This is a genomic window from Variovorax sp. BGA-UO-ETr-C22 (genome assembly GCF_059567965.1).
In genome coordinates this window covers 1-57,671 of sequence record NZ_JCAQPA010000011.1, presented here as the reverse complement: position 1 = coordinate 57,671, position 57,671 = coordinate 1, and the positions used below count along the sequence as shown (strand labels likewise).

The 57,671-nt window shown below is 61.2% G+C and carries 43 protein-coding genes (1 of these 43 running past the window's edge); 35 read left to right on the top strand and 8 right to left on the bottom strand.

Going from position 1 to position 57,671, the window contains the following annotated elements; all coding sequences use genetic code 11:
- Both AC57B8_RS20150 and AC57B8_RS20145 read right to left on the bottom strand, forming a co-directional pair.
- On the bottom strand, positions 1–1,537 hold the 5' end (the start) of the coding sequence (locus tag AC57B8_RS20150) for a T6SS effector amidase Tae4 family protein (RefSeq protein WP_496480585.1). The gene continues 3,080 nt to the left of window position 1, outside the view; 1,537 of the gene's 4,617 nt are visible here — the first part of the coding sequence; it begins with the start codon at positions 1,535–1,537; its stop codon lies off the left edge, out of view.
- Positions 1,534–2,769, bottom strand: coding sequence for a hypothetical protein (locus AC57B8_RS20145; RefSeq protein ID WP_496480584.1), 1,236 nt, complete (start codon positions 2,767–2,769; stop codon positions 1,534–1,536). The genes AC57B8_RS20150 and AC57B8_RS20145 overlap by 4 nt, the downstream gene beginning before the upstream one ends.
- A gap of 730 nt (positions 2,770–3,499) precedes the next feature.
- On the opposite strand from AC57B8_RS20145, the gene AC57B8_RS20140 reads away from it, so the two are divergent.
- From AC57B8_RS20140 to AC57B8_RS20015, 26 genes are all read left to right on the top strand, one after another.
- Entirely contained in the window at positions 3,500–3,766 is a 267-nt protein-coding gene (locus tag AC57B8_RS20140) for a flagellar biosynthetic protein FliQ (protein ID WP_307695882.1), read from the top strand.
- Between the two features lie 16 nt (positions 3,767–3,782).
- The gene (locus AC57B8_RS20135) at positions 3,783–4,622 is read left to right on the top strand and encodes a flagellar biosynthetic protein FliR (RefSeq protein WP_496480583.1); all 840 of its coding nucleotides are present in this window, start codon (positions 3,783–3,785) and stop codon (positions 4,620–4,622) included.
- Complete coding sequence (locus AC57B8_RS20130; RefSeq protein WP_496480582.1) at positions 4,622–5,728, top strand: EscU/YscU/HrcU family type III secretion system export apparatus switch protein; 1,107 nt, start codon at positions 4,622–4,624, stop codon at positions 5,726–5,728. The genes AC57B8_RS20135 and AC57B8_RS20130 overlap by 1 nt, the downstream gene beginning before the upstream one ends.
- Complete coding sequence (gene flhA, locus AC57B8_RS20125) at positions 5,725–7,824, top strand: flagellar biosynthesis protein FlhA (RefSeq protein WP_496480581.1); 2,100 nt, start codon at positions 5,725–5,727, stop codon at positions 7,822–7,824. Before AC57B8_RS20130 ends, flhA begins: the two co-directional genes overlap by 4 nt.
- Before the next feature lie 18 nt (positions 7,825–7,842).
- A complete protein-coding gene (locus tag AC57B8_RS20120) occupies positions 7,843–8,634 on the top strand; it encodes a flagellar hook-basal body protein (protein WP_496480580.1) in 792 nt (263 codons plus the stop codon).
- Between the two features lie 43 nt (positions 8,635–8,677).
- The gene (gene flgG / locus AC57B8_RS20115) at positions 8,678–9,466 is read left to right on the top strand and encodes a flagellar basal-body rod protein FlgG (protein ID WP_307695877.1); all 789 of its coding nucleotides are present in this window, start codon (positions 8,678–8,680) and stop codon (positions 9,464–9,466) included.
- A complete protein-coding gene (locus tag AC57B8_RS20110) occupies positions 9,450–10,508 on the top strand; it encodes a flagella basal body P-ring formation protein FlgA (RefSeq protein WP_496480579.1) in 1,059 nt (352 codons plus the stop codon). The genes flgG and AC57B8_RS20110 overlap by 17 nt, the downstream gene beginning before the upstream one ends.
- The gene (locus AC57B8_RS20105) at positions 10,505–11,107 is read left to right on the top strand and encodes a flagellar basal body L-ring protein FlgH (RefSeq protein ID WP_496480578.1); all 603 of its coding nucleotides are present in this window, start codon (positions 10,505–10,507) and stop codon (positions 11,105–11,107) included. Before AC57B8_RS20110 ends, AC57B8_RS20105 begins: the two co-directional genes overlap by 4 nt.
- Positions 11,107–12,252, top strand: coding sequence for a flagellar basal body P-ring protein FlgI (locus tag AC57B8_RS20100; protein WP_496480577.1), 1,146 nt, complete (start codon positions 11,107–11,109; stop codon positions 12,250–12,252). Before AC57B8_RS20105 ends, AC57B8_RS20100 begins: the two co-directional genes overlap by 1 nt.
- Positions 12,253–12,311: 59 nt before the next feature.
- Positions 12,312–12,695 (top strand): flagellar basal body rod protein FlgB, encoded by a 384-nt coding sequence (gene flgB / locus AC57B8_RS20095; RefSeq protein WP_307695873.1) that lies wholly within the window; start codon positions 12,312–12,314, stop codon positions 12,693–12,695.
- A gap of 2 nt (positions 12,696–12,697) precedes the next feature.
- Positions 12,698–13,174 carry a flagellar basal body rod protein FlgC gene (gene flgC / locus AC57B8_RS20090; RefSeq protein ID WP_307695872.1) on the top strand — a complete coding sequence of 159 codons (477 nt, stop codon included), beginning with the start codon at positions 12,698–12,700 and terminating at the stop codon, positions 13,172–13,174.
- A complete protein-coding gene (fliE, locus tag AC57B8_RS20085) occupies positions 13,171–13,533 on the top strand; it encodes a flagellar hook-basal body complex protein FliE (RefSeq protein ID WP_496480576.1) in 363 nt (120 codons plus the stop codon). The genes flgC and fliE overlap by 4 nt, the downstream gene beginning before the upstream one ends.
- On the top strand, positions 13,530–15,047 hold the full coding sequence (gene fliF / locus AC57B8_RS20080) for a flagellar basal-body MS-ring/collar protein FliF (RefSeq protein WP_496480575.1): 1,518 nt from the start codon (positions 13,530–13,532) through the stop codon (positions 15,045–15,047). Before fliE ends, fliF begins: the two co-directional genes overlap by 4 nt.
- A gap of 26 nt (positions 15,048–15,073) precedes the next feature.
- Positions 15,074–15,679: a hypothetical protein gene (locus tag AC57B8_RS20075; protein ID WP_496480574.1), complete on the top strand. Its 606-nt coding sequence runs from the start codon at positions 15,074–15,076 to the stop codon at positions 15,677–15,679.
- Positions 15,676–16,566 (top strand): FliH/SctL family protein, encoded by an 891-nt coding sequence (locus AC57B8_RS20070; RefSeq protein ID WP_496480573.1) that lies wholly within the window; start codon positions 15,676–15,678, stop codon positions 16,564–16,566. Before AC57B8_RS20075 ends, AC57B8_RS20070 begins: the two co-directional genes overlap by 4 nt.
- Position 16,567: 1 nt before the next feature.
- The gene (locus AC57B8_RS20065) at positions 16,568–17,971 is read left to right on the top strand and encodes a FliI/YscN family ATPase (protein ID WP_496480572.1); all 1,404 of its coding nucleotides are present in this window, start codon (positions 16,568–16,570) and stop codon (positions 17,969–17,971) included.
- Positions 17,972–17,973: 2 nt separating this feature from the next.
- Positions 17,974–18,477, top strand: a complete 504-nt coding sequence (locus AC57B8_RS20060; protein WP_496480571.1) for a hypothetical protein — start codon at positions 17,974–17,976, stop codon at positions 18,475–18,477.
- Between the two features lie 8 nt (positions 18,478–18,485).
- Positions 18,486–19,331: a hypothetical protein gene (locus tag AC57B8_RS20055; RefSeq protein ID WP_496480570.1), complete on the top strand. Its 846-nt coding sequence runs from the start codon at positions 18,486–18,488 to the stop codon at positions 19,329–19,331.
- Positions 19,331–19,735: a flagellar hook assembly protein FlgD gene (locus tag AC57B8_RS20050; RefSeq protein ID WP_496480569.1), complete on the top strand. Its 405-nt coding sequence runs from the start codon at positions 19,331–19,333 to the stop codon at positions 19,733–19,735. Before AC57B8_RS20055 ends, AC57B8_RS20050 begins: the two co-directional genes overlap by 1 nt.
- A 59-nt stretch (positions 19,736–19,794) precedes the next feature.
- The gene (locus tag AC57B8_RS20045) at positions 19,795–21,000 is read left to right on the top strand and encodes a flagellar hook protein FlgE (protein WP_496480568.1); all 1,206 of its coding nucleotides are present in this window, start codon (positions 19,795–19,797) and stop codon (positions 20,998–21,000) included.
- Positions 20,997–21,983: a FliM/FliN family flagellar motor switch protein gene (locus tag AC57B8_RS20040; protein ID WP_496480567.1), complete on the top strand. Its 987-nt coding sequence runs from the start codon at positions 20,997–20,999 to the stop codon at positions 21,981–21,983. The genes AC57B8_RS20045 and AC57B8_RS20040 overlap by 4 nt, the downstream gene beginning before the upstream one ends.
- Entirely contained in the window at positions 21,980–22,435 is a 456-nt protein-coding gene (locus AC57B8_RS20035) for a FliM/FliN family flagellar motor switch protein (protein WP_496480566.1), read from the top strand. The genes AC57B8_RS20040 and AC57B8_RS20035 overlap by 4 nt, the downstream gene beginning before the upstream one ends.
- Before the next feature lie 3 nt (positions 22,436–22,438).
- Positions 22,439–23,002 (top strand): flagellar biosynthetic protein FliO, encoded by a 564-nt coding sequence (locus tag AC57B8_RS20030; protein WP_496480565.1) that lies wholly within the window; start codon positions 22,439–22,441, stop codon positions 23,000–23,002.
- Positions 22,999–23,940 carry a flagellar type III secretion system pore protein FliP gene (fliP, locus tag AC57B8_RS20025; protein ID WP_307695859.1) on the top strand — a complete coding sequence of 314 codons (942 nt, stop codon included), beginning with the start codon at positions 22,999–23,001 and terminating at the stop codon, positions 23,938–23,940. The genes AC57B8_RS20030 and fliP overlap by 4 nt, the downstream gene beginning before the upstream one ends.
- A 63-nt stretch (positions 23,941–24,003) precedes the next feature.
- The gene (locus AC57B8_RS20020) at positions 24,004–24,843 is read left to right on the top strand and encodes a sigma-70 family RNA polymerase sigma factor (protein WP_496480564.1); all 840 of its coding nucleotides are present in this window, start codon (positions 24,004–24,006) and stop codon (positions 24,841–24,843) included.
- A gap of 38 nt (positions 24,844–24,881) precedes the next feature.
- Positions 24,882–26,126, top strand: coding sequence for a tetratricopeptide repeat protein (locus tag AC57B8_RS20015; RefSeq protein ID WP_496480563.1), 1,245 nt, complete (start codon positions 24,882–24,884; stop codon positions 26,124–26,126).
- A 27-nt stretch (positions 26,127–26,153) separates the two neighbouring features.
- On the opposite strand, the gene AC57B8_RS20010 is transcribed toward AC57B8_RS20015, so the two are convergent.
- Positions 26,154–26,630, bottom strand: a complete 477-nt coding sequence (locus tag AC57B8_RS20010; RefSeq protein WP_496480562.1) for a hypothetical protein — start codon at positions 26,628–26,630, stop codon at positions 26,154–26,156.
- Positions 26,631–26,682: 52 nt separating this feature from the next.
- Positions 26,683–27,267, bottom strand: a complete 585-nt coding sequence (locus AC57B8_RS20005; RefSeq protein WP_496480561.1) for a hypothetical protein — start codon at positions 27,265–27,267, stop codon at positions 26,683–26,685.
- 347 nt (positions 27,268–27,614) lie between these two features.
- Here AC57B8_RS20005 and AC57B8_RS20000 point away from each other — a divergent pair, with 347 nt between their 5' ends.
- From AC57B8_RS20000 to AC57B8_RS19975, 6 genes are all read left to right on the top strand, one after another.
- Entirely contained in the window at positions 27,615–46,853 is a 19,239-nt protein-coding gene (locus AC57B8_RS20000; RefSeq protein ID WP_496480560.1) for an Ig-like domain repeat protein, read from the top strand.
- On the top strand, positions 46,853–47,473 hold the full coding sequence (locus tag AC57B8_RS19995; RefSeq protein WP_496480559.1) for a T6SS immunity protein Tdi1 domain-containing protein: 621 nt from the start codon (positions 46,853–46,855) through the stop codon (positions 47,471–47,473). The genes AC57B8_RS20000 and AC57B8_RS19995 overlap by 1 nt, the downstream gene beginning before the upstream one ends.
- Positions 47,474–47,863: 390 nt before the next feature.
- Positions 47,864–48,631 carry a Hint domain-containing homing endonuclease gene (locus AC57B8_RS19990; protein WP_496480558.1) on the top strand — a complete coding sequence of 256 codons (768 nt, stop codon included), beginning with the start codon at positions 47,864–47,866 and terminating at the stop codon, positions 48,629–48,631.
- Positions 48,632–48,684: 53 nt separating this feature from the next.
- On the top strand, positions 48,685–50,772 hold the full coding sequence (locus AC57B8_RS19985) for a YcaO-like family protein (RefSeq protein ID WP_496480557.1): 2,088 nt from the start codon (positions 48,685–48,687) through the stop codon (positions 50,770–50,772).
- A 33-nt stretch (positions 50,773–50,805) separates the two neighbouring features.
- On the top strand, positions 50,806–51,801 hold the full coding sequence (locus AC57B8_RS19980) for a hypothetical protein (RefSeq protein WP_496480556.1): 996 nt from the start codon (positions 50,806–50,808) through the stop codon (positions 51,799–51,801).
- A 20-nt stretch (positions 51,802–51,821) separates the two neighbouring features.
- Positions 51,822–52,592, top strand: a complete 771-nt coding sequence (locus AC57B8_RS19975; RefSeq protein WP_496480555.1) for a 2OG-Fe(II) oxygenase family protein — start codon at positions 51,822–51,824, stop codon at positions 52,590–52,592.
- Positions 52,593–52,859: 267 nt separating this feature from the next.
- Here AC57B8_RS19975 and AC57B8_RS19970 read toward each other — a convergent pair whose 3' ends face one another.
- Positions 52,860–53,192 (bottom strand): hypothetical protein, encoded by a 333-nt coding sequence (locus AC57B8_RS19970; RefSeq protein WP_496480554.1) that lies wholly within the window; start codon positions 53,190–53,192, stop codon positions 52,860–52,862.
- 141 nt (positions 53,193–53,333) lie between these two features.
- Entirely contained in the window at positions 53,334–53,609 is a 276-nt protein-coding gene (locus AC57B8_RS19965) for an excalibur calcium-binding domain-containing protein (protein ID WP_496480553.1), read from the bottom strand.
- A gap of 195 nt (positions 53,610–53,804) precedes the next feature.
- Here AC57B8_RS19965 and AC57B8_RS19960 point away from each other — a divergent pair, with 195 nt between their 5' ends.
- From AC57B8_RS19960 to AC57B8_RS19950, 3 genes are read left to right on the top strand one after another with little or no spacing between them, the layout of a single operon-like run.
- Complete coding sequence (locus AC57B8_RS19960; protein WP_496480552.1) at positions 53,805–54,353, top strand: hypothetical protein; 549 nt, start codon at positions 53,805–53,807, stop codon at positions 54,351–54,353.
- 2 nt (positions 54,354–54,355) lie between these two features.
- The gene (locus tag AC57B8_RS19955; protein ID WP_496480551.1) at positions 54,356–55,165 is read left to right on the top strand and encodes a GIY-YIG nuclease family protein; all 810 of its coding nucleotides are present in this window, start codon (positions 54,356–54,358) and stop codon (positions 55,163–55,165) included.
- Positions 55,166–55,170: 5 nt separating this feature from the next.
- A complete protein-coding gene (locus AC57B8_RS19950) occupies positions 55,171–56,175 on the top strand; it encodes a hypothetical protein (RefSeq protein ID WP_496480550.1) in 1,005 nt (334 codons plus the stop codon).
- A gap of 123 nt (positions 56,176–56,298) precedes the next feature.
- On the opposite strand, the gene AC57B8_RS19945 is transcribed toward AC57B8_RS19950, so the two are convergent.
- On the bottom strand, positions 56,299–56,760 hold the full coding sequence (locus AC57B8_RS19945; protein ID WP_496480549.1) for a hypothetical protein: 462 nt from the start codon (positions 56,758–56,760) through the stop codon (positions 56,299–56,301).
- Positions 56,761–56,825: 65 nt separating this feature from the next.
- On the bottom strand, positions 56,826–57,620 hold the full coding sequence (locus tag AC57B8_RS19940; protein WP_496480548.1) for a hypothetical protein: 795 nt from the start codon (positions 57,618–57,620) through the stop codon (positions 56,826–56,828).
- Between the last annotated feature and the right edge of the window lie 51 nt (positions 57,621–57,671).

Below are 57,671 nucleotides of genomic sequence, written 5' to 3'. Positions count from 1 at the left end.
AGCGGAACAGAGATGCAATCGCCGGAACCGGCGGATCGTTGGCGAATAGTGCACCACGTTGAATCAGTGGGTCCGTGGTTCGAACCACCAGCGGAAAGTCGAACTCGTCGAGTACCCGGTTCGCCTGGGTGAAGTTTCGGCCGCTGCAACTGTCCTCTTTTGCCTGCTCGCCGTCGACCCAGGTGATGGCGTCGCGGTCAGTCTCCGGTTCGAACAGGTCCGCGTCGATCGGAAGCAGGATCCGCACAGGGAACGGATGATCCCCTGGTACAAGTTTGATCGCGATGCTTGTGCGCACGCCTGAGATGTGCAGCAGGACATGGCGAAATGTTCGCTTGTCAAAGAGATTCTTTTCGTATGAGAAAGTGAAGTATCCAGCTTCGTCCGTGGTGGCGAAGGCAATGGCTAGCGGCGCGTCGACGATCGGGCCTATCAGTGCGTCGTTTGTCGAGGAACAGCAATCGTCGTTGTCCTCGTCAGGCGGCTGGGTCACCGGATTACTGTTTGGCGTCTGGATCGTCTTGAGCAGGCATTCGGGATCGATTGGTCGAGCAAACGCGGGCGGTCCGAATATCGCGAGTGAACGTTGACCGATGGGGATGCCATCACTGCGCCAGATCCGCCCGTTCGCCTCCTTGTAGCGGGCCAGTCGGTGTGCCTCGGTCTGGACTTCGGCGACCCGCGACAATGCCCGTCGGAGGTCGGACGAACCGTCGACCGGTATCGGTTCGGAGAGCGTGGCCTCGAGCAGCGCCTTTACCGTCTCGCCATCGAGCCACGCCGTTGCGAGTTGGCTTCCGTCGGGGCCGAGAATGTCGAAACGGGCGTTGTCACGGATTTCGGCGCTTTCGAATTGCAGCTCTCCTTGCAGCGTAAACCCGTACTGCTGAAAGCCCGGCTTCGCTACGCAACCCTGTCCCTCAGGATCAAGCCAACCAGTGACCTGAGTCAATGAGAACGGCGTCTTGTCCTGAGAAATTTCGTTCTCATCGATTTCGCCCGCTTGGGTCTCGAGATCCTTCCAGAACTGCTCCCAATCCGCCTGCTTGATCTGCGACGTGTCGACGGTGACGCCATCCTTCTTCCAGGCTTCAAACTGCTTCTTGATCTCCTCGAAGCTCGGCGCCTTCTCGCGAGAGGTCCTGAAGACCTGCAGAAGCTCTTTTAACGAGCGCTTGTCATCCGCATCGGTCAACTTCTGCAGAAGTACGGCGAGAGTCGCACCAGTTGCGCCGACAACGCCACCGAGTCTGCTTGCGATTTGTGCCAAGGCCTCCAGCAACGGCCTAAGTTTCGCGTACAGGCGCTTGGCGAACGGGGCCTGGTATCGCTCTTCGTACGTCAGGATGACGGTGAAGGGAATCATCGGTGCAGGCGCGTTCGCAATCGCCGGAGCTATCCCGCTTGCAGGCGGTGTTGCAGGTGAACTCTGAGTCGGTTTCCTGAGGGTATAGCGCTCCTTCAGCGCTTTGATCACGCAAGCGAACTCCTCACTCTGAGTGATCACATGTCCCTCGACGGTCTTGAGAATGCTCATGGCTTGCTCCCCTGGTTGACGGCGGGCGCAGTAGCTGCGGTGGATGGAGCGGTCCTAGGTTTGCCCTCGATTTCGATGATGACGCGACGCATGGGCGCCAGGCAGCCGACGAGGTAGCGCTCGTTCTGCATTAACTCAACGACATCCCGCGGCGACCATCGTGCCGGCCTATCGGCAACTCCGTAGGACGCGAGCTTGTGCTCGCCATAGTTCCAGGAAGCGGGCGGTGGTACGGCGGCCCCACAGTCCTTACATGGGACCAATGGTCGCAGCCGCGCTTCCTGCAGTTCGTCGTGGTAGCGCCGCTTGCACTGCGACCAGATGTCATTCTGGAACTGCTCGATCGATGCCGTCGAATCATTCGTGGCGCCTTCGACAACAAACAAATCAGGCCCTGACTGCCCGGGGACCTCCGTTCTGATCTCGATGAGCATCGCAAGAACGTCGGCCTGACGCTCCTTGGCCAGTCTGGCGTTGTAGCTGCTGCCTCCGATCGGGTCGGTCTTGGCCACAATACGCTGGACCTTGATCGTCTCGTAGCGACTGAAGATGCGCTTCCAATCACTCTTAACCTTGCTGCGATTCGCTTCAGGCTGGATTATCCCGAGCTTGTAGTCGAACAATTGCTCCGCTGGTAGTTCGATCACGAACCGCTCTATCTCTGTCGGCTGCGAAACAACCGGACACGCAGCCGGTGCGCACCACTGATTGTTCGAAGCGAGAAGGAGGGCGATCAGGGTCGCCAGGGCCAGAATCGCCAGAAGTGCGAGGCTGACCCGGTGTGCGTTCGTCTCGTTCGCAGTGGCCGACGCTGTCGAAGAGGGCCCGGCCTGGGGTAGCGACGAGCCGGTCTCGGTCTTCTTGCGCTCCCGCTCCTGCCCGCGCAGTGAATCTTGGTATTCGTGAAGCGCACCAAACTCGCAATCAAAGATCAGCTGAGCCTGCTTGGGCCACGTTGCATACTGCCACGGTAGCGGGTAGGCCTCTTGGGCAGGGAAGGCTCTCTTGAACAGGCGGCGCGCGATCCCTGCGGCATCCATGCGCCGGAGATTCTGGAGTTTCGCGCATTCGTCAAGAGCCTCTTTGCATGCGGGCGTCAGCCAAAGGATCTGCGGAGACATGGCCTCGCCGGAAGGGGGGGCGATGGGGCGCCGTCGGTTCAGCCACCACAGCAGCAGGCCGCCAAGAAAGGCGCCCAGCAGCAAAAAGAAAATCCAGCAAACTCCACTCATGTGTTGTCTCCTCGATCGGGTTGCAGCCAGCTCGACTGCGCGCAGCTTAGCGAGGTTAAGCAAGCTTTGTCCTCCCACGCATTAGGTATAAGCGGCGGAGCTCCCACCGTTTGGACCACCGAGCCGTCCGGTGGCGCAGTGGGACCTTGCGCGTGCTGTTACGACTTTGTGGCTGTGCCCCGCCTCCGATTGCACCGCAGTAGCTGAGAAGCATAGAGACCACGATCACTTCGAGATGGGTTCGGCCGAGCGGTGACCACTGGAAGGTCTGCCAATCACACCAGACCGGTCGTTCGCGCCCCGCGTGCTATGGAGGTCTCGGTGAGCGCGAATTGGTCCACGCTGTCCGCTTGCCCTACTGGCGGCCACCGCTGCGAAGCGGACATTCGGAGACGAGGGCCGAATGACGGCATGGGGCCCTAAGCGGCTGTTGCCCGGGCGAGAAAGCAGACGTTCAGAACCCCTGGGTGAGCTAGAGCCAAAGCAAGGGGAAGGATCGCTTGCCCTTCGAAATTTCTTAGAACTTACCTACTAAATACAAGAAGGGGAAACGCGAGCAATTGACAATTGTTTAGGACTTTTTTCACAAAAAGAAGGATTGCTCGATCCGATTCGTTGGTCTCGTATCAATGAGTTAAGTTTTTGATGCTTTTGCCTCATAGACTTGTGTCAATACTTTTCCAGAGAAGCAGGCGCCTGATGCCGCTCAAGATGGGAATGGGGGGCGCACATGCATGCAGATTTGGCACTGAAGATGATGTCTGACCTGTTCTGGACAGGGCTGCTCGTGTGCCTTCCTTTGTTGGGGCTAACCATGCTGGTTGGCATCGTGATCAGCGTCCTGCAAGTGGTCACGCAGGTCCAGGAAATGTCGCTGACATTTGTGCCCAAGCTCGTGACCGCCGCCGTGGTCATGATCGTGGCTGGACCATGGATGCTTCGCAAGTTGACGCAGTTCACTGCGCAGCTCTGGGGTGGCATCCCCTCGATGTTCTGAGCCGCGGCTCCTCCCCGTGAATCCGTTTCCGTCGCACATGGCGCCGACGCTGCTTGATATGGCGACGTCAGGAGCTGGCACGTCTTGGCTCATGGTTGTGGGTCTGCTTGCGCTGCGGCTGGCAGCAACGCTTGCAATGACTCCGGTTCTCTATGCGATGCCGCTGCCACCATCAATACGGATGCTCCTCTTGCTCGGGCTCTCGGTCGTGCTCGCGTCCAGCTTTCCCATTCCTGCAGAGGCATTCACTGGGTGGGGAGCCTTGCTTGCTGCCGCGCTCACGGAGTTGGCACTGGGCGCCACGCTGGGCCTTGGCATCTTGCTGGCCTTCGGTGCTTTTTCGGTTGCAGGGCAACTGCTGGACCTGCAACTGGGCTTTGGCATTGCCCAGGTTCTCGATCCGGTAACCCGGCGCCCCGTGCCGATCCTCACGTCGGCCTTTGGCTACCTCTCGGTCATGGTGTTCTTTCTATTGAATGGACATCACGCACTGTTGCGAGGCATCGGCTATAGCTTGGAGCGTTTCCCTGTCGGTGCGCCATGGTCCATCGCCAATGCGGCAGAGCCCTTGCTGAAGCAGGCGACGGGCCTTTTCAGCCTGGGCTTTGCACTGGCCGCACCGGTTGTGTTCTGCATTCTGCTGGTGGAGTTCGCGCTCGGGGTGGTGGGGCGAAATCTGCCGCAAATGAACATGTTCACGATGGGCATACCCGTCAAGATTCTGGTCGGTCTCATTGCGCTGTCGCTTTGGTTCACCGGAATCGGCGGCGTCATGACTCGGGTCTACGCGAGCATCACGAGTACTTGGGATGGCATCTTTGTGGCCTCAACGCTGCCGAAGGGGCCGGTGCGCTGATGGCCGAGCAAGATCTCGATCGCAACGAAGCGGCCACCCCCTACAAGCTGCGGCGTGCACGTGAGCGTGGACAAGTGGCCAAGAGCGCGGATGTCGTGGCGGCCGTGGTTTTCGCCGTGGCGGTGGTTTACCTCACGTGGCGCGGTTTCGGCGCAGTTTCATCTCAATTCCGCTTCGACCAGGCGCTGATCATTCAGGCCGGGCGAATGGACCCCTCGGGCGCTAGCCTCTGGCCCGTGATCGAGCGTGCCCTGCGCGCAACCCTGACGTTGGCGGCGCCATTTTTTGCGGCCGTGATGCTCGCTGCCATTGTCAGCAACATGATGCAGACAGGTCCGATCCTCTCATTCGAGCCGGTCAAGATCGACTTCGACCGCATCAATCCTGTCAACGGCCTCAAGAGGCTGTTCTCCATGCGCGTGCTGTTCGACACCGCGCGCGCCGTCATCAAACTCACCTTGTTGACGCTGGTCGCTGTCCTCGCACTCAAGGCACTGAAGGGACAGTTCTACGCACTGGCCTCGCTGTCCGCGGTCGGTTATCTGCACATCCTGCTGGACGACATCGCAAGTGTCGGTCTCAAGATGGCGCTGGTGCTGGGTCTGATCGCACTGCTTGACCTGATGTACACACGGCATGAATTTGCCAAGAAGATGCGCATGAGTCAGCGCGAGCTCAAGGACGAAGTCAAGCAGCGTGAAGGCGATCCGCGCATTCGATCCCGTCTGCGCGAGCTGCGCAGGGAAATGCTCAAGCGCAGTCTGGCATTGCGCCAGACACGTAACGCCGATGTCGTGATCACGAATCCCACCCACCTGGCTGTTGCGCTGAAATACGAGCATGGTCGCATGGCGTCGCCCCAGTTACTGGCCAAGGGAGCCGGACACATGGCCGCTGCCATGCGCGAGATTGCGGCGCGTCACCGCATCCCGGTGGTGCAGAACCCCGCACTGGCTCGGCGCATCTACAAGGAACTTCCGGTCGATCAGTCGGTGCCGCCGGAGCTCTACGCACAGGTCGCACGCATCATCGTGTGGGTCTTCGCCATGCGCGAACAACGCCAGGCGCGTGGACAGGTCGGTATGGCACCGGGGGCGCACTCATGAACGCGCTGACGCGGGTCCTTGGAAAGCACAGCGACATCGCGCTCGTCTTGCTGGTGCTGGGCGTGCTGGTGGTGCTCTTCGCCCCCATTCCCAGCGGCTTGCTCGACTTCCTGATCCTGAGCAACTTCAGCTTCGCGTTCCTGGTGCTTCTGCTGACCTTCTACATGGCCAGGCCGGTCGAGTTTTCGACCTTTCCGTCGTTGCTCCTGATCGCCACGCTGTTTCGTCTCTCGCTCAACGTTGCGGCCACCCGACTGATCCTCTCCGATGGTGACGCAGGCCGGGTGATCGGTGCCATCGGGGCATTTGTGGTGGGCGGCAACTACGTCATCGGCCTGATCGTCTTCCTGATCCTTATCGTGGTTCAGTACGTGGTCGTGACCAGCGGCGCACAGCGGGTGTCCGAGGTGGCGGCACGCTTCACGCTCGACAGCATGCCAGGTCAGCAGATGAGCATCGATGCCGACCTCAACATGGGCTTTATCGACCAGGCCGAGGCCCAGCGCAGGCGCAAGAACCTCGAGAAAGAGGCCGGGTTCTACGGCGCCATGGACGGTGCTAGCAAGTTCGTCAAGGGCGATGCCATCGCGGGCATCATCATCTTGCTCATCAACATCATCGGGGGGCTGGTGATCGGCGTGATGCAGCACGGTCTTCCTTGGGGCCAGGCGCTGCAGACCTACACCCTCTTGACGATCGGCGACGGCATCGTGACCCAGGTGCCGGCGCTGGTGATCGCAGTGGGCACCGGCATCATCGTGACGCGGTCGTCCTCCGACACCAACCTAAGCCGTGAGGCGCTGCGGCAGGTCAGCTCCTTCCCCAAGACGCTCTTCCTGGTAGCCATGGCCCTGGGTGGCCTGCTGCTGCTGCCGGGCATCCCCGCGCTGCCAACTCTCGCATTGACGCTGTGCTTCCTGCTGGCCGCGACCATGCTGTATCGCGCCGCCAAGCGGCAAGCTGCACCATCCTCGACCGGACAGCAGGCCGCCGGCAATGCCTCGATCGACGCAGCAACCTCTGCGGGCGATGGTGGCGCGGCGGCGGCAAGTGACGATCCCTATGCCTTGCTGCAAGTCGAACCCATCGAAGTGCACCTGGGGAGCAACTGGGTTCCGGCAATCAATCAGCCAGGCAGCGTGTTCATGGAGCGGATCGCCACCTTCCGCAAGCAGCACGCGCAGGAATTTGGCCTCGTGTTGCCGCGCGTGCGTTTCAAGGATTCGGTGCGCCTCTCGGCAGACAAGTACGAGATCCATCTGGATGGCGTGCTGGTCGGAAAGGGCGAGGCCCGCACGGACAGGCTGCTGGCCATTCACCCCACCGGCGACATCAAGTCCATTCCGGGTGAACCCACCCGTGATCCGACCTACGGTTTGCCGGCACTGTGGATCGAAGAAGCACAGCGAGAAACGGCCAACCGAGCGAAGTACACGCTGGTCGATGCGCCCACGGTCTTCATGACGCATCTGACCGAGATGCTTCGGCGCGAGTCCGCGACGCTGCTGACCCGTGCAGAGGTCGACCGGCTTCTGGCCCGGGTGCGCCAAAGCCAGCCGGGACTCGTCGAAGAGCTGATTCCTACGGTGTTGTCGTCCAGCGATGTCCAGAAGGTGCTTCAGAACCTGCTGCGGGAGAAGGTGTCGATCCGCCATGTCGAGGCCATCCTCGAAACACTCTCTGATGCCGGCCGCTCGACGAGGGACGCGAATCAACTCACCGAAGTGGTCCGCCAAAGGCTGGGGCATGCCATCTGTCAGGGCCTCCTGGGCGAGGCGGCGTCGCTGCAAGTGCTGACACTCGACCCGGCGATCGAGAGCCAATTTCTGCAAAGCATTCACGTGGCCACCGAAGAGGGTGGGGCCCAGCCCTTCGTGCTCGACCCGCGCCTGTCCGAGCAACTGATGAAGCGACTGGTTCAGCAGGCCGAGCGGATGATGAAGAGCAACCTGCTGCCGGTATTGCTGTGCGCACCCGAGTTGCGCCGGCATGTGCGCGCGCTGTCGGAGCGGGTCATGCCGCATCTGAGGGTGCTCTCCATGGCCGAAGTGCCGCACACCATCGAGCTGAAGTCCTTCAGCGTCGTCCAACTCTGAGATTCCGGGAGCATTTCCATGAGCGACATACTCGCCATCAGCTTGAACAGCATGCAGCAGGACATGGCTCGCCTGGAGCGCATCAGCATGAACATGGCCAACGCCCTGACGCCAGGCTACAAGCGCGAGGTCGTGTCCTCATTGCCGCTCGCAGCAGGGACGTTCGCCGACGCCATGCGTGGCGCTGGGGCATCCCCAGCCTTGTCGCAAGCCAACGCACCGACGAGCCTTCCAACCACGGCGGGCTCGCTCATGATCCAGACCGATGCACGCCCGGCCACGCTCAAGGCCACCGGGCAAAGCCTTGACGTGGCCCTTGCCACGCCTGGCTTCTTCGAGATATCGACCGCAAGCGGCCTGGCGTACACCCGGCAGGGCAATTGGCAGCTGGACGGACGCGGCCGCCTGGTCACAGCGCAGGGAAATCCGGTGATGGGGCGTGGCGGAGAGATTGTGCTGACGCGCCCCAATCCCACGATCGATGCCACGGGACAGGTGTTCGAGAGCAAGCCTGGTGGCGGCGCCGAGTTGACGCCGGTCGCCCAACTCAAGGTGGTCCAGTTCGACAACACGACCAACCTTGCGCGCATGGGGAGCGGCCTGCTGGGCTCGGACCAGACGCCCACTCAGCTCGTGGACGCCGATGTGCAGGTGCGGCAAGGATTTCTCGAGAACTCCAACGTGAGCTCGATGCAGGAGATGGCGCAACTGATCCAGTCGATGCGCCATTTCGAATCCATGCAGCGGGTTGCTCTGGGCTACGACGAAATGATCGGCGGTGCGGTACGCAGGCTCGGTGAGCTGTCGTAACGCGCGCCCTCCACAGGCTTCCCAATTTCAAGAGAGACAGAACATGTTCGACGCCCTCTATATCAGCGCCACCGGCATGCAGGCCCAACAGCTCAATGTCGACACCATCGCCAACAACCTCGCCAACGTCAACACCACCGGCTTCAAACGAAGCAAGGTCGCCTTCTCCGACCTGATGGTGCAGGAAGCAGGGCGCCTGCAGCCCACACAGGACGAAACGGGCATCCTCGGCGCGGCGGGGCGGGTGGGGGCCGGCGTTGGCATCTCGGCTGTCTCCAAGTTGTTCGACATGGGCGACCTGAAGAAGACCGAGTCCGCATTCGACATCGCTATCCAGGGCGAAGGCTTCATCGAGGTGACGATGCCCGACGGCTCCAGCACCTACACGCGCGGCGGCAGCTTCAAGGTCAATCGGGACGGTCTGCTGGCGACATCGGGCGGCTTTCCGCTCAAGGCCAATCTGTCGATTCCCGACAACGCACAGAACATGAGCATCGAAAGCGATGGCCGCGTGCGGATCACGGTGGCCGGACAGACGACGCCGGTCGAATTGGGGCAGATCGATCTGGTGCGCTTCACCAGCCCCTCGGGGCTGCTGCCACAGGGCGACAACTTGTATCGCTCCAGCACGAGCTCGGGAGAGGCCATTGCCGGCAAGGCCGCCGAAGACGGCATGGGAAACCTGGCCCAAGGGTTTCTGGAAGGATCGAACGTCAAGCTGACCGAAGAGATGGTCAACCTGATGGTGGCCCAGCGCGTGTATGAAGCCAATGTGAAGGTCATGCAGGCATCGGATGAGATGCTGGGGATGATCAATGGCCTGCGCAAGTAAGGGGTGGGTTGCGCTGCTGACTGCCGCCGCCACCCTTTCGGCGGGGGCCGGAGTCGCGCCCGCGGTTGGCGAGCCACAGATCTCGATCGAGCTGCGGCCCCGGGTCAGGGTGGCCCAAGCCAACGTCCGACTCGGCGACATCGCGTTCCTCACATCGCGCGACCTGTCGATCTTGCGCAGGCTGATGGCGCTGCCCATCGGTGCTGCGCCTCGTCCCGGGTCGCCCGCTTTTCTGGATCGCGAAACGATCATGCGCTGGGTCGAGACGCGCGGCGGGTTCTACGCCGCGGCGAGCGCGCCGGGAGTTGCGACGCCCATGATTCAGTGGAGCGGCGCGAGCGAGACGGCGATCGAGAGCGCCGCACAGGAACTGCCCGGAGAAACCGTCGTGGATGCGGCGCGGGCGGCATTGCTGACGTGGCTCTCCCAGCGCAGCGTGCGGGCTGAAGTGCAAGCGGTGTCCAGTGCCCGTGACCTGGTGGTGCCCGCGGGCGTCCCGGTGTTGCGCGTCCGTCCGCTTGCTGATCAGTCCCGGCCGTCCAGGCGCATGCTGGTGTGGGTGGACGCCTGGGTCGACGATCGCTTCGTGCGGACCACGGCGGTGACCTTCGAAGTCAGCGCCTGGGCGCCGCTCACGGTCGCCACGACCCAAATGGACAGCGGCGCCGCAGTCGACGCGGTGTTGCTTCGGGGAGGAACCGAGTCCCGTGACGTCGACCTCGCGAGCCTCAAGCAAGGCGCACCGGTCGACGCCGGCATCAACGGCAGATTCTCCGAGTTGGAAGCCGGGCGTCAGCGCCTGCGCAAACCTCTCAAGGCGGGTGAGGTCCTGACCCGTGCCCATCTCGAATCCATGCCGGCGGTCGTTCGCGGCAACTGGGCGCTCTTGCAGGCGCGCAGCGGCGATGTGGCCGTCGAAAGCCGTGTGGAGGTATTGCAGGATGGTCGCGAAGGACAGTTCGTGCGTGTCAAGGTGCCCGGCGCCAAGGGGGAGGTCCTGGCGCGCGTGACGGGACCGGGACAGGTCGAGGTGCAACCATGAGCGCAAGCAAGCATTCCGGGCGGTTCCTCCTTCTGTCACTGGCCTTGGCGGCTGCGTTGTGCTTCGTGTCAACCGTCAGGGCCGAGAGCCTATATCAGGAGGGCAGCTTTCGGCCTCTGACGGCGGACAACAAGGCGTTCCGCGTCGGCGACTCGCTCACCGTTCAGGTCTTCGAGAACTCGTCGGCCACAAGCAGCGCCAACACGGGAACACGTCGTGCCAACGACATCAGCGGTTCCGTCGGACATACCGGCAACAAGGTGGTCGGGCAACTTGGCATCGGCGTGACGGGTGAGTTCGATGGCGGAGGTCGCACTCAGCGCGCCAACAAGCTGTTGGCGACATTGACCGTGTCGGTGCAGGAAGTGTTGCCCAACGGCGATTTGCGGGTGGCCGGAGAGCAGCAACTGATGGTCAACGAGGAACTGCAGAAGGTGAATCTGGAGGGGCGCGTGCGCCCGCAGGATATTTCCGATGGCAACGTGGTCCTGTCGACCCGGCTCGCCGATGCTCGCATCACGTATGTCGGTGAAGGCGATGTATCGGATCGCGCACGCCGCAGCGGATGGCGGCGAGTTCTTGATTGGCTGGGATTGTGATGCGCCGGATGATTTCAACTTTCATGCAGTGCCTCGGACGCGGTACTGCCATCGCGATCGTGGTTTGCGCGGGCCTTTCAAGTGTGCACGCAGCGGATGCCGTGCGTGTCAAGGACCTTGGAAAGCTCAAGGGCTGGCGCGATAACGCGCTTTTTGGGACCGGCATCGTGACCGGCCTGGCTGGCACCGGAGACTCACCAGCCAACCGCACGACGCGTCAGTCGCTGGCCAACGTCTTGTCCCAGTTCAATCTCACGATTGCCCCGGAGGCCATTCAGAGCCGCAACGTGGCGGTCGTGATGGTCAGCGCGACGCTGCCCACCTTCGCGCGGGAGGGGGACACGCTGGACGTGACTGTGAGCTCCGCGGGCGATGCGCGCAGTCTGGTTGGCGGCACTTTGCTGATCACGCCGCTCAAGGGCGCCAACGGCCGTGTCTACGCACTGGCCCAGGGCGGCCTGTCGGTGGGAGGGTATCGCTATGACGCGAATGGCAACGTGGTCCAGAAGAACCATCCGACCGCCGGCTCGGTGCCGAATGGGGCAACGGTGGAAGTGGGTGTCAATGCCGCGATGCTGGACGAGCGCCAGAGCGTGACCTTCGTGCTCTCCGAGCCGGACTACACCACAGCCAATCGCGTGGCCACGGCCATCAACAGCCAACTGGGCGCCAGCCTGGCGAAGGCGCGCGATGCCTCCGGCATCGAGATCGCCGTGCCGGTCGCCCAGCGCGACGAACTGGTCAGTCTCTTCACCAAGATCGAGAACGTCACCGTGGAGCCGGATCGCCGCGCCAAGGTCGTGATCAACGAGCGCACCGGCACCGTGGTTTCGGGAGGGGATGTGCGGATCTCGAAGGTCGCCATTTCTCATGGGGACATCAAGATCGCCATCTCGAACCAGAACAGTGCCTCCCAGCCGTACAACGTCTGGAACGGCGGGCCAGACATCCGCACCGCCATCGTGACCAATACCCGGATCGATGTCGATGAACTCAACGGCACTGGTTTTGTGTCCGGCACCAACACGGTCTCAGACCTCGTTCAGTCGCTCGCCAGGCTGAAGACAAGCACGCGCGACGTGATATCGATCCTGCGCGCGGTCAAGGCTGCAGGTGCGCTGCACGGCGAACTTGTTGTGCAGTGACACACGGATCTCATCGACCTCCATTGGGCCATCAAGAAAAGATTTCGGAGACCACGGAAATGACAGAAGGACTCGAAGCAGTGACCCGGTCCGCACTTGCGCTTGCGCTCGATGCAGCCAGCCTGCGTCAGCAAGCGATCGCCACCAACATCGCCAACGCCCATGCCCTCAACTATGTGCCGCAACGTGTGAACTTCGAAGCCCAGTTGCTCGATGCGCGCCGAAGCATGGCGCAGACGGGCCGACTCGACGCATCCGCATTGAGCCAGGTGCGTCCCCGAATCGAAGCCGCGATGGACGAGCAAGGAAACGTCGCCCAGGTACAGCTGGACGTCGAAGCCGCCGAGATGGCCCGCAACGCCGTGCACTACCAGGCGCTGGTCAAGGGCTTGTCGCGCCATTTTTCGATCCTTTCAATGGCAGCCAGCGACGGAAAGAGATGACCATGGACTACAGCCAATCCTTCGCCATCAGCGCGATCGGCATGAACATCGAACGTGCGCGTGTCGACGTTGCCGCGCTCAACCTCGCCAATGCCAACACCGTTCAGGGTGTTGGTGGCGTCAGCTATCAACCTCTTCGGGTGCTGGCCGTTGCGCAAGCGAATGGCGCAGGGACCGCCAACGGCGCCTCCGGGACGTTCGGCGCCATGGTCTCCGAAGGGCTTGAAGGCTCGGAAGCGATCTCGCAAGCAGCGCCGCTGATGCGTATTGTTCCGGCCGATGCCGCGCCCAGGCTCGTGTACGAGCCCGGTCATCCGCTGGCCAACGAGCGCGGCTATGTCGCCTATGCGGGCGTCGACACCGCCACCGAGATGGTGAGCATGATGAGTGCGACCCGGGCCTATGAGGCGAATGTCTCCGCCATGAACACCACGCGTACGTTGGCGATGCGCGCGCTGGACATCGGAGGCAACGCATGACGGCATTTCTTCCTGTTGAAGCCTTGTCCTCGCTGTCGCAGCAGGCGCAATCCGCCGTGGTGGCGGCCAACATGCAGCCGGCTCGCACCACCGGCGCTGCATCGGCGCCTGACGTCGCATTGGCTTCCCAGTCTGTTCCTGGCTCGTTTGGGCAGCTGGTGTCGGACGGCATTGCGCAGGTCAACAGCCAGCTGATCGGCAGCCAGATCGATTTGCAGAAGCTGGCCACCGGCGACGCGCAGAACCTGCACCAGATCATGATCAACCTGGAGGAGAGTCGCCTGTCGTTCCAGCTGATGATGCAGGTGCGAAGCCGGCTGCTTGAGGCGTATCAAGACATCATGAAGATGCCGATATGAACTTCTGGCAAGGACTGTCACAGCGCGGCCGGGCGGGCCTGATCGCCGGGGTGCTGGCTATCGTGCTGGTGACCGCGGCAGCGGCCTGGTGGTTGCTTCGTACCGAATACCAGGCATTGTTCACCGACCTGAGGCCACAGGATGCACAGGCGATGACGACCGAGCTCGAGCGTCTGAAGATCCCTTATCTCCTGGGCGACAACGGCACCTCGATTCTGGTCGACAAGGCGACGGTGCACGCGACGCGAATCAAGCTCATGGGCAAGGAACTACCGCTGCAAGGCGCCGTGGGGCTGGAGCTGTTCAACAACACGGATTTCGGCATGACCGAATTCGCGCAGAAGATCAACTACCAGCGTGCATTGCAGGGGGAGCTGACACGGACCATCCAGTCGCTTTCGGAGGTGCGTGAGGTTCGCGTGCTTCTGGCCTTGCCCGAGCAGGGCCTGTTCAAGCAGGCAACCTCGAAAGCCAAGGCATCCATCACGCTCACCATGCGGCAAGGGCAGGCTCTTCGTCCGGAGCAGGTGGTGGGGGTGCAGCGCCTGGTGGCGGCCGCGGTGCCGGGCATGGCGACCCAAGACGTCACCATCGTCGACAGCCATGGGGTGGCTCTCACTCGTTCCGAAGGGAGCAATGGCGATCTGGAAGTCAATAGCGCGCGCCTGGACCTCAAGCGGGACACAGAAGCGTACCTGTCGCGCAAGGTGGCCGCAGTGCTCGCATCGCAGTTCGGTCCGGGGCAGGCGCTGGCCAGCGTCGACGTGACGCTCAACATGGACCAGATCCGAACCACCACGGAAGATGTGCTGCCCGCAGCTTCGCGCGCTGGCATGCAGGCGACCGGCGTGGTGGTGCGCGAGCGAGAGGTGTTGCGCGATACGGGCGCCTCGCTGGACACCAAGGTAGCCGAAACCGCCGGCGCGCGCGGTGGCAGCGCGCAGCGAGATGTCGAATACGCCGTGGGCCGCCGTGTCGAGCAGGTGGTCAGCCAGCCCGGCTCCATCCGCCGTGTGCACGTGGTCGCCGTGGTGCGCAAGGCGCTGGATACGTTGCAGGAAGACCAGCTGCGCAAGGTCATTGCAGCGGCGGTCGGGGCTTCGCTGGAGCGCGGCGATACCGTCGTGGTCCAGTCGCTGGTGGGCGGTGCCCTTGTGGCGTCTCCCGACGCCGCGGCCGGCGCAACGATGGCCCCCGATGGCTCTGCGGTCGACGCACCAATTGAGAGTCCTGCTGTCGGCGGCTTGTTCGAGAGCGGCAGTTCCTCTGGACTGAAGTGGCTGCTGGCAGGCCTGACGCTGGCGCTGTTGGTTGTGCTCTTGTTCAGGGGCGGTCGGCGTGATGCTTCGGCGTCCGGCGCGACTTCCGGCGCCACACCGCTGTCGGAGTCGCAGCGTGCCCTGGCGTTGCAGCGGGTGCGCGACTGGATGCGCGATTCCTCTTCAGTGCCTGCCGCTGGAGTCTCGAGCGGCAGCCCCCAGACAACTGCGCAGGGCACGAGGAGAGATATTTGATGGTGCCTAGTCCCGGCGTTTTTCGGATGACAGATCCGGATGTGGCCGTGCCCGAATCCAGCGGCGCGCGCCACGCCGCGCTGCTCCTGCACGCCATGGCGCCAGCGGATCGCACCTGGATACTCGAGGCGCTGCCGCCTGTGCAGCGGACAGGCCTGCAGGCGCTGCTGGCGGAGCTCGAGGCACTGGGGATCGAGCGCGATGCCGCGCTGATCGCCGATGCGACGGCGAGCGCAGCACCGGTCGAGCCGCGTCAGCCGGTGTCGGATGAAGACAGGCTTCGTACGCTCAATGAAGTCCAGTTTGGGGAATTCGTGCGCCTCATGCGAACCGAGCCCGTGGGGCTGATCGCCGAATGGTTGCGGCTTGCCGACTGGCCATGGCGAGAGCGCCTGTTGGCTGCGCTGGAGCCCGGGCAGCGCAGACAGGTCGAGGCCAATCTCGCAAGCACCGGTGCCGGCTATCGGACACCTCCCGGTATGCGCGCCGCATTGATCTCGGCGGCAGCGGCTCGGTTGCAGGACCACACGCCGACCGTGGGGGCAGGACCGAAGACAACCTGGCACGAACTCAAGCGCGCATTCGGTCGTGCGCTGCGCGGTGGGCATTCATTGTCGGGAGGCGTTCGGTGAGCGACAAGCAGCCGCAGCATCGCGACGTCGAGCGCCTGGGGGCGAACGAGCGTGCCGCAGCGGTTGTGCTGCGCGACGTCGTCATGCACGGCCAGGTGGCCCTGACGCGCCCCAGTCAGCGACATGCCGGCTCTGAACATATGCAAGGCGCAGAGTTCACCCCGAATCTCGCGCCAGTCCCTTTCGGTCGCAAGGGCGAGGCGAGGGGCCCACAGCCCGACCCGGAACTTCCAAAGATTCCGTCCGCCGCCGCGCTGGCAGAAGAGGAGGCTCGCCGCCTCGGCTATGAAGATGGCTTCGCCAGGGGCCATGCACAAGGGGGCGAGCGTGCCGCGCAGGAGGCCCGGCAGGCCGCAGCTCAAGCGCAGCAGAATGCCGAGCGTGAACTGGAAGAGCGGGCGCAGCGGTTGACGAAAGAGCTTCAGCAGCAGTTCCAAACTGTGCAACAGGCTCGTCTTGACACCCTGGAGAGCCTGATCGGCTCGCTGCCATCGCAGATCGACGCCAGATTGGCAGCCGTTGAAGACGACATGCTCGCGCTGAGCTTCGAGGCCATCTGCCGCGTGCTGGGAGATCGCGCGGTACAGCCCGATGCGGTGCGCGCGCAGATCCTCCAAGCGATGGAAGGATTGCGCGACCGGCGTCTGGTTGCCGTTCATCTGCATCCCGACGACCTGACGTCCCTGCAGGATGCGACAGACGCATCGACGTCCAACCTCTGGCGTGGCGACGATGTCAAATGGATTGCCAGCGCGCAGGTTGTGTTGGGGGGGTGCATCCTGCAATCTCCCGAGGGTGGCCTTGACGCGCGGCTCGAAACTCAATTGCACGCGCTGCGCGATCTGCTGAAGCAATCCCGCGCCGCAAGTCGCCTGCGGGATGCATGAGATGAGTGCCTTGGATGCCAGCCGTCAGGCCCTTCAGCGCACGGATCTTCGTCGGCGCATCGGTTGGGTCCGCGAGATGCAAGGACTGGCCATCGATGCATCGGGGCCTGATGCCGCGGTGGGTGAACTCTGCCGCATCCTGGTCCGGAAACCTCGCGAGGTGTCAGGCCAACCCGTGGTCGATCAGGAGACGGCACCTCTCGGTGTTCTGGCGGAGGTGGTCGGCCTGAAACCCGGCCGCGTCACGTTGATGCCCTATGGTTCCGTGGAAGGCATCGCCGCAGGTTGCGAGGTGCATGCCCTCGGGGCGGATTCGCAAATCGGCGTCGGTGAGGCATTGTGCGGGCGCGTGATCGACGGCTTCGGTGCGCCGCTGGATGGCAAGCCACGCCCATCGACTTCGCAGCGCCGTCCCTTGAAGGCCAAGCCGATCAATCCGATGCAGCGCCCGCCGATAGAGCGCGTCCTGGAAACGGGAGTGCGCTGCATCGACGGCTTGCTGACGTTGGGGCAGGGGCAACGCGTCGGCATCTTTGCAGGAAGCGGCGTCGGAAAAAGCACTTTGCTGGGACTGCTTGCGCGTCACGTAAAGACCCATGCCGGTGGCGATGGGCAAGACAGCATCAATGTGATCGCATTGATCGGAGAACGCGGGCGCGAAGTCCGGGAGTTCATTGAAAAGCAATTGGGCCCGCAGGGGCTGGCGCGATCGGTGGTGGTGGTGGCCACTTCCGATCAGCCCGCGCTGGCACGGCTGCGTGCGGCCTATGCGGCGCTCACGATTGCCGAGTACTTCCGTGACGCGGGTCGCAACGTGCTGCTGACGATGGACTCCATCACGCGTTTTGCGATGGCAAGGCGCGAAGTGGGGCTTTCTGCGGGTGAGCCGCCCACGGCGCGCGGCTATACGCCCTCTGTCTTTGCCGAACTTCCAGAGCTTTGCGAGCGCTGCGGCACGGCGCCCGGTGGCGGCTCGATCACTGCGCTGCTCACTGTGCTGGTCGAAGGCGACGATCTGAACGAGCCCGTATCGGATGCATTGCGGGCCATTCTGGATGGCCACATCGTGCTGTCGCGTCATCTGGCGCATCGCGGGCACTATCCGGCGATCGATGTGCTCAAGAGCGTGAGTCGGCTGATGCCGGAACTGGCCAGTGAAGACCAGCGCTCGCTGGCCGTTTCGGCGGTTCAGCAACTGGCCGTTCTGGAGCGCAACCGGCAGATGGTCGACATCGGTGCCTACGAAAAGGGCTCCAACGCCGAGCTGGATCGCGCCATCGAGATCGAGGCGGATCTGCAGGCATGGCTGCGACAAAGCAAGGGCGGTGTTTCACGCTCGGAGTCCATCCAAGGACTGCAGAAAATCCTCGCCTCCACGCCTTCGCCTGGAACGCAAAGGCAATGAACATGAATCCGAAGAAATTGCCCGCGCAGACGCGAGACGTTGATGTCCGCGGCTTCGTCTATGCCCTGGAGCCCGTGCACCAAAGGCAGCAATGGCGCCTGGACAAGTCGATGGCAGCGCTTGCACGGGCTCAGCAAGATTTGCTCGAGATCGAGGCAAAGATGACGCAAGTTCAGGAGGAGCATGACGTGTACGCCAAGGAGAGCGGACAACGCTTGCACTCGGGGCTGGATCCCGCCGCTCATCGGCGGACCCTGGGCTACTTGGCCCACTTGCGCGGCCGATGGGAGCAGCTTGCCCTGCAGCGCGATGCACTGTGCATTGCGCGTGATGGGCTGAGGCAGGAGTGCTTGATTCAGCAGATGAAACTCGATGGCTTGAGTCGCCATAAAGAGGACGCCTTGACTGAATATGCCGACGAGGTGCGTCGTCGCAGTAGCAATGAGCAAGACCGGGACTGGCTTGCCCGCCGCACCACGCCGAACGTCGCTTGGGAGGCCGAGTGAAAAGTTCTATGGACAGCACTGCAGCTGCATTGCGTGGAACGCTCCCGCCGCGCCGCGACGCATCACCGGCGCGAGGCGACGATGGGGAAGAGTCACAGCGCCAGCTTGCATGGCAGCGCGAGATGGAGCGCGCCCAGCTGACAAGTTGGTTCAAGCCAACTGCCACTGACAGCCAAAGTCACGCGGCTTCCTCAGGTCGAACCGCAGATCCGCGGCCCCGTCATGAAGCAAGAGGCGACGGACACGTCGAGCGCCGACCTGCCGAACGGGCCCGTTTGATCGCAGATGTTCCCGTTTCGCCGCAAGGGCGGCTGGAATCTTTGGATGCGTCGGTGCCAGCGCAACCTCGTCTGGCAGGTCCGCCTTCTGTCCTTCTTCCCAGCACCACGAGCACTCTCCTGGAGCGACGGATCGTTGCCGGAAACTCCTCCACAAGCGACCTTCAGATCGATGCTCGGCTGCCCTATCGACAGGCAGCTCTCGCGTTCCCGGCGGATCTACTGCTTGAAGCTGCCATCTCTACAGACGGCAAATCAGAAACCGAACCAGAGGCACACGATGGACCCGATGTGCCTTTGGCGCCCCTGCGCCTGCACGAAGAGGTCACTCCCCAGGGGAAGGCCATCTGGCTTGCGATGCGGGCCGATGACGAGGTGCTCCTGGCATTGCTGCCGAAGCTCGTGGCCGATCTGCAGCAAGGATTGCGTGATCGGGGACAACGCCTGTACCAGGTCGTTTGCAACGGTCGGCTGGTCTGGCGCGAAGACGCTTGGGTTCAGTCGGGCGATCCAATTCCCCAGAGCGCACAGCGCGGTCGCGTCGCTCTCAATTCAATCTACTCAAAGGAGGCATGATGGCCATCGATGCAATCAGCGGTTCCGGCAGCAGCACCAACCTGCAGGCCAGCAGCCTGGGGATGGAGGACTTTCTCAAGATCCTACTGACCCAGCTTACCTATCAGGATCCGCTCAAGCCCATGGACAACCAGCAGTTCATGGCGCAGATGGCTCAGTTCACGAGCCTCGAGCAGACACAACAGCTCAACACCAAGATCGCGACGCTGATCAGCAACCAGGCGGCGTTGCAGTCGGTTGGATTGATCGGGAAGACGGTCGATGTCACGACGTCGACGGGCTCCGTCACCGGCACGGTGAGTGCTCTCTCCCTTTCTGGCGACTCCCCTTTGCTGAGCGTCAAGACGGCGAGCGGGGCTGTTTTGCAAAACATTTCACTCAGCCAGTTGGTTGCAGTGCGTTGAGTGCGAAATGCAATTTCTGCTCAATGCAGTGGCCGCATTGAACTCACGAAGGGACACTCATGCTTGAATCCATCTACGTTGGAATGACGGGCCTGTTGGGCTATTCGCGTGGCTTGCGCGTGATCGCCAACAACACGGCCAACATGAACACGCCGGGCTTCAAGAGCTCCAGCCTGCAGTTCGCGGACCTGTTCTACTCCGGTCGGAATCTCAGCGGTGGCAATGCCAGCCAGAACTACAGCCAGGTGGGCTTTGGACTCGACACCGCGGGTACGACGCTTTCGTTCAAGCAAGGCGAACTGCGCCAGACCGGAAACAGCCTCGATATCGCGGTGGACGGGCAGGGGCTGTTCGTGCTGCAGGATGCAGACGGAAAGATCACCTATACCCGCGCCGGACAGTTCAAGTTCGATACAGAAGGCGTCCTGGTCAGTCGCCTCAATGGCGAGAAAGTCATGGGACTGGATGAAGGCGGCAACTTCTCGCCCATCACGCTCTCGGGGCAGATGATGGATCTGGGCAAGCCGAGCTCTCGTTTCAAGCTGGCTGGCAACTTGCCCAACACGACGACGGAGCAGCAGCCCAAGGTTCCCGTGGACAGCAAGTACACCCTCCAGGTGATCGATGTCGCCGGCGCCATCCATACATTGACTCCCAAGTTCACGAAAGGTGATGCAACCGGCGGCAACACGCCCGTCAAGGTCGAGTTGCTGGATGGAACCAAGGTTGTCAGCACAGGGCAGGTGGTCTTTTCCACGGGAAAGCCGACGCCGGAGACAGCCAAGGTGTCCATGACCTACACACCCGAAGGTCAGGCGGCGATGGCCCTGACGCTGGACCTGACGGAGGTCGTCTACTGGGCTGGCGACTACCAGGTGGAGATGAGATCGCAGGACGGCGTGGTTTCCGGCGCATTGAGCGGTGTGGTGTTCGACGACACGGGAACGCTGAAGAAAACCTATGCGAACGGACGAACGCTCGATGGCGCCCACCTGGCCCTGGCACGCTTCGATTCGCCGGACGCGGTGGGGGCGTTGGGCGACAACCAGTTTGAGGCCCTGAACAAGGATGCCTGGCATGTCGGTGTTGCGGGCCAAGGCGCGTTCGGTTCATTGGCCTCGGGAAAGATCGAGATATCGAATGTCGATCTGTCGCAGGAATTCAGTGACCTGGTGATCATGCAGCGGGGCTACCAGGCCAGTTCGCAGGTGATCTCGACGGCCAACGAGATGCTGCAGCAGCTGTTCTCGATGAAGAGCAAATGAATATCTCGTCTCCCGTCTCTGTACCTGGGTCAGCATTGCTTGGCGTCGTCGAATCGATGCACCAGGCCCGCCCCCTGCGCCACTGGAACGATCGGCAAAAGGATGCGGTGCGTCAGCGCTTGGCCTCGCTGCTCGGCGGTTGGCATTCCGAGTGGATCCCTGCACGGGAAGAGGCGCTCGCAGAGTCCGGGATCCAGGTAGGCGAACCCGACAGCGGCACCGTCCCGACTTCGGAGGGGATGGTGTGCTGGTCTTTCGCGGGCCCCTCGGGCCAGGTGGCCTCGCGAGGCCTGGGCCTTTTTCCGTCTTCGGACGAAGGCGACAAAGCCGCGCAAGCGGCAATCCGTGCCATTGCGACGCGGATGTTCACGTTCGACGAAACCGTGAATTCGGGCTCGACGCGAGAGCCCTCGAGGATGGCGCTTGTCGTGGCGCGTGCCGCGTGGGATGACTGGTTGCGGCGCATCCAGTCAGGTTTCCCGGGCTTTGTGATGGAGGCACAGGTTCCGCCAGGAGCAGGGGGCACCGGCACCTCTTTCAGTCCTTGGTTCGGTGTGCTCCATGCAAGCTGGCCGTGGCTGGGTGGCTCCTGGCATCTCGAGCTGCCGCACGACGCGGTGACAGTGCTTCTGGGCGACGTGGCCGAAACCGCGGCACAGCCACGCGCCGGCTCTCAAAAGTTGCCCAGGGTGCGGCTCGATCAAGCCCTTTCGGGGCTGCCCGTGGCGTTGCGTGTGATGCTCGAAGGCACGGAGTTGAACCTCGGTCAGCTGCAGGGCCTGCAGGTGGGCGACGTCGTGCCACTCGAGCACCTGATCGATGCACCGGCCCGACTTGTTGCTGCGGACGGTGCACCGGTGTGCCACGGCTGGCTGGGCCAGCGCGCCGGGCGGATTGCCGTCGAGTTGGCGACGCTGACATCGTCGACTGCGGTCGCAGAACCGCTCTTGAATACTCATCCATCAAAGGGAAAGACCCCATGACGACAGCCTTGGAAGGAATTGCGACCGAAAACCGTATCGGCGCATCCGCAACCGTCTCCGACGGGCGTACTGAAAGCAGAACACGCTCCCTGCAGGGCAGCGGCAACTCGCCCACTGCGCAGATCATTGCGCTTCCCGATCTCCATGCCGGTCCGGAAGACGGAGCCGTCGATCGAGCCGGTGACGCCACGGTTCTCAGGGATTGGAACCCGTTGCATCAGATCAAGGCCAAGCTGCAGGTGTGCGTTGGAGAGGTCACCCTGACGGTTGGCGAATTGCTTGGCGCCAAGGAGCATCAGGTCCTGCGTCTCGATCGCGAGATCGATCAACCCGTGGAACTGACCATAGAAGGCCGGGTGGTGGCGAGAGGTCAACTCGTTGCAGTCGAGGGCCATTTCGCGGTTCGACTCACCGAGCTGCCCGTTGCGTTGAACCTGGGTTCGGGTTCCTGACGAATGAGTGCCGGGGCTAATCGGCGGATGTGGATCGGCGCGTGCAAGTTGCTTCTTGTCTGCGGCGCGGTCATGGCAGCAGGGCTGCTCACGACGCGACTCAGCTACGCGCAAGATGCGCGCGGCGACAACGGGGCTGCGACATTCGCAAGCGGCGTCAGCTTGCCTTCCAGCATTCCAGTCAAGCGTGAGCAGTCGAGCGACGCCTCGGGGCGCTCTGATGATCGTTGGTGGGTCGCGGTGGTGGCTGTCGGCGGACTGCTCGCGGTAGCCACGGCGATTGCCCGGCGAAAGGTCTTGGGGGGCAAGGGCAAGACTTCGTGGCCGCGTCTAGGGGGGCTGCTCGATACGGTGTCCTCGCATGAGATTGAGAGGGTTTCGAGCACGCGCCTGTCGCCGAGCCACAGCCTGCACGTCGTGGTCTGGGAAGGGCGGCGACTCTTGCTGGGATGCTCGGACCAGTCGATTCAATTGCTCTCCGAGTCTAGCCCCGCGGTCCAGGACGCTCACCGCGCTCAGGGGCAAGCAGTGGCAGCGAACGCCTCCTCCGACAAGGCTCAACGATGACGCGTTTCGCAGCCGGTGGGGATCGCCGAGGCGGGCTGTCGTTGTATCTGGCGGCAGTTCTTGTGCTGGTCGCCGGTTTCTTGCTGGGCTGGCCCACAGGTGACGCGCGTGCGCAGGCAGCGCCAGAATCGATCGTTTCGCCACAGAAGGCGAGCGACACCGCGGGGGCAGACGCGCCTGGTCCTGCCGCGACAACGTCGACGCAGGCGCCGAAGGAGACCGAAGCCCGAGGTGCTTCCAAGCTCGGCGGCAAGTCAAGCACCGTGCGGTCGCCCTCGGCGATGCCCGCACCTGCAGCTGCTCCGGCCACCGAAACCGCGCAAGCCCTGCGCGTGGTGCTTGGCCTCACCGTGCTGGCGATCCTGCCGGCCTTGCTGGTCTGCCTGACAAGCTTTTTGCGCATCATTGTCGTGCTGTCGATGCTTCGTCATGCCATCGGCATGAACGAGACGCCGCCCAACACGGTCCTGATCGGCCTTGCCCTTTTCCTGACCCTGTTCACCATGTCGCCGGTGCTGCAGAAGGTCAATCAGGAAGCGTTTGAGCCTTTCATGGCGGGCAAGCTTTCGATGGAGGACGGATATGGAAAGGGCATTGCACCGCTGCGCGATTTCATGGTCCGGCAAACGCGTGAGGCTGACCTGGCGTTGATGGTCGAGTTGTCCAAGGCGCCGGTACCCAAGTCGATGGACGACATCAGCAACGTGCAACTCATCCCCTCGTTCATGCTCTCGGAGCTGCGCGCTGCGTTTCAGATCGGGTTCGTGATCTTCCTGCCGTTCCTGCTCATCGATCTGATCGTCTCTAGCGTTCTCATGGCGCTTGGAATGATGATGATGCCGCCGACCACCATCGCGCTGCCGCTGAAGGTCCTGATGTTCATCCTCGTCGATGGCTGGAGCCTCGTGCTCAAGGCACTCGTTGGCAGCTTTCACTGAGCAACCGGGTGCGCAGGCATGTCCCGTCTAAGCTCCTCCCCGGCGACGCCTCCTGTTGGGCCGTTGTTCGGTGCCAAGATCGAGGAAGACGGCGTCGAGGCGACAGCGGCGGGAAGTTCAGAACTCCAGGACACCCTCTGGCGCCGCTGGCGTGAAGCCGGTGACGAAGCCGCACGAGCCCAGTTGATCGAGCAGCATCTGCCGTACGCACGCATGATGGCGGCCACCGTCTATGGGCGGCGTACCCACAACGACATCGAATTTTCGGACTACCTGCAACTGGCACGCATCGGACTGATCGAGGCGGTGGATCGCTTCGATCCTGCGCAGGGGGCCCAGTTCAAGACTTTCGCGGCCAAGCGGGTACAGGGCGCCATCCTCAATGGTCTGCCGCGGTTGACCGAGAAGAACCAGCAGATCAGCACCATGATGCGCCTGCGTCACGAGCGGCTTGAGGCGGTGAAGGAGGCGGCATCCGAGGAGATCACTCACGATAGCGAAAGCATTCCAGGCGAGCCGGCGCCGCCGCGCGACGCGGACAAGTTGTTTCGCTATCTGGCAGAGGTCGGTATCGGGATCGCGCTCGGTGTCCTGCTCGAGGACACCGGCATGGTGGATGCCGAGGCCTTCGGCAGCGATGACCATTCCCCTTCTCCGGAGATCAGCTATTTCCGAAAATCGGAGATCCATCAGCTGCGTACGGTCTTACGCGGCCTCGTGGATCAATTGAATGACCGGCAGAAGACTGTGATCCGCTATCACTACCTGCAAGAGATTTCGTTCAGCGAGATCGCGGCGTCCATGAACCTCACGCGAGGGCGGGTATCCCAGTTGCATCGGGAGGGGCTGTCCCGATTGCGTGAGCTGCTCGGCAAAGACGCGCGCTGCGACGTGTCGTGGTGACCCCCTGTGTCAAGAAACCCAACTCTTACTTCTCTCTCATGACTGACTCGACTGCATCTTCCCATCCCAGGGTGATTTCGCACAACGATGCCCGGCTGACGGCGGCGCTTCAGCGCCTGGATCGGCTCGAGGGCTTTCTTCGGGAAGATCCCTCGAACGATCTCTTGTTGATCGACGCATTCGAGACGGCGCTGTTGTGCGGTGAGTGGGAGCGCGCTCGTGCTCACTTGCAAAGCGGACAAGCCCACAGTCCCGAGCCGCTCGCCTGGCGTCTGCGCGAAGGCGACGTCTGGCTTGCACAACAACGCTATGAGGAAGCGCTGGGTGTTCTCGAGGCATTGCAGAAGGCGCCTCAGCCGCCTGCTGGATTTGCCGAGGTTCTGCTGCACAACCTGGCCTTCATCGAATTCCGTCGTGGTCGTCTTGCGGACTGCGTAAATCGTCTGGCCTCCACGCTCGAAGCGCCAGCCGTGTCCGATATTGATACCGTTTCTCCGCCAGCGACGCGTGCACTGCAGCAGCTTTGGCTGCGAGCGATGCATCACGATGGTCAGTTGGATCGGGCGTTGGCCTGGACGCGCGCCGCAGAACAGCGGCGCGCGCTGGATGCTCAGGCGGCTGGGGTGGCCAGCCTGATCGCGATCGATGCGTCGGATTTCACGGCAGCGCAGCGGTGGTCCAGTGCCAGTCTCTCGAGCGGCGCGTCCGCAGATCATCCAGTGGAAGCGTTGATCGCTCAGGCGTCGCTGGCGCTTGCTGCGCGGGATGCAACGCTGGCTGCCCGATTGGCGGATGTCGCATTGCAACGCCAGCCCGGGGACGGCAGGGCATGGTCGACACGCGGCTTTGCGGCGCTGCTGGCTGGCGACCTTGCCGCTGCCCGCGACGCCTTCGAACGGGCGGTGACCGCGATGGCGAGCCACATCGGGACCTGGCACGGCCTGGGATGGACACAGATCTTGCAGGGTGACCTGGCCGGTGCGCGCATGAGCTTCGACGCCGCTCTCGCGTTGGATCGGAACTTCGCGGAGAGCCATGGCGGCCTGGCCGTTGTGCTTGCCATGCAGTCGTCGACGCAGGAAGCCCAGTCGCATGCAGAGCTTGCCTTGCGACTCGACAGGAGCAATCTGTCGGGCAGATATGCACAAGCCTTGCTCAGTGGCGAAGTGAAGGATGCCAACGATGTGCAGCGTCTGGCGCGGCGATTATTCGGGGGGCGGGCGGGACCGCTAGGGGGCGACATGGCCGATTTGTTTCAGCCTCCCGTCGACGGAGCCGGTTGAAGAACGAGGGCGTGCGCGCCTCCGGTGTCAGCGGCTCGGCTTGTGCGCTTCGGCGTTTGGCCGGGGTGACCCGGCTTCGGCCAACAGAAGGTTGCCTGCTTCGTGCAAAGCCGTGCTTAGTTCGGTATCGCCTTCCATGCGCTGAAGCACTGCATCGACCATTTGCTCGAAACCCTTGTCGTCCAACCGGTCGCGACCGAACTCCTGCGTCAGAACGGATTCCAGAAAGATCCGAAAGGCCTTCTTCTGCCGCTGCGGGTCGTTGGGCGACAAAGCCCGAACGCGCAGCGCCACCATCTGACGGATCTGGGCGTCTGCGTTGCTTTCGTCGCTGCTGCCGCGTTCGCTTCTGGCGGGTGCCGAACCTTCATTCCCACCGGGCGGTGCCTGGAGATCCTGTCGCTCAGGGCCTTGTCCCGAGAGTCGATGCCGGCTCTGGGCCTTGAACTGTGCAGCGAATTGGGCGCGAATCAGCGCCGCCAGCTGAGTGGAGGGATCGATCATGAGCTGATGTGTCGGCGCAGCCGCTCCGACGCTGGAGATTCATTCCGAACCATCAATGTGCAGGCCCTTGCTGCTGGTAGTTGGCCAGCAACACGTGGTTGTCGGTGCTGTCGGTGGGACGGTCTTGGTCGTCCGCAGCCGTGTGCGTTGAGCTCAAAGCCTTGATGCCTGCGATGACCTTCTCGATGTCCGCCGACAGTGCATCGTTCGTGGTGTTGAGCACCAAGCCCTTCTGGTAGTGCTGCAAGGCTTCGTCGAAACGGTCTTGCGCCAAGGCTGCGAACCCGTTCACGAAATGCGGCAGGGGGTCTGTATCCGGTAGCCCCAGCAACGGCTGCCAGGTGATGAGCGCCGTGGCGGCTCGTCCCGAACTGAACTGCAGCAGGCCCAATTGATATCGGGCCATCGCGAAGCCGGGTGCTAGCAGGGTTGCGTTGGCGAATGCCGCTTCGGCCAGTTCCATCTGGCCAAGCGTGGCCAGTTCAGCGCCAAGCAGGAACTGCGGAAGGCTCGAACCTGGATCGGCCGCACTTGCCTTTTGGAACAGGTCGATGGCCTGAACACCGTCGTTGGCTTGGCTTGCGGCGATGCCTTGAGACATCAGCGTGTCGAAGGAGGTCGGCTCGGGTTGTTTCATGATTCGATGGCTGAAGAAGCTGACGCTCAAAGAGCAGTCGAACGGATGCCTGCAAGGTATCCGCCGTTACGCATTGTCGTACTGAGTGGTGTAGCGAACCATCTATCGGATTGCCGCACCCACTCCGAATCGACTGCGTCGTTGGTCAATCTATCCGCTGCAATCCGAAGGTGTTAAGGAAAAGTCGACCTTTCTGGAGGGGATTGAAGCCATTGCTAAACGAATGGCGGGGCGTCTGGATGAGTTGTCCAGAACCGTAGGTCCTCCCATAGTGGGTTGGCCCAGCCTCAGGGGTCTCCTGTAGCGGCTGCCGTTTGGCGGTTCACCGGAAACTTCGAGGCAGTGAAATGGTTGCAATCGTCAGCGGTAACAGTCTGGGCCTGAGCCTGAGTTCCTTGGCTACGCTGGGCCAACGTGGCCAGCTGGGCACCGCAGGGCAGGGCCGAAGCGGCGAGCAGTCCTTTGTCAACATCGCCAACGGCAACCTCGTGCTGCAGGGGCGTGACGATGTCCTCATGGGCCGCGGACTCGACATCCAGGCCGTACGCACCTACAACAGCCAGGGCCTGCTCAGCGACGACAACGGCGACAACTGGAGCGTAGGGGCCTTTGGCCAGAAGGTTGTGCTGACGTCCGGCACAGCGGGAGCGGCCGGAAGCACCCTCACGCGCACCGATCGCGACGGGGCCGAGGCGGTCTACACCTGGGACGCGGCCCGCAGCCGCTACGTCAGCCCTGACGGCGCGGGGGCCTTCGACACCATTGCCTACGACAGTGGTGCCTCCCAATTCGTCTGGACCGACGGCGAAACCGGCCGCATCGAGCGCTACCAGTCCAGCGGTGCGGGTCGCCTGGTCTCCGTCACCGACACCGACGGCAACACCATCAGCTACGCCTACAACGGCAACGGGACCGTGCAGTCCGTCACCGACGCCAATGGGGATGTCAGCTACTACGACTACAGCGGTACCAATCTGACCCAGATCCGCACTGTCTCTGGCGGCGTCACGACCACCACCGTGCACTATGCCTATGACAACCGGGATCGCCTGTTCAGGGTCACCGTCGATCTCTCGCCCGACGACAACTCTGTCTCGGGCAACGACGTCTACGTCACCACCTACACCTACGACGGCAACAGCCAGCGCGTGGCCAGCGTCACGCAAAGCGATGGCACCGCGCTGAGCTTCACCTACGTCCAGGTGGGCGGCACCTACAAGGTCGCCACCGTCACCGATGCTCTGGGCGGCATCACCCGCTTTGGCTACGACAGCGCTCAGAACACCACCACCGTCACCGATCCGCTGGGCGCCCAGTCGGTCTACCTGTACGACGCCCAGGGCCAGCTCACCCAGGTGCGCAGCGGCGTCACCGCCGGCAACGCCAACGGCCTGAGCCAGATCAGCTACGCCTACGACGCCTTGGGCAACGTCACTCTCGTGACCGATGGCGAGGGCCACAAGGTCGCGCTGCAGTACGACGACCACGGCAACCTGACCCGCGAAGTCGACTCGGCCGGCGACACCCGGGTGCGCACCTACAACGGTGCCAACCAACTGCTGACCGACACCATCTACGCCGATGCGGCCGTAGGTGACCGGGGTGCGTTCAACAAGGACGCCGCGCTGCCCGAAACCGCACGCTATGTCTATGCGGCGGGCAATGCCAATCGGCTGCTCTTTGCGATCACGCCGCAGGGCAACGTCACCGAGTACCGCTACGACGCCTACGGCCAGCGCACCCGTGTCATCGAATACGCCGGTGAAGCCTACGACATGACGGCTCTGGCCATCACCGATGTGCCGACCGAGGCACAACTGAACACTTGGGCTGCAGGCCGAGTTCTCACGCGCACCCAACTCACCGAGTTGGTCTATGACGCGCGAGGCCAACTGAGCAGCAGCACCACCTACGCGTCGACCGCGGCCAACGGAAGCGGCGTGGCCGGCACCGCGGCCACCACCCAGTACATCTACGACCAGAGGGGGCTGTTGCTGCAGAAGATCGAGCCAGCAACGACAGCTGGGGGTCCCACCGCCCTCACCACCTACACCTATGACGGCCTGGGCCGAGTTCTCAGCATCAGTGCGCCGTCGCTGGACGGCGGTGCCACGCCTAACACCACGATCACCAGCTACGACGACACCAACGGCAAGACCAGCGTGACCATCGCCAGCGGGCTGGTCACCGTCTCGGCCTACGACAAGGCCGGGCGCCTCGTGAGCGTGACCCAGCAAAGCGCCGGCACCGGCGTGCTGGGCGCCACCATCTATGCCTACGACAAGGACGGCAACCTGCTGATGACGCAGGATCCGACGGGCGTGCGCAAGTGGATGCTGTACGACGAGGCGGGGCGCAAGATTGCCGACATCGATGCCACTGGTGCGGTGATCGAGTACGTCTACAACGCCAACGGGCAGTTGCGAGAAACCATCGCATATGCGACCAAGATCAGCACGGCAAATCTGGTCGATGGCACGGGCAAGCCGACCACGGCATGGAGCGCCACGAACACGGCCACCAGCCTGGATGCGCTTCGGCCTGCGGGGGCGCCCCAGGACCAGAAGGTCTGGCGCTTCTACGACACGGCCAATCGGCTCACCTGGCAGGTGGATGCGCTGGGCTATGTGACGCAGACCACCTATGACGGGGCCTCGCGCATCCTGAGCGTGACGCAACTGGCCAATCCGATCGATGTCAGTCAGTTGGGCAATGGGGCCAACATCGAGTTGCTTGTGAATCCGGCGACCGTGGGTGGAGTCTCACTTGGCGTGAGTGCGGGACTCAATCCGTTGGGCTCGGCGGTGACGCTCACGGCCACTATCGATGGAACGAATCCCGGCGGGATGGTGACCTTCTTCAATGGTGAGACGGTCATCGGCAGTGCGATGGTGGTCAACGGCAAGGCCACGCTGGTCACGAGCGAGTTGCCGGTTGGAGTGAATGGCATTCGTGCGGCCTACTCAGGCGATGTGATCAGGCCGGCGAGTATGTCGGCAGTTGTTTCAAAGACGATCACCGGTGCCACCACGAATGCAGCGCTGAGCTTCTCACCAAATCCTGCGAGCTATGGGCGACCGCTCACCATCTCCGTCGCGTTGACTACGGCGCAGCCGCCAAACTTGGCTGCCGCTACGGGGGAGGTAAAGTTCTATAACGGAACAACGCTGATCGGCGTGGCCTCGGTCGTCAATGGGCTTGCTCTCTTGACACTCGACACCTTGCCGGTGGGGAGTGTGAGCGTGCGTGCGGAGTATGGCGGCGACGCTTTGCATGCGAACTCGGTCACAACGCAGGCACTGCAGGTTCTTCCGGCTCCTACGACTACCACGTTGCAAGTCGATGCAGTCGGCACGTCCAGCAACCTGATCGCGAGGGTGAGCACTGCGCCGGGTCCAGTGCTTGCTCTTGGCGGAACAGTCACGTTCTACAACGGGGCGACTGTCTTAGGTACTGCGTCGGTCGTAGATGGTATCGCCACCCTGTTGTTTGCAGGAGTCGGAGCGGCAAGCTCCTTTCGCGCTGTCTACAGCGGAGATGCGGTAAGCGCTACGAGTCGCACGCCTGATGGAGCGCGCTCTGAGACGGAAGTGACGTTGGCGGCGTCTGCATCGAGCGGGACGCAGGACGACACGATCGTATTGACGGCGCAGATCGCGGGCGCCGGTGCGAGTGGCGTGGTTACGTTCTTCAACGGCAAGACCGTGCTGGGCATGGCCTCGGTCGTCAATGGAACAGCGGTGCTCTCGGTCAACAACCTGCCGGTGGGTCTTAATTCGATCCAGGCCACCTACTCGGGAGACAAGCAGAACCTTGGCAGCGTGACCACGCAAATGGTCTCTGTCAACGTGACGGCGGGTAGCGGCACCGTTCCACCGCTGAACACGACGGGCACGACTCGACCGCTAGTCGACGTCTACGGCGGGACTGCACAGTACGGTCAGGTGGCAGGGGTGTACACCGTCATTCATGGCTACTTGAGTGTAGGAACACTGAACTACTTTGCCGGTGATCAGTTGGTTGGCAGTGTGAATCTTGCCGAGGGCGGTCGGGACTCTTGGTTCCACGCGCAAATTACAGGCATCCCGATGGGCACGCACGAGATGACTGTGGTGTATTCGGGCAGCGCCGACTATGCAAGCGTCAGCTACAAATCACCGGTGACCAACCCATTGGTTGTCGAGCGGGCTCCCATTTCTGTCGGCCTTACGTCCGCTCGGCCCCAAGCGGTGGTGGGTGCCCCACTGACACTTACAGCAACGGTGAAGCACACAACCAATGGTTCGACAGCGCCTGAACCTACTGGAACTGTCACTTTCTACAGCGGCACAACGGTCATTGGGACGGCCGCGATTGTCAACGGCGTGGCAACCCTGGTCACCAGCAGCCTTCCCCTGGGGGCGTCCTACATCAGCGCAAGCTATGCAGGAGATTCCAGCAACGCACCGGCAACCTTTTCATCGTCGTTGTTGCAGCAGATAAACCAATCAGTGGCTGCAATTGGAACGACTGTGAAGTTGGAAGTTTCACAAGAGCCTTCACGCTTCGGATCAGCCGTGCAACTCACGGCTGCCGTCCGTTCGATTTCCAGTGAAGCCTTGAACCCGATTCAAGGAACTGTGGATTTCTACAACGGCACGGTTTATCTGGGGAGGGGAACGGTCGTCAATGGTCAGGCAAGTCTGTCCGTTGGCAGCCTGCCACTGGGAGGCTCCAACCTCAACGCAATCTATTCAGGCGACTCGAGTGGCAATGCCTCAAGTGTTTCGCCTGGTCTGGCGCACCAGACGCTGAACACCATATCCACTTTGGCGCTGACAGCATCCGCGTCGAGTGCGACGCAAGATGAAACAATTCAATTGACGGCGCAGATTGCGGGCGCTGATGCCAGTGGCGTGGTGACGTTCTTGAGCGGCAAGACCGTGCTGGGAACGGCCTTTGTCGTCAATGGAACGGCGGTGCTCTCGGTCAACAACCTACCTGTGGGCCTCAATTCGATCCAGGCCACCTATTCGGGGGACAAGAAAAACTACGGCAGCGTGACCACGCAAGTAGTCTCCGTCAACGTGACTGCGGGCAGCGGTACCGTTCCACCGCTGAACACGACGGGCACGAGTCGGCCACTGATCGATGTCTACGGCGGGACTGCGCAGTACGGCCAGGTGGCGGGGGTGTACACCGTCATCCACGGTTACCTGAGCGTGGGCACGCTGAGCTACTTTGCCGGTGACCAGTTGATTGGCAGCGTGAACCTTGCCGAGGGCGGTAGGGACTCTTGGTTTCACGCGCAAATCACAGGTATCCCGATGGGCACGCACGAGCTGACATTGGTGTATTCGGGCAGCGCCGACTATGCAAGCGTCAGCTACAAGTCGCCGGTGAACAACCCATTGGTTGTCGAGCGGGCTCCCATTTCCGTTGGTCTGACGTCCGCGCGGCCTCAAGCGGTTGTGGGGGCACCACTTGCGCTAACGGCAACGGTGAAGCACGCCACCAACGGTTCAACTGCGCCTGATCCCACAGGGACCGTGACCTTCTACAGCGGTACAACGGTCATTGGGACAGCCACGATTGTCAATGGTGTGGCAACTCTGGTCACCAGCAGTCTTCCCCTGGGGACTGCAAACATTACCGCGAAATACGAAGGGGACGGCAGCAATGCGGTGAGTACATCTGGTGCCCTTGCCCAGCAGGTTGTGGCCGCACCTCTGGCGAGCTCGGTTTCACTGGTGATGTCACCGGCCAATCCGGTGTATGGATCACCGCTGGTCCTCACGGCGACGGGGTCGGGCCAAGGGCGTCCAGAGAACGGCACCGTGAGCTTCTATGACGGTGCCGTGCTATTGGGTACAGCGTCATTGGTGGCAGGAAAAGCCACCTTGAGTGTCAATGATCTAGAGGTCGGATCACACACCATCAAGGCAGTCTATTCCGGCGACGCCAACAACGTCACTTCTCAGACCACAGGTGGTGTCACGATAGGCAAGGCGTCTTCGACGCTGACCAACTTGTCGCCAACTTCGGTTGCCAAGGATGGTTCGCTGTCAGTTCGGATTAATGGCCCTCAGCCTACCGGTCTGATCAGCTTCTACGACGGTGTTCGGCTATTGGGAGCTGCACAGATTGTTGACGGCGTGGCGACCTTGTCCGGTGTGTCACTGCCTCCAGGCACGCACACTTTCATGGCTGCCTACAGTGGCGATGCGCACAACACCGATAGCGAGGTCAGCTTCACCCAAGTCGTTGAAGGCCCTGCGGTTAATACCATCTTGGTCAATCTCGATAATGCGCAGGATCGCACCGTCACTCGCTTGTACAACCGCGATGGGCAGCTTCAGGGCACGGTGGATGCCGAGGGTTACCTCACAGAATACAAGTACAACGCGGCGGGCGAGCAAATCGAAACGCTGGCCTACTACAACCGCGCGGCCACCTTCAACAGCGCTGCCAATCGCATCGCTGCAATCGCCATCGCACGCGCCAGCTACAACCTGGCTGGCTTGCGACCGCAGCGGTGGTACGACCGGGACGCTCAAAGCTACAACTTCTATGATGCCAGGGGCAGATTGGTTGGGCAGGTCGATAACGAGGGGTACCTCACCGAAACGGTGTACGACTCGCGCGGAAACGTCACACAGTCCATTCGCTATGCGGGTCGAGCAGGCGCCGTATCCGCCTCTTCCACACTGGACAGCATCCGCCCTGGGTTGATTCCGCCCCAGGATCAGAAGGTGTTCCAAACCTGGAGCAATGCGAATCAACTCCTGACTCGCACCAACGCAGAAGGAACGGTCACCCAGTTTTCCTACAACAGCGTGGGGCAGCTCGTGCAGACCGTCACTGCCCTGGGCACAGCGGACGAACGAACCAATCGGGTGCGCTACGACATCCAGGGGCGCCTCATCGGTGAACTGGATGGCCGCGGTAGTGACGCTGTAGCCTTGAACGACCCGCTGGTACTGTGGGCGGCCAACGGCACCACTCACACCTACGACACAGCAGGTCGACGCACCAGCACCACCGACGCCAACGGCCGCCGCACTCTATTCTTCTATGACCCCATCGGACGATTGACGTACACCGTCAACGCTCTGGGTGAAGTCACTGAGAGCAAGTACAACGTCCTTGGCCAACTCGATGAGCAGATCGTCTACGGGTCTCGCATCGATGTCGAGGCTCTAGGCAACCTCACCCCCGGCGGCCTGAACTCGGATACCTTGGCCAGTCAGCTCGGTGTCGTGGCGGATGCAACCAAGGACACCCATGTCCTTCATGCCTACAACGCCACGGGTACCGTGGCCAGCACCACGGATGCACTGGGCAGTGCCACCAGCTATTCCTACAACGCCTTCCGAGAGGCCATCGCGAGCAGCCATGCGCTCAAGAGCGGTTATGTCGTCACCGATACCGCCAGCTACGACCGTCGGGGCCTGAAGACCAAGAGTATCAGCGACACGGCGAGCCTTGCCATCACCCAGAGCCAGACGTATGACGCCTTTGGCCGCATCTCCGACAGCTTCGATGGCAACAACAACCGAACCCAAACGACCTACGATCGACAGGGTCGTGTGGCTAGCGTCACCGATGCGCTCAATGGCCAACATATCACCCAATATGACGCCTTCGGTCGTGTGATCTGGACGCGTGACGCGATTGGGCATTGGACCAACTACAGCTACAACCAGGTCAACCGAAGCATCACCGTGACGACCCCGGAGGGCGTGACGGTGACAACGGTTCATACGCGCCAGGGCCAGACCCAGAGCGTGACCGACGGCCGCGGAAACACCACGAGCTACAGCTATGACAAGAGCGGCAACCTCACCGGAAGCAGCGCGCCGTTGAGCGTCACGTCCGCCGCAACCTACGACAAGACCGGCCTGCGCTTGACCAGCACCGATGCGAACGGGGTTGTCACCAACTACACCTACGATGCGGTCAACCGCCTGCTGACCCGCACACTGGACCCCACTGGCCAGAACTTCACCACGGCCTACGCATACGACGCCAAGGGCCAGGCCATCAGCGTCACTGATCCGCGTGGAACGGTGACCACCACCGAGTTTGATCTTGCGGGTCAGACCGTGCGCCAGGTGGTCGACCCTTCGGGCTTGAATCTTGCCACCAGCTATACCCACGACACCACAGGTCAGCTGCTCACGGTCACCGACCCGAAGGGCAACGTCACCGCGTACACCTACGACGGTGCCGGTCGGCGCATCAAGGAACAGATCGACCCCGCAGGGTTGAACCTCACGCGCAGCTACGAGTACGACGCCGCCGGCAACGTGACGCGGTCTATCGATGGCAACAACAATGCCACGCGCTACGCCTACGATGCCAACAACCGTCTGGTCTACACGCTCGATGCGTTGGGCAATCTCTCGAGGCAGGAATACGACGCAGAGGGTAGGGTAGTTCGCCGCACCACGTATGCATCGCCGATCATCACCGCTGGCCTGAGCAATGCGCCCACGGTCGCGCAGATCCAGGCAAAGGTCGTGCTCAGTGCGGGCTCCGACATCATCGAAAGCCGCCGCTACGATCGTGATGGACGACTGCGCTTCAGCGTGGACGGTACCGGTGCTGTCGTCGAGTACAAATACGACAAGGCCAACAATGTCATCGAGACGCGGGCTTATGCCACTCGCATCAACCTGACGAGCTGGAACATCGCCAGCGATCCGCCCGTCACTGTGGATGCAGCGCGCGACGAGCGCGTGCGCACCGTCTACGACGCCCTCAACAGGGCGGCCTGGAAGGTCGATGGTTCGGGAGGTGTGGTTCAGTACTTCTACGACACGAACGGTAACGTCACCGAATCGCGTGCCTATGCGACGGCACTGACCAGTGCTGCATTCGGCAGCTGGAACGGCACGTCAGCCCCCCCGGTGGTCGCCGATCCGACCCGCGATCAGCGCATCCGCACCGTCTACGACACTGCTGGCCGTGCGACCTGGAGCATTGACGCCCTGGGCAATGCCGCCCAGTTCGCCTACGACGCCAATGGCAACGTCGTCAGCAAACGCAGCTACGCCACACCACTCACGACAGCCGCGCTGGCGGCCTGGAATGGCAGCACGGCACCTACCGTTGTCGCCGACGATGCCCATGATCTGCGTGTGCGTAACGTCTATGACGCGGCCAACCGACTGACCTGGAGCGTGGATGGCATCGGCGCCGTCCGCAAGACCGAGTACGACGCCAACGGCAATGTCACGCGCCTGATCCAGTACGCCACGCCCGTTGCGGAAGGCGCCGATCCGGCCAGTGCTGCTACAAGCAACGCCGACCGCATCACGGAATGGGTGTACGACGGGGCCAACCGCAAGGCCTTCCAGCTGGATCGCATCGATCGTGTCACATCTCCTTCGCTGAGTTTCGCCGAAGGCATGGGGCCCTTGCGGGCGCTGCAAGGCTGGCGCTACGACGGCAATGGGAACGTCACCAGCCACACCCGCTACCTCTTCCCCGTGCTCTCCGCTGGGCCGCTCACCTACGAGGCGTTGGCTAATTCTTCTGTGACCTCGGTGGACGACCAGACCACCCGCATGGCCTACGATGCCGCGGGACGACTGTCGTATCAGGTGGATGGCACAGGAGCCGTCACAGGCTTTACCTACGACGGCACCGGCAGCCTCACGCGGCAAGTGCAATACGCCACCCGTATCACCAACGCCTCGCTGCCCAGCAGCGTTGCAGCCAGCGGCACCGACCGCATCACCGTGTTTGCACACGACAGTGTGGGCAGGCGCACCTTCACGGTCGACGCCCTGGGCGGTGTGACACGCGCCATCTACGACGCTTTTGGCAACGTCACCCAGCAGGTCGGGTACGCGAATCTCATCGCAAAGCCCGGACCGACCACGACCTACACCGAGGCCCAGCTTCAAAGTCTATCTTCGGTGCCGCCTGCTTCGGCGATGCTCAAGCCAGGGCAGTCATTGGTGCCAGGGCAAGTCCTCACGTCGGCAAACGGGCGCTATCAGCTGTCGTTCTCGGGCGGATACTTGCGATTTCAAGATCTTCAAGTACCTGGAGGAGGACATTCTTTCACCGGGGATCGGCTTGCCTTCGACAGCGAGGGGCGTTTGCTCCTTTATGCGGGCAACAACGTCGCGACCAACTTCGGGCCGGGGCTGGCCTATCTTGTGGTTCAAGATGATGGATATCTTGCGTTCTACAACAGCCAGGGAGTTCCATCATCCGTTTACGGTGTAAGCGGCGGAAGTTTCAGCCCAGCCTTTTTGGGGGACCCTGGGAACGACCGCATCCAGCGCTTCGCCTACGACCTGGCCAACCGCCAGGTCTTCGCCGTCGACGCCCAAGGTGGAACCACCGAATCCGTCTATGACGGCCTGGGCCAGACCACCGAGAGCCGCCAGTACGCGAAGGCGATCAGTGCGACCGGTCTGAGCACCACCGCCAGCGTGGGCGACATCCGCGCGCGCATAACAGCGGACGTCGCCAACGACCGCATCTCGCGCCAAGTCTTCGACGCAGCCGGTCGGGTGATCTACGGCATCGACGCCTTGGGCTTCGTCACCAAGACAAACTACGACGGCCTGGACCAGGTGCAAGGCATCCTGCAGTACGCGCTGTCCATCCCCTTGGGAACGGCCAACACGGCCGCGGCGATTGCTGCGGCCGTCGTTCTCTCTCCGGACGACCGCAGCAAGAGCTTGGTGTACGACGCGGCCGGGCGCGTCCTTAGTGCCGACACCATGGGCCTCACGGAATCGTGGACCTACGACGTGCTGGGCAACAAGACCAGCTACACCAATGCCAAGCAGGCCGTGTGGACCTATGCCTACGACCGCAGTGGCCGCATGGTGCAGGAGACATCGCCCCAGGTCGAGCTCACGGCCGTCGTCCCTGGAGGAGACGGTCGCTTGCAAGTCGACGCGGCCCACAGTGGCGCGGGCAGCGTCGTCACCCGAATCGAGTACGACCCCTTTGGCAACCTCTACAGACGCACGGAGGCGGTGGGCCGCCCTGAAGAGCGCACCACCGCCTACGTGTACGACCAGGTCGGTCGCCAGATCAAGGTCATCTATCCGCCCGTGGGCGTGTACACCCCCTCGGGCGACACTTTCGCAGTCGATGGCGTCGACAGCCGCCACGACACCGTCCAGACGCTCTACACCGAGACCACCTACGACGCCCTGGGCAACGCCATTGCCAACCGCGACATCGGCGGCAATCGCAGCTACAAGACCTACGACCTCGTCGGCCGCGTGGCCTACGAAGTGGACGCACTGGGCTTCGCCACGGGCTATCAGCGCAACGCCTTCGGTGATGCCACCATCCTGACCCGCTACAGCGCAAGCACCGGCCTGACGACTGCTGGGCCAGCAAGCCTGAGCACGACCCAGGTTCAAGGCGCCATCAATGCCCTGGATGACAACAACCGGAAGATCCTGACCGACTATGACCGCCTGGGACGGGCGATCCAGATCAAGGAACCCACGGTCAGTGTGTATGACAGCAGTCAGACGACAGGTACACCGTACATGGAGGGTGGCAAGACCACCCGCAACACCTACAACACCTTCGGTGAACTCACCCAGGTCGCACAGCAAAAGGACGCCAGCACCTGGACCCTGAGCACCAACTTCTACGACCGCCGCGGCAAGCAGGTGGCCAGCGTCGACGCACTGGGCTACCTGACCACCCAGAATTTCGACATGGCGGGCAACGTCACTATGCGCATCGAGTATGCGAAGGCGGTGAGTTGGACGGGAACCAGCAACCTTGCCGGCTGGACCGGTGCGGTCAACGCGGGCGGCACCCCGCCCACGCCCACGAACCTGGACGTCAACAACGACCGGCGCGTGGACACCGTCTACGACCGCTACAACCGCAAGGTCAGCGAGACGCGCAAGTACGTCGAATACAGCGAAGCGTCCAACGGCATCAGCACGCGCGGCGATCTGACCACCAGCTACGGCTATGACGCCGTGGGCAACCTCACCAGTACCACCGACGCCAAGGGCGCAGTCACCTACAGCTACTACGACGCGCTGGGGCGCGTCACCGCGGTGGCCGAACCCACCCGCACCAGCACAGAGACCGGCGCGGCCATCACGCCGCTGACCGTCTTCCGCCGCGATGCCCACGGCAACGTCGTGCTCAAGACCGAGTACGTCAACGGGGCCGATGCCAACGGCAATCCGCTCAGTCCCAACCCGACACCGTCCATCGTGTCGATTCCCAACCCGGAAGTCGCATTGCTCGAGGGGATGTTCTTCCTGGGCAACCCTGCCGCACCCATGTGGGGCAAGGAGAGCACGATCGGGTACATCGCCAGCGCGCCGTTTGCCGGCAGCAAGCTGCTGTACCGGGGCGTGAACACGGTGCTGAACAAGCACTACTTCACCACCGACGAAGCGGAGTGGCAGGCATGGCTGGCGATCCCGGCCTTCCAGGCCGAGGCACCGGTCGGGTACGTGGCCACGACGGCACAACCGGGCACCACCAAGCTGTATCGCCTGCAAGCGACCGATGGCAGCACGGACATCATCTTCACGACCAGCCTGGACGAGGCCAACGCCCTGGCCAGCGGCAGTCTGGGGCGGCCCTATGCGCTTCAGAACGACGAAATCTACGTCAGCACTAGCGCCCAGGGGCCCTTCGATAGCAAGCTGACCCGCTACTTCAGCGCGTACAACGTCGCGCCGATCACCTGGGGGCTGGATCACCTGTATGTGACGGAAACCATCCAAGCCGCGCTTGACCCGGTGCGCGATGCCGACCTCATTGCCCGCACCGACCGCACCAGCTTCGCCCAGTACGACGCACTGGGCCACACGGTGCAAAGCACCGACGCCATGGGCGTCAATCACTACAGCTCGTACAACAGCCAGGGCCTGATCGCCAAGGAGTGGCAGGGCGTCACCGACAACGCCGGCACCACGCGCACGCTGTTCCGCGCCTACCAATACGACGCGCTGGGCCAGCAGACCCATGTGCTTGACCCTGGCACCGCCACCGACAATCTGGACGCCACCAACGGCGGCGCCCAAACCAACGGGGTCTACGCCACCAATCCGAATGCCAGCGTGACCGTTGGCAGTTATGCGACTGGTGGGACCGAGAACAGCCCAGGCACGCAGGGTTCGAACGGTAAGCTCACGCTGACGCAGTTGGGTAACCTCGTCAAGTCCCCGGGCGGGGCCTTTCAGGTTCAGTTCGACTTCATTACTCCGGACCGTACGGTTGCTGGTGACGAGAGCACGCCCGGAACCACGGAGCCTGGCCACGCCGCAACCTTTGCGCAGACCTTCCTGCCCAGCGCGATCGGGGCTCCGGTGGAACTCGTTCCCAACGAGCCGATCGGCAGCGTCAACCAGATTCGCATCTTCCAACAGGACGGGGCAGGTAACTGGGTGCTGCTGTGGCAAGGCACGGCAGCGCAGGCGGATGGCCAAACCACCGTCAACACGGGAGCCGGCGCCGCCGGTCTCGTGGTCGACAGCGCCATGCAATACAACGCTTTTGGTGAACTGGTTGCCAAGAGCGTCAACGGCAAGGCTGGAGAGTACTTCGACTACGACAAAGCCGGACGCCTGTGGCGCACCAACGCGGGTGATGGCATCGACAAGATCGCTCTGTATGACCTGCAAGGGCGCCAGACGGCCGACGTTCGCAGCGCCGGCACGGGGCGCGGAGATATCAACCTGCGCAGCGTCGCCAATGCTGCGCAGGTGGCGCAGTTGTCGGATGTACGACGCACGGACACCGCCTACGACCTGCTCGGGCGGGTGGTGAGCACGTCCTTGCCGGAGCGCCAGGAACTGCAAGGCGGGGTCAGCGTGAGCACCGGTGCACTGGTCGGCGGCATTGCCGATCGAGCCGTCCACGGCGACGAAGGCTGGAGCGGCACCAACACCGTCAATCTTGGCTGGAACGTGCTGGGAGGCCTGGGAAGTGGTGACGTGAGCGTTCAGCTTTACTACATCCCTGTAGACGCTCAGGGCAACGAAGGGCCTGAACAGCTCAAGACGCAGATCCTCAATGCCATTGAAGGCAACGGAGGTGCAAGCTTCAGCTGGAGCCCTGCGGCCGACGAGGCCTACGGCGGTATCGGCCGCATCTCGCGTGTTGTGGTGGCCAAGAAGGATCTGCAGGCCAACTGGCAGACGCTCATCTCGCAAAACGGCGTGGGCTATGTCGGCCAGAGCCTGCAGGTGGACAGTCCGGATGATCCGAATGCCTCGCTCCAGGTGCAGTACCGCTTGGCCGGCAGCAATGGTGCCTGGAATGAGTTGGCGACCGTGAGATTCGGTGATTCGGCGCGCGGCGATCTGTCCGGGCTACCACTGGGCAGCTACGAGTACCAGGTCACCACCTACGCACCTGGACAGCCCAACCGGGTCACCTCCACAGGGACCTTCGACATCACGCCGCGTCCGCTGTCCACTTTCGGCGTGGCTGGTGTCAACGGAGGAGCGCAGACGCTCGAGTGGCAGGGCCCTGGGAGTGGGGATCTGCAGACCATCCGGGTGCGCGCCGTGGGCGGAGAGTGGAGCGGTCCGTGGGACATTACTCGAGCTGCCGGAAGCGACTGGAGCACCATCAATATCTCCGGCCTGGGAGCGGGGCAGTACGAATACGAGGTTCTGTGGACTCATCCCGGTGAAGCGGGGCCATACGCTCACGCCACGGGCCAGATCAACAAGGTCGCTGGCGTGCCGGGTACCCCTGAGATCCCTGCCCAAGGTCTGCCGCGCATTGACGGCCTGACAGTTGAATCTCGGCAGGAGGTGATCGGGAGCGATGAATCGACGGGCGATATCTACCAGACGGTCTACGTGGTGCGCTTGCCCCCGCCACCGCCGGGCTTGATCAGTGGTTTTGGTATGCGGCCACAGGGCACTGGGGTTCTGTTCTTGCCCCTCACGCTGCAACCTCGCGCGGACGGCTACTGGGAGGCGAACATCACCGGCCAACAGTTCCCGGCGGGTGTCTACGAGTACGCCTACGGCTTCTTCCCCGGCCCGGGTGCAACTGCGACCAGCCATGCCTTGGGCAACATGGTCATCGGCGGCGACGGCAGCGTCTCGATCACAGACACCACGCCAGCTTACGTTCCGGGCGTTCCAGGCACCCCCGACACGCCACCGCAATACGGTTGGAGCGCAACGGACAAGGGCCCGTACCCGATCAGCCAAGACCCGTTGCTGGGTGGCCGCGCTATCGGGCAGAGCGCAGGGCTGAACAATGCAGATCGCAACCTTCGTCCGAAGGTGCTGCAGAACGTCGACCGCTGGGGCAATGTGGTGAGCATCACCGATCCGCGTTCGCAGAGCTGGAAGACCACCTACAGCTACAACGCCAACAACCAGATGGTCTTGCAGGTTCAGACTGACGAGGATGGGAATCCCGGGGCTGATGCCGATGGCAACATCATCAATTCCGAAGCACCGGTCACACGGCTTTACTACGATGCCATGGGGCGCCAGGTGGCAGTGCGCGATGCCAATGACCACGTCAATGGCCAGGAGTGGGACGCAGGCGGCAACCTTGTACGCGAGCTGCATGCCGACGGCAATCTGGTCAGCACCGGCGTGGTCAGCCATGCCTACGATGCGTTCGGCAACAAGGTGCGCACCATCGACGCCATGGGCAACGGCACCTGGTTCCTCAACGACAAGCTCGATCGCCTGGTGCGCACCACGCACATGGCAACGGACATCTGGGGTTGGCCCACGCTTATTGGCCCGGCCGTGATTGGCACGGCGCAGATAACTGAGACAAACACCTGGGACCAGGCCGGTCGCAAGCTCAGTCAAACCAACGGTGCTGGGGAGAAGCTGCGCTACGACTATGACCTGCGCGGCAATCTGATTCGCACAACGCAGCCGCTGAACCAAGTCAGCCGCTCGGCCTACGATGCGCTCAATCGAAAGATACTCGAGGTGGATGCCAACGGCGCACTGTCCACCTGGAAGTACGACTACTTCGGCCAGCTGAAAGGGCATAGCGATATCGGCGGTGCCAACTACAGCTACAGCTATGACAACGCGCGTCAACTGATCGCACAGAGCAACACGCGAGGCCAAAATCTGGGCTACCAATACGACGCAGCGGGTCAATTGGTACGTATCAACGATGCGGGTGTGGGCAAGACCAGCAGCTACAGCTACGACTTGGCGGGCCGTCGCTTGCGGGAGACCCTGGTGCAGGGCGGTGTCACATACCAGGACAACCATATCGCCTACGACGCCTTGGGCCGCATGCGATGGATAGCCGACACGCGTGCTGACATCAGCATCGACTACGACAAGGTCGGCAACCGCACGCGGATCTACACGAAGCTGCGCGATCATTCGCTGAGCACCATGCTGGTCGAGAGTCCCGTGGAGGAAACTAGTGAGCGCTTCTTCCAGTACGACGAGATGAATCGCCAGACGGTGGTCGATGCGACCAACGTCAACGGCGCCCTGGGCACCGAGGGGCATCGCATCACCTATGACTACAACGGCAACCGACGCACAGACACGCGTGAGGGCATGCGCATCAAGGAGCAGGGTGAGGCCGGAAGCGGGCAATGGGTGGCTGAAGCGGGCGAGAGCGTCGAGGTCTACGACTATGACGGTCTGAACCGCCTGACGACCACCGTGCGCGATGGTGCGCTGGTCGAAGCGCGCGGATACGACGGTGCCAGTCGAGTGATCTCAAGTGCGCCAGGTGGCTTGGGGGTGGACTACATCAACCTGCATCGGCAATTGAGTCCGGTCACGGGCAACGATGCACTTCAAGCTCGTCAGAGCATGTACGACGCCAACGGGCGACTGATCCACCAAAAGACGACGGAGTACTTGGTGTCGGACAACGCGGTGAACTACACCTATGACGATGCCGGCAATGTGGTGAGTTACCTCGCGGCCGATACTGTGAGCGGCACCGGCACGTCCACGACCAATACAGTGGATCGAGCCGAAGGATATCGCACCGCCATGAGCTTCACCCAAGGCGCCACCGTCCAAGGGGGGCTGGGGTATGGCTACGACGTCAATGGGCATCTGAATTTCACTGGTGACCCTGGCCAGATGACGCTGCCGACGCTTCGTACACACAATTTCGTGAACGATGCCAACGGCAACGTCCTGTATGCGTACTACGCCTACGAGGGTACGCCGCAAACGCATGTGAATGGGCAGCGTCAGTTGGTGGTCAATGGCGAAGTGCTGGGCCGCTATGGCCTGCTGGCAGACGATCGTTTCGAAGGCACGCCGCTGGCGTCGAACGGACCGCTGTTCAGTGCGCAAAGCGACTTCAGTTTCGGCTACCAGCCGATCAACGGCAACTACCCTTCCGGCAGTCCGGGCAGCTATGCGGTAGGCACGGGCGACACGCTGCAGAGCATTGCCAAGGGAGCGTATGGGGATGCGGGTCTGTGGTACCTGATTGCGGACGCCAACGGCCTGAGCAGCAATGCGGATCTGCGCACGGGGCAAGTGCTGCGCATTCCGGCGACGACGAGCAACGCGAACAACGTCAGCACCTTCAAGCCCTACGACCCCAGCAAAATCGCCAATGACTCGCCCACGATGATGGCTCTGCCGCAGAGCCAGGATGGTGGCTGCGGGGCAGTGGGGCAGATCATCATGGTGGTGGTGGCTGTCGTGGTAACGATTTATACGGCAGGGGCCGCAGCCATGGCTTCGGGGGCTGTAACGGGGACCACTTCGGCGTTCGCTGCTGGAACCACTGTCCTAAGCGGCGGCGCGATTGCTGCTGGGGGCGCCACTTTGGGCGCAGCCGGATTTGGCGCTGCCGCCTTAGGCTCCGCGGTCGTCGGTGGCGCAGTGGGCTCAATTGTTAGTCAAGGCGTTGGTATTGCCATCGGTGCACAAGACGGCTTCAGTTGGAAGGGAGTGGCACTGAGCGCGATCGGCGCAGGAGTGAGTGCCGGGGTGGGGGCGGCTTTCGGGCCTGTGACTTCGACGGGCTTTGACAAGGCCCTTGCGCTGTCCGGGCGCGGCGCGCTTTCGAGCGCCATCACCCAAGGTATCTCGGTTGCTACCGGTTTGCAACGCAGCTTCAATTGGAGAGGTGTCGCAGCCTCCGCGGTTGGGGCGGGCGTCGGCTCCATAGTGAGCGACGTTGTAGCCCCTGTCTTCGGGAATGCACCGCTCGGTCAGTTCGCAACCCGCGCGACAAGCGGATTCGCGGCAGGCTTGACCGCTGCAGCCATGCGCGGCGGGCGTGTGAGTGTGACCCAAGTGGCTACGGATGCGTTTGGCAATGCGTTGGGAGACAGCATTGCGGCAGCTAGTGGGCAGCAGGCCGAAACTCAACGCGTAAAGGAAGTCCTTGACTCTATTGGTGCGCAATACAAGGTTGACGAGAACGGGAGCCTGCGCAGCGATGCGAATCGCATGACACTCGAGTATGTTCAAGCACTCGCCAAATCTGGGGCTTCGACTGAAGACTTCCAAAAGATTCTGACGAACCCGTCGATTCAGTCGGGTCTGGCAAAGCTCGATTACGGTACATCCGGCAGAACTGATGATGAGATCTTTACTGCTTCAAACAACTTCATTCGAGGTAGAACTGCCGCCGTTCAGGAAGCGGCCGAGGCGGCAACTTCCGAGTCTCTCGGCATCAATTCGGTCGCGACGCTGCCGAGCGTTACCGTTGTTGCGGATACTAGTGGTGAGCCCACAGTGGAAGCGAGGACTGGTCGCATACTCACGGGTGGGCTTGAGGTAGCTGACGGGCTACTCGACCTCTATAACGAGCATCCACGTTTAGCTGCTCTGGCATACACCGGAACCAAGGCGGTGGTTACCGGTGGGCCAGTGAAGTCCATTGTGATGGGCATTGGTCGCGCTGTAGCTAGCGACGCGATCAGTAGCGCAAGAGGGCAGCTTAGTAACTACTTGCAAGAATCCGTCTCGTCGTGGGTTACCGACTGGGCATCTGACCGCAATCTGCAGATTCAGATGCACATCGCTGGCAACGATCTGCAGCTCGGGCCTAGCGCTTTCGGTGCTGCCGCTGGACAGCTTGCAGGGATGATCGGTGACGCCATACTTGATGGTGGTGTCAAGTTATTTGCCGATCGGACCTCCAATGTTCGGAGCATTGTTCAGAGAGAAAGAGTAGAAACGGCAAATGGCTTCGGTGTGGGCCAAGGGCGTGCTGAGGCCCGCATGGGAATGGATGCGGGGGAGGGATTCAGGCACACAGCCACGATAGGTGGAGCAGGGGGTAACGGAAACACGGGCGTCAATTTGGAGCTCAAATACAAACGGGGTTGGACAGCGGAACAACGAGCGGATGCCGATATGAAGGTTAAATTTCTAAACGACAGCCCGCTTACTGAGACGTCTACAGCCACACGTTCTGGTACATCGGCCGCAGCTCGATACAGAAAAGAAGTGGGGCCTATTCCTCCAGGCAAAGACGTTGACCATAAGCAGGATTTGCAGCTCAATGGCGCGGATGATATCCGTGCCAATGGTTGGTTATTGGATAAGAGTGTTAATCGAAGTCTTGGGCCTCAAATTTATAATCAAACGAAAAGCCTCCCCTTGGGCACTCGAATTAATGATGTCACAATAAAGGACCGATGATGTACGAAATATTTTCCAAGGCTTTTTCCTCGGATTTATTGGAAATATCGCGACATGAAAAGAAAGCTCCTTCTTCGCAAAATTGGCAACTTGTTGAACTAATTTCTCAGCATGGCGGGAAGTCGTTCAATAATGGCCTTTATCGCGTTTTGCCATCGGATGATTTGAGCCGTTGGTGTTTGATTTTGGAGAATGCCTTTCCTCAATTCACAGGGAAAATCACACCTTTTTCGGTGGACTGGTTGGGCCGAGTCTTTGCGCTTGATGCTACGCGAGTAGTTGATGGCCAACCGGCGGTTGCAATGTTTGAGCCAGGCACTGCCGAAGTACTAGAGGTCCCATGCAATTTAGAAAACTTTCACGAAAGCGAGCTTATCGAATATCGAGAGGCTGCATTGGCGGAGAGCTTCTACGAGCAATGGCGGGCAAGCGGTGGCGCAGTTCCTAGTCTCGGGCAATGTATTGGGTACAAAAAACCACTGTTTCTTGGCGGTGCAGACACCGTGAGCAATTTGACGGTTTGGGATTTGGATGTTTATTGGGAGATCTTGACGCAATTGATTTCGAGGGTGAAAGGCTTGCCTGCTGGCTCAGCGATTGAGAACATCACTATTTCTTAAGTAGGGCACTGTTGTGCAACCCGAATTCTGGGCAAGTCTCTCCCTACCCCAGACACAGCCGTGTCACCCGCACAGTCTCAGGAGTTTTCTGCCTGGGGAACTTGTTGAGAATCCGGACCTGCAGTTCGGTCATGGTTTTATTCATTCCAGTTGTCGTGCGGTGCTTCGCCCGCGGTGGCTTGCTCATCGACCTAGCCTGCCCAAGATGGTGAGTAAAGCGGGAGCACTTCAGCGGAGCTACGCAACAGCACCGGGTGCACTAAACAAAGCTTGGATGGGGCGGATATACAAGAAGCGTGGTTTCACGCTCCGTCGTCAATCGCGTTCGTGTAGCGCGAAGTCGTTTGCTTTGGTCTAACTTCATGCGTTGCATGGCAAGAGGGAATAATCATGGGAATCATCCAGAAGTCAGGTCAGCTTTTTGTCGAAGGACAAGAAGCGTTCATTCGCGGGCGGGATGCCAAGAGGGATCAGGAAGAGGGGTGGTCGGTCACGGTCAGACCTTACCGCCCCAAGCCATCCGATGGCGCTCTGGCGGACCTCTGTCAAACAACCGACTGCACGCAGCCGACCTGTTTCCTGGCTGGCAATCGCGTGCTGATGGCCGACGGGTCGCACAAGAACATCGAGGAAGTGCAGGTCGGGGATCTCCTGATGACCATGGATGGACCCGACCGGGTTCGGGCCCTGGAGCGTCCTCTGCTCGGCATGTCGCGTAAAGTCATCGAGTTGCATGGCTTGGGCGACGAGTGCCTGATCATTTCTGACGAGCATCCGCTGTGGGTCAGCCGCAGAGCGGCGGACGGCAGCACTGTAGAGAGCTGGGGAACCTACAACATCAATCACTTGCTCTTCGAAATGCGCAACTCCATCGAGCCGCGGCTTCCTTCGGTACCAGTCCCGCTGAACATCGATCTGCCCGAGCAACTGGCACATGTTTCCGGTTGGGTTCATGCACGGCCAATCTATCACCACATGGATCCTTCGACGCAGTTGTACAACGTCGCCACGGAACGCAGTTGCAGCATCTTCGTCGAGGGCTTTGCTGCGTTCAGCCATGGATTGGGCGCATTGGTGCCGCAGGTGCCATGGCAAGGACTGGCAGAAGACGAAGGCGCGTCCCGTTTTGTGAGGCAAGTCAGCGAGACGCATGCTTGACAGGCGTGCAATGCGCGGGGCCTTCCTCCACGGTCGGAAGCGATAGTCGACCGATGCTCGCCAGGGCCTGCCTCATAAGAGGTGGGACCCTTGTCGCGCGGCTTCACGACCGTGAAGTCTCCATCAAGGCCCCTTCACGGTTCTTGCAGGCATTGTTCCGTTGGTGCGACGGCAACCGAACCATCGCTGAGATCGCGGTGCTGGCCGAAGCCAAATGGCCGGGCTCCCGATTCCATGAGTTTGTCCGGGCCATGCTCGAGTGCGGCGTTCTGGCCGATGCACGATTTGCATTGGTCGAGATGCTCGACGATGTTCGACGCCGTCGGGAAAACCTCGCATCGCCGCATGGAGCTGGCACGGTTTCGGCGCTTGACTCGAACGAGTGCTTGCCTACGCAAAGCCCGGCAGACATCTCTCTTGGCCCCTCACACAAGACGCATGCTCGAGCCGAGACTGGGGGCACTCCAAATGCCGATGCGCTTTGTGAAGTTCTCAAGGAGCTTCGTGCCGTCTCGAGCGGAATGGCAAGCACGAATGCTCAGCCGCTCCAGGCGGTAGTCTTGCTGCGCGACGCGGTCGAGGGTATTGGTCGTGCTGTCTATCACGTGATTTTTTCCGGGCAGAACGTTCTGTTGCGTTCCGCCGCCCCTTTGGATACGGGGAGGCTGTTGCGCGTGTCAGTCTCTCCGTACGCCGTTTCGCAATGCATGGGAGCGCTTGCCGTCCTTGCAGGAGGACGTTTGTCCTCTGAGCAAGCCACCTATCCGGCAGATCTGGCACTGGTAGCAGCTGGCGCCGCGATTGAACGCATGCGATCTCGCGCCGAGTGCTTGGAACTGCCTTGGCAATCCACTCCGGTTCAAGATGCCGATGATTTGCGCGCCATGTGCGGTGTCGAGCATGGTGCGCTCGCTGACATGATCCTGTTTGGAAAGACCCGCTCACTCTCTACCGAAGAGCGCTCGCCAGCGCGCAGCGGCATCGATCTGCGATGGATAGGTGCCAACACCGACTTGTTGGGCTACCACGTTGCGGAAGCCTGCGTGCATTCCGACAACAAGCTCGAACCAGGCTGGGGTCGATCAACTGACGCTCAACTGGCATGCGCGAAGGCTGTGTCCGAGGCCGTCGAGCGACACGCGTTCCGCCATCCCCCTGAGAACCTGTGTTGCGCCCCAGGGCGAAAACTTGCCAGTAAGTTGGAACCAACCGCCATCGTGCGCTTTTCGGACGATCAATATCGCCGAGAGCGGGACGCACTGAGTCCCTACGATGACGATGCCGAACGGCTGTGGGTCGCCGGGAAAGAATGGGACTCTGGCGACGAACTGTGGATTCCGGCCGATTGCGTTTACAACGGCACCGACTTGCCTGCCGTGCATCGATCGCGGATGTTGATGCGCCAGACTTCGTCGGGCTGCGCGAGCGACACATCGTTGACGACCGCGCGTGAACGGGCAGGCCTTGAAGTTGTCGAACGCGATGCCTTTGCGCGCCATTGGCTGGCGCAGCATCCCGGTGTGGTCCTGGCAGGAGGTTCACTTCCTACATCCCTGTCATTGCGCATCGATGCGATCAAGGAGCGGGCTCTCGAGATCGATCTCTGCGTATTGCAGGGCAACCTGGGGCCCGTCGTGCTCGTCATGCTTACGTCAGCGCTCAAAGGCTTTTGTGTCGCCGCAACGGCGTGTGGCAACTCAGCCCATCACTCGGTGGAGCGCGCCCTTGCCGAGGCAGAGCTTGCGGCCGTGGCCAGATCTGCGCGTACCCACGTTAAAAGGCTGGCAGCCCGATCTGTCAGACGCCCTATCGACCATGCAGACCTTTATGGTCAACGTCGACACTACCGCAAGGCACATGCCATTTCACGAGGTTCTCAGGTCGTGGATTTCGGTGCTCTTGAAAAAAATTGGCCTGCGTCGTTGTCCGACCGTCTGGGCCGCACGTCGGGCACCCCGCGTGCTGCATGGGTTGACATGACGCGCAGCGACTCGCCCTTGTCGCTCGATGGCCTTCCCATCCACACTGTGCGGGTGCTCATCCCCGGTGCGATTCCCATCGGATTCGGCTACGACGCGTTGCCGCGCGGCATGAGCGCAGCGAGCGTTCCCAGCGGGAGCTTTCCGCATCCACTCCCCTAGACCGGAGCCTCCGTTCTCCGCCTCGGCTGATACATGACCATTTCCACCGTCTTCGATCACTTTCGTGCTGTCAAGGCATGGACCTCGTTTCACAAGGCCCATGCGAGCTTGGACATGAACAACCTGCAGATGGAGGTGCGTTGCGCGAATCGGTATTTCTCCTTCTATCCACTTTTTGCGGCGACGATTAACGGCCGATTGGCCCATGTGCCATCGCTGTCGGAATCGGTCGTTGCATTTGGTGGCTGGCTTCCCTATCGGCCCTATTCGACAGACCTGTCGACCAACAAGCTGCAGTTCAAGGAGTACCTGTCGAGGGCGGGTCTCAGAACACCGAGGATCTGGCGGGATGGGGAGACGCCGACGTTGCCTTACATCACCAAGCGTTCGAAAGGATCATTCGGCTACGGCATCTCGGGTCCGTTTCGCGCGCATAGTCCTGTGCCCTTGGTGAGCGTTGATCCGGAAGGGGCCAGCACGCAATTCGTTGAGCAGTTCGTGTTCGGGAAGATTGTCAAACTCTGGCTGTGGGGGGCAACGGCGGTATTTGCAGACGTGCAGACGTACGCACAGATCGTGGGCGATGGCAGCACCTGCGCAGGTGAGCTTGCAAAGCGCAAGATTCATGGCGACTCAGGCGCCAACGTTCTTGCAGACCAAGCCATCGTTGACGCTTGCCTGTCATTCCAAGGGGTGCAGCGTGACGATGTGCTTTCCGCAGGCCAGACGCTCTGGATTGACTTTCGCTACGGGCGCACCTTTCTCGCCCGACAACGGGCTGAGCGAATCAGCAATGCGCTGCCTGCACTGCAGAAGCAGTGTGCAGAGCAGTTGACGGCGTTGCAGCAGGGGGTGGCCAGGGCTTTGAGCCACGTTGCGTCGGCGCCCTTGGCTTGCAGCGTGGATGGCATCTTGGATGAGCATGGACAGCTGTGGTGGCTCGAACTCAACTCGAACCCGTTGTTTCCCCATCACGGATACAACACCATGCTGTCAGACTTGTTCGATCTTCCCCTGGTCGCAGCCTGAGGGGGGAAGGGATGAGAAGCTTGGTCATTGACAGCGCACAACTGAGCCACGATGCGCTGCTGAAGCTGATCGACGGCGAGTGCCTGGCCTTGCGCGTACGCAATTTTTTCGACCCCGCGTTGTGTCAACAGCTGACGACAAGAATCATGACGTATGAGGGGCTTCGGTCATTCAAGTACGCAACGAACATGGACAGGTTCGGCCCGTCACTTGCGGAGGTGGCTGGGTCAGAAGATGCGCTTGGCGAGTACCTGGCCACTGCGGTCGACGAGGTGGCGAAATTTCGGCGGCTTTGCGCGCCGTTCCTGTCTCCGATTGATTTGCTGCGCCTGCAACTGGACGAGGCCTGGATTGCGGGCGCGAACTTGGCCACGGTGAGCGCAAGGAAGGCGTTCACGGGGGTCGCCAGAATCCTGCGCGATGGCGGTTTCACCGGACCTCACCAGGATGCGCTGGCGTCACCCCACGTGGATCTTTCTTCCTTCATAGCCGAGCAACTAGCGGCGAATATCTATCTGCAAACGTCGACGCATGGAGGCCAGCTCGAGCTTTGGGATTTGCATTTGGAGCGTGAGGAGTATCAATCTATTCGTAGTCCCGGGAAGGTCGGAATTACGCGGGAGAAACTGCGCGCCTGCGATGTTGCTCTCAAGCCTGAACAGGGCGATCTGATTCTTTTCCGATCGACGCGCCTGCATGCGATACGAGAGGCGTCGGGTGCACCACGAGTGACCTGCTCCTCGTTCATTGGCTACCACAGCGTGAATGAGCCGCTCGTCTTCTATTGTTGAGGAGCGTTTGCCAAGTTGGAGAGGCCTGGCCATCGTGTGAAATTCGCCCTCTGAAGCCGCATTTTTGGGGGATGCGGTGGAGCGTACCGTGCTGCCTCCGACCCGTAGAGGCGCAAGTCATCACGACAATGCCGGAATCCTTGACCAGTCGAAGCATGTTGGGCCAGGTCTTGCGCCAGCCTGGGTTGTGCTCCATGGCCTCGCACGAGATCACCACGTCGAACTCATCAATGGCTTGTTGTGGTCCCGCGCTAGTGCGATGCTCCGCTAACACCACGGCCGCCGGGCAACCTTCCACTTGTGCCCCTGAAGGTCAGTTCCCTCGACGCCCGTGTCCATCAACAGACCGAAAATGCCAAGGTCGATGACAGTTGCCTCGTCCTGCTTCCAAAAAACGACCGCATACTTCGTCAAGACGTTCGCCCAACTGAATTTAGGCCAGAGATCGCCGCCATCGACGATTTGCACCTGAACTTCATACACCTTACCGGTCTCTTCGTACTTGATGCAGCCATCCGGGATGGTTGTCGTGACCGCCAGGGATGCCGCCGGCTGCAGACAAACGATGGTGGCGAGAGCTGCGAGTAACTTCTTTGGCATGGCTGGCACCGTACGAGGTTTTCGAGAATCGGCGGATCCTACCGTTACTTGAGACGACGCATCAGGCATCTACAAAGCCGATGACACGTAGTAATTGCAGGCATGGACGCGCACACAGTAGTTGAGAGCGCTGACCGATTTTTATCGGCACCACTGCTGTTCGCAGGGAACGCCGTCATTGTTTCCGTCCATCTTCACGCTAGGGCAGTTCTTCAAGAAGTAGGTGGCTTCCTGGCACGAGGTCATTTGCGAACAATACTTCCGACCGTCGCAAGAGAACGTCGCTGCAGGCTGCGGCGCCGTGGTGAGTGTGAAGGGGGCGGCTGGCGTCTGCTCGGCCAGTCGTTTTGCTTGGTGGTGCTCATATCCCTTCCAGGCCCCAAAGAGCAAGGCGGCTATCACCAATAACCTGAACATTTCTCTCCCCCTGACGCTCCTACGTCTGTTTACACTAGCTTACAGCCTTTTGTTTTCGACGAGACGGAGGGGAAACCGTGAGTTTTGACGGAGAACGGGTCGCCCGGACATTTCGAGCGGCCATGCGGGTAGAGTGCGCCGAGCTGTTCGAAGCCGGCGCGCCGGCGTGGCGCTCGTATCGGCAAGGTTGGAGCCGTGGCTGAGCCAGCCCTCCTGGCCGTGGTCGAGGTCGAGCAAGAGCAACGTATCAGGTGCCAGGCGCCTGGCTGCAACCACGGTGTCTACCGTGCGATCCACGTCGTACAGGTAGACGAAGGCCTGAAACTCTACGGCTCTCAATGCTGTGCAAAGCTGTTCGGCTGGACTTCAAAGCAACGTGCTGCTGCCTACACAACCACAGATAGAAGGTTGTCAGCAGAAGAGCGAGCGCAGCTTGAATCGAACACCGCAAGCCTTTTAGAGAAACTAAAGGTCGAGCACGAGCGGTGCAAGGCAGAGAGTCGCCAGAAGCTTCGCTCATTGAAGACCGCATTTGAGCAGCGCGCCCAAGCTTCTGTGATTGGTAGTGGAAGGAATCGTCTGGAGAAACGAACGCTCGGCACAGTGCTTAATCCCGAAATTGAGAAGCGCGCCAAAGAGATAGTGCGCGAGAGGTATCAGGTTGACGCTGATCTCCCTGGCTGGCGTGGCCTAGTGCTCCAAGAGGCCAAGAAGATTACAGACGAGCACAACAACAACGACTGACCATGCTGCTCTTCGATTTGCTGCGCACCATCGAGCCTCGCCTTGAGTCAGAAAAATGCAAGGTCCATCTCGCGAGCTCGAATGGCTCTGAAAACCCACTGCAGGTTTACTTCGAAGGAAATTTCGACGCTTGGCAGGCCTTGCAAACCAAACGGAACTTCAAGCGCGACTATGTCGTATCGCTGATTCAGCTACCCGAAAGGCTCCTGTGGCTCTACGTTGGCTCGTATGAGCAGGTAGGAAGCGTTGAACACCCGACAGAAGGTGTGAACTACCACCTGAATCAGATCCCCAGTTCAATGGAGCTCGCGGGTCGCGCCGTCTGCTACTTTGACAGGCCGGGTCGTCAACCCTATCTAAATGGTGAAACCGTTGCGCCAACTTGCCGTGTTCAAGAGGTACGAGCAGAGAAAATCCCCTTGGCCGACTTCCCGGGTTTCAAGAAAGTGAATGTCTCGTTCAGCGAACTCGCGGTCATCGTCCGCCAGGGGACTCCGTCTTGGCGGGCTGCACTCGAGAACGTTGCTGGGGTCTACCTCATCTCGGACGGGCTGACTGGCAAGCTCTATGTTGGCAGTGCCACTGGTGCGGGTGGCATATGGTCGCGGTGGTGCGCCTACCTCAACGGTCACGGTGAAAACGTGCGCCTTCGAAAGCTCATCGGTGAAGGTGGCGCTGCGCGCGCTGAGCACTTTCATTTTTCTGTGCTGGAGATTGCTGACACGCACACTAAGCCTGAGGAAGTTCTTCAGCGCGAAGCACACTGGAAAGAAGTGTTGCTCTCACGACTTCATGGCCACAACGGAAACTGAACACAGTGAGCTCACGTTTTGTTTTCGGCCTGGCGCTCGCTGTGTTCACTGCGCCTGCTTGGTCGGCCGCCTGGTCCGGTACGTATGTAGGTGGTGGTCCTGGCGTGAGCTTCTATGTTCAGCTCGTGGAGTCCCAGGGCGGAGCCATCGTTGGTCGCTTCAAGCAAGTATCTGTCGACAAAGACAACAAGCTCAACACCCTAGACGTTCCCCTGAGTGGTGCTGCCAATGGTGAGCAGTTTATGGGAAAGATTGAAGCGGGTTGGGCCAACGGCGGCAACATTGTGGTTTCAGGGAAGCGCACACCTGGAGGAATACAAATCAGTGGGGCCACAGGCTTGCGTGCGAACCTGCGCGCCGGCACGGAAGAAGACGAAGCAAGAGCGGTGGCAGCACTTCGCCAGGGGGCTCAACAAACCATTGCTGCTGGTGAGTTGCAGAAGAATCGAGAGCAACAAGAGCGCAATCTGAAAAGGCGGGCTGAGGCACTCCAAGGCATCTTGAGTGGCGCCTCTTCCTATGTCGAGAATGGAAGTCTCACTTATCGCAACTACGCTGCATATCCGAAGAAGTATGAGGACACTACCGCAAAGCTCGAAAGCACGCTGGACAAATTGAGAGCAACACCTGGCAGTGGTGGCGAAGCCGGTGGTCGTAGAACCCAGTTGAGCTCGTCAATGCTCCACTCGAAAATTGACGGCACAGAGCACCCGCACATCGAAGTGCGGCACGCTTATGAGAAATCCATGAGGGATTGGAAAGACCTTGATGCGAAGCTCTCTGCGGCCACAAAGGCTTGTCTAGAGCCAATACCACCTGACCTCGACGTGAAGGCATTCCAGCTCGCCTGTATACGTGTTCCAACAGTCAGGGGATTGGTGAAAACGGCGGGAGAGAATTCGACTGCCGAGTTCTTCAAGATCCGCGATGTCTACAAGAGTGAGCTCGCGAAGCAAGAAGCACTTCTGGTCGAGGCAAATCGAGTGAGCCGCAGCTATGACGGTCGGTGAGCCCTATGATTCCTGAGCCCGATATGGCAAGGGCGTATACGCCCGGGAGCTTGAGGCATTCATGAGTATGTCGGTCTGCCCAGGGCTGCCAGGAAGAAAAGTTTGGTCGAATTTTCTTGTTGGTCAGCGCCGTTTCCCGCTGCCAAAGCTGCCAGGCAATCGAAGGTGCGAGTCCATGAGATCGCCTCCCTTGCCAAATCGCACAGTCTTCTTTTTTTGAACTGGGCGTGTGGTTATTTTTTGCGGGACTACAGGTGTGTTCGCGGCCTTCGCAGCGACTTGAGCCACGAGCTCTGGGGTCGCCTTCTTCAGCTTCCTGGGCTTCGTCGGTGTGAGAACGAATGTGAGCTTGGGTCGAAGCGATTCAATGAGCTCTGCTGCGTGGTGCGTACCATCTATGAGAGCAAGAACGTTGTTCAAGAAACTGAAGTCCCCATGCTTCGCTGCGTGGTCAGCCGCCATCACCACTGCTTTTCGATACTGTGCAGACTGAGTTAGTTTTCTCAAGTCGAGAAAGGTGGCAATCCTCGGGTCGGTTATCAGCGAGAGAAGCTTTTTTGCCTCCGCGATCTTTTTGTCTTCCATGTCCCTCCTCGTGTTTTCAGTTCAGGAAAACTATCAACGTTTTGACGGTCTTTCAAAGTGGTGCTTCACTTGAAGCGAAAGCTACCGTCTTCGTCGAACAGATCTCTCACACCGAACCGAAGGCGAGGGAATCCTTCGCGCTTAAGCGCGTAGTTGAAGACCTCGAAGTACGCTCCGACGAAGGCGTCTTCGCTGTTGCAAAACGTGGTGTACTGAACGAGCTCACCATAATCGAGAGCGATGCAAGGTAGCTCGATGTCGTCGTGGAGCTCATAGAGGCGCGCGCTGTAGTCCGGATAATCTGGTAGGAAGAGTTCCCTCACCACGGCGAGACAAAGAATAGAGCGATTGCCAAGGTCGATAACCACATCCCCCGTGTCCATTCGCATCACCAACGGTCTGGCTCGGTCGAGGTAGCCGATTGCGCCACTCAGTTGATTACACGCCTTATTGAGGTGCGTCTTGGTCGTGGCTCGCTTTCTGTCGAGCTTGTTGCCGAGCTGCTTCTCAGTATTGGGTGAGTCCTTGGCTTCAACCAGCAAACACAAATTGTCGGTGATCACAATGACATCTGTGATTTCCTCGTTGTCGTTGTGGCGCCTGGGTGAGTGATAAATATTCACGGGCTTGAAGACACGCTGGAGGAGAAGAACAATGTCGATCTCCTGGAACTGCATGGGCTCTTCTTTCTCAAGTCGAACCTCTGCCAAGCCCTTCGCGCCATTGAACTTGAAGAGGTCGGGGCGGTCGTCTATGTACCGCCTGTTTTCGTCGTAGAGGGGCGCTTGAATGTTGGCGCCGACCGGAAACTGAGCCAGTTTTGCAGGTAGTGCCGAAGTAAAAGTGAGCCAGGTGTTCAACCTACCCTGCTGTTTATTTAAGCAGCGGGGTTCGAGGAGTGATCACCATGG

Bases quoted from the DNA above. Each gene is read 5' to 3' on its own strand.
- AC57B8_RS20145 (WP_496480584.1), bottom strand. From the start codon at position 2,769: ATGAGTGGAGTTTGCTGGATTTTCTTTTTGCTGCTGGGCGCCTTTCTT.
- AC57B8_RS20140 (WP_307695882.1), top strand. From the start codon at position 3,500: ATGCATGCAGATTTGGCACTGAAGATGATGTCTGACCTGTTCTGGACA.
- AC57B8_RS20130 (WP_496480582.1), top strand. From the start codon at position 4,622: ATGGCCGAGCAAGATCTCGATCGCAACGAAGCGGCCACCCCCTACAAG.
- flhA (WP_496480581.1), top strand. From the start codon at position 5,725: ATGAACGCGCTGACGCGGGTCCTTGGAAAGCACAGCGACATCGCGCTC.
- AC57B8_RS20120 (WP_496480580.1), top strand. From the start codon at position 7,843: ATGAGCGACATACTCGCCATCAGCTTGAACAGCATGCAGCAGGACATG.
- flgG (WP_307695877.1), top strand. From the start codon at position 8,678: ATGTTCGACGCCCTCTATATCAGCGCCACCGGCATGCAGGCCCAACAG.
- AC57B8_RS20110 (WP_496480579.1), top strand. From the start codon at position 9,450: ATGGCCTGCGCAAGTAAGGGGTGGGTTGCGCTGCTGACTGCCGCCGCC.
- AC57B8_RS20105 (WP_496480578.1), top strand. From the start codon at position 10,505: ATGAGCGCAAGCAAGCATTCCGGGCGGTTCCTCCTTCTGTCACTGGCC.
- AC57B8_RS20100 (WP_496480577.1), top strand. From the start codon at position 11,107: ATGCGCCGGATGATTTCAACTTTCATGCAGTGCCTCGGACGCGGTACT.
- flgB (WP_307695873.1), top strand. From the start codon at position 12,312: ATGACAGAAGGACTCGAAGCAGTGACCCGGTCCGCACTTGCGCTTGCG.
- flgC (WP_307695872.1), top strand. From the start codon at position 12,698: ATGGACTACAGCCAATCCTTCGCCATCAGCGCGATCGGCATGAACATC.
- fliE (WP_496480576.1), top strand. From the start codon at position 13,171: ATGACGGCATTTCTTCCTGTTGAAGCCTTGTCCTCGCTGTCGCAGCAG.
- fliF (WP_496480575.1), top strand. From the start codon at position 13,530: ATGAACTTCTGGCAAGGACTGTCACAGCGCGGCCGGGCGGGCCTGATC.
- AC57B8_RS20075 (WP_496480574.1), top strand. From the start codon at position 15,074: ATGACAGATCCGGATGTGGCCGTGCCCGAATCCAGCGGCGCGCGCCAC.
- AC57B8_RS20065 (WP_496480572.1), top strand. From the start codon at position 16,568: ATGAGTGCCTTGGATGCCAGCCGTCAGGCCCTTCAGCGCACGGATCTT.
- AC57B8_RS20060 (WP_496480571.1), top strand. From the start codon at position 17,974: ATGAATCCGAAGAAATTGCCCGCGCAGACGCGAGACGTTGATGTCCGC.
- AC57B8_RS20055 (WP_496480570.1), top strand. From the start codon at position 18,486: ATGGACAGCACTGCAGCTGCATTGCGTGGAACGCTCCCGCCGCGCCGC.
- AC57B8_RS20050 (WP_496480569.1), top strand. From the start codon at position 19,331: ATGGCCATCGATGCAATCAGCGGTTCCGGCAGCAGCACCAACCTGCAG.
- AC57B8_RS20045 (WP_496480568.1), top strand. From the start codon at position 19,795: ATGCTTGAATCCATCTACGTTGGAATGACGGGCCTGTTGGGCTATTCG.
- AC57B8_RS20040 (WP_496480567.1), top strand. From the start codon at position 20,997: ATGAATATCTCGTCTCCCGTCTCTGTACCTGGGTCAGCATTGCTTGGC.
- AC57B8_RS20035 (WP_496480566.1), top strand. From the start codon at position 21,980: ATGACGACAGCCTTGGAAGGAATTGCGACCGAAAACCGTATCGGCGCA.
- AC57B8_RS20030 (WP_496480565.1), top strand. From the start codon at position 22,439: ATGAGTGCCGGGGCTAATCGGCGGATGTGGATCGGCGCGTGCAAGTTG.
- fliP (WP_307695859.1), top strand. From the start codon at position 22,999: ATGACGCGTTTCGCAGCCGGTGGGGATCGCCGAGGCGGGCTGTCGTTG.
- AC57B8_RS20015 (WP_496480563.1), top strand. From the start codon at position 24,882: ATGACTGACTCGACTGCATCTTCCCATCCCAGGGTGATTTCGCACAAC.
- AC57B8_RS20010 (WP_496480562.1), bottom strand. From the start codon at position 26,630: ATGATCGATCCCTCCACTCAGCTGGCGGCGCTGATTCGCGCCCAATTC.
- AC57B8_RS20005 (WP_496480561.1), bottom strand. From the start codon at position 27,267: ATGAAACAACCCGAGCCGACCTCCTTCGACACGCTGATGTCTCAAGGC.
- AC57B8_RS20000 (WP_496480560.1), top strand. From the start codon at position 27,615: ATGGTTGCAATCGTCAGCGGTAACAGTCTGGGCCTGAGCCTGAGTTCC.
- AC57B8_RS19995 (WP_496480559.1), top strand. From the start codon at position 46,853: ATGTACGAAATATTTTCCAAGGCTTTTTCCTCGGATTTATTGGAAATA.
- AC57B8_RS19990 (WP_496480558.1), top strand. From the start codon at position 47,864: ATGGGAATCATCCAGAAGTCAGGTCAGCTTTTTGTCGAAGGACAAGAA.
- AC57B8_RS19985 (WP_496480557.1), top strand. From the start codon at position 48,685: ATGCTCGCCAGGGCCTGCCTCATAAGAGGTGGGACCCTTGTCGCGCGG.
- AC57B8_RS19980 (WP_496480556.1), top strand. From the start codon at position 50,806: ATGACCATTTCCACCGTCTTCGATCACTTTCGTGCTGTCAAGGCATGG.
- AC57B8_RS19970 (WP_496480554.1), bottom strand. From the start codon at position 53,192: ATGCCAAAGAAGTTACTCGCAGCTCTCGCCACCATCGTTTGTCTGCAG.
- AC57B8_RS19965 (WP_496480553.1), bottom strand. From the start codon at position 53,609: ATGTTCAGGTTATTGGTGATAGCCGCCTTGCTCTTTGGGGCCTGGAAG.
- AC57B8_RS19955 (WP_496480551.1), top strand. From the start codon at position 54,356: ATGCTGCTCTTCGATTTGCTGCGCACCATCGAGCCTCGCCTTGAGTCA.
- AC57B8_RS19945 (WP_496480549.1), bottom strand. From the start codon at position 56,760: ATGGAAGACAAAAAGATCGCGGAGGCAAAAAAGCTTCTCTCGCTGATA.